Here is a 57671-nt window from a genome sequence, read left to right as displayed (position 1 = left end):
AGCTCCAACAGTATCAGAAGTAAAAGCAACTCTTGAAAGAGTAGTTATTACATTCAGTGAAGATGTAGATACAATTTCAAAGAACAATGTATATTGGAAGAATGGTTCAACTAAGAACTATGCTGACAGTGCTAAGAGATTAGCTGGAAACAAATTTGAATTTGCTTTCAATGGTAGCAAAGGACTTCCAGTACATGAAACAACTCTTTATGTAGAAGGAGTTAAAGACTACTCAGGAAACAAAATGGCATCAACTGAAGTAGCTGTAAAAGCTTCAATCGATGAGACAAGACCAGTAGTTAGAAAAGTTGAAGTAAAAAATAGTGGAAAAACTATAGTTGTTACATTCAGTAAATCAGTAAATACTAGTGCTGCAAAAGACGAAAAAGGCAGTGCATTAAGAATAGACAATTACAAAGTTACTGATGCAGATGATAACAAAGTAACTATAAGTGAAATAACTAATCCTAAAAAAGATAATAAGACATTTGAAATTGAACTTGGAAAAGCATTAAGTTCAAGCAAAGATTACACTTTAAAGATTTCTGGAATCAAAGATAATAACAAATATCCAAACTATATGGTTGATTACTCAGAAAAATTATTAGCAACTGAATATAACGCACCAACACTTAAAAATGTATCAATAGGTAAATATGAAACTAGTGGTGATGAAAGAAAAGTTGAAGTAACATTATACTTTGACAAAGCTATGGACGTAGCAACATTAGGAGATCCTGCTAATTATTTAGTAGCTACTAAAAAAGAAGGTACAAGTGATGATAATGCAACTAACAAAGTGCTTTCAAAATTCGATGACTATGATATAGATGTTAAAGATTCTGATGGAAAAATAGTTGTATTAACAGTTGTTACTGACAAGAGTGATAGACTAGAAGTGGTAGGAGTTGCTGGATTAGGACTTAAAGGTGCAAATGGAAAAGAATTAACTAACTATGGAAAAATTGTTACACCTAAAGAAACAAAATTTGCTTTAAAGAGTGCAACAGCAACTAAGAGAGATAAAATAGAAGTAGAATTTACACTAGAAGTTAAAGAAGCTCCAGTAGCTGCTTTTTCAGTAGACGGAGTAGGAATTGAAGATGTAACAATAGATGGCACAACAGTAACAATAAAATTATCAGATGATTTATATGCTGATGCACACAACAAGTTAGCAATAAATGACAGAGTATTAGCATATGATGGAACTAAGTTTGATGGTCTTAAAGAAATCAAAACTGGTGATCTTACTGAATATATTAATTATGATGGAATATTAAAAGATGAAATTTCACCAAAATTAAAATCAGCAGATGCTAAAGTTGTAGGAAATGAAATTCAAATTACATTAATATTTGATGAAGCTTTAAAAGCTGGCCTTGTTGCTAGTGATGTGAAAGGTGATTTAAAAGTTTCAACTATTACTGAAGGAAAAACTGTAACTATTCAAGACGTAAAAGAAGTAAGAAATGAAAAGAATGAATTAGTAGAAGAAAAATTATTAGTAACTGTAGACGTTAATGATTCTAAACTTAAAGATATAGATAAAACTGCATTTTTAGTAGAAGTTAAAGACGCTAGATATATAGTGGATAAAACTAAAGGAAATAAAGCAGAAAATGCATCAGCAAGAACAGGAATTGTTAACATTAAAGATGCTAAAGAAGATGCAACAGCTCAAGATGAAGTTAATAAAGTAGCAAATGCTATAAAAGCAGAAGAAGTAAAAACAGAAGGTAACAAGGTAGTACTTCCAACTAAAGAAGGATATACAATTGAAATTGCTACTTCAAACAATGATGCTATAAAAGCAGATGGAACAATAACAAGAACAGAAGAAGATGTAGATGTTACTTTAACTTTAAAAGTAACAAATAAAGAAAGTAAGAAATCTGCTATAACAGGTGATTTAGTAGTTACTGTAAAAGCTGATCAAAGTTTAATAGATCAAAATGCAGTTGATGCAGAAGCAGGAAAATATGAAGCAAAAGTTACAATTCCAGCAAATAAAGTAGTTGGTGATGATGTAACTAACGAAGTAATTAAATTACAAGAAGGAAAAGAAGCAGATGCTAATATTAAGGTAACTGTTTCATCAGATAGCGAATATCTAGCTGTAGCAAGTAATAAAGTTAAGCTTATTAAAACAGCAGAAGATAATGCTGCAACAGCAACAGTAAACGTGACTTTTGAAAAAAATGGTAAAACAGCTGTGTTACCTGTTAATGTAACAATTGAAGCTAACTAATAAAAGTGCGAAACGTTGTTCTATAAGCCAGAAATGGTGAAATGAACGGAATATAAAAAGGTATACGGGGCTGAATATCAGTCCTGTATCCTTATATATTCCAACTATTTTACTGAAAAGATAGGTGAAATTCCTATCCAAACTCAATAGCCTATATAGAGTTTGTACCTGATCCCCCTGCATAAATTTTAGTGCTGCTAATCTAAAATTTATGAAGCCAGGTAAGGTCGTAATCCGTGAAAGTCGGATGCGGGGTTCCTTAAAAGATTATTATGGTAAACAATTGCTAATCCATGAAGATGCGTCTTATAAATATAGTTCATACTGTTAAAATAGTAGCTATGCTGTTAGCTTGGTATGAACCTATGAAGTTGAAATACTTCATTAGGCTTAGGGACAATTAAGGCTATTAAACCTAAGTGAAGTAAGTCGTTAGTGGATACCTAAGGTAGTCAAAAAAAGGGATAAGTAAAATGGAACGTTTGATGCTGTATATTTAGAGTGTAGCAGCACTGTGACGAATATACGGGCTCAGCAGATTCATAGTAGTGTAGACCTCTTGCCGTTTGCACTATACTGGTAAACAGTATAGGAGGATAAAACAAGAGCGAGCGAAGGAATCTAGTCGGTAATGAGGTAATTATATAAACATATGAAAAGTTATGATTAGGGCATTAGCCTTTTTTATTTAACCACTTGTAGAAAAATGTGGAATTATAGGAACAAAGTACTATAATTATTGAAAGTCAATAGGACTATTACCCCGTTATCGATGGAACGCCGTATGCGGTGAAAGTCGCACGTACGGTGTGGACCAAGCGAAATCCGCAAGGATAGCAAGGGATAGCGTAAAAGATACAGATTCAACATTAAAGATTTTCAAAATAGCAGAAGAGGATGTATTAAGTCTTCCTAATATAAACACTACTGGGGCAGAAAAGAAATTTGCAAGTTTTGAAAATGATGTAGTAAAAGGAATAGTAGTAGAAGCAAATTCAACTAAGGCAAAACCGATAGTTGTAAAAGTAAATAATACGGAAGTTGTATTGGCTGATTTGGCTAATACAGTATTATCTGAAAATGATGTAGTAGAAGTAGTAGTAACAGCAGAAGATGAAACAAAAACAACAACTTATAAAATAACTGTTAAGAAAGAAGTGGTAAAAGATACAGACTCAACATTAAAGATTTTCAAAATAGCAGAAGAGGATGTATTAAGTCTTCCTAATATAAACACTACTGGGGCAGAAAAGAAATTTGCAAGTTTTGAAAATGATGTAGTAAAAGGAATAGTAGTAGAAGCAAATTCAACTAAGGCAAAACCGATAGTTGTAAAAGTAAATAATACGGAAGTTGTATTGGCTGATTTGGCTAATACAGTATTATCTGAAAATGATGTAGTAGAAGTAGTAGTAACAGCGGAAGATGAAACAAAAACAACAACTTATAAAATAACTGTTGTTAAGAATAACTAAATTTTCAATCTCGATATTGAATTAATAAGTTATTATAGACGAGGAAGTAGAAAAGTAAAAGGGAACTAATCTCCTAAGGGTTGGTTCCCTTTTGTTAATAGTGAAATTAATAAAAAATTTAGATATAATATAGAACTAGATAGAAAAACTAGAATTAAATAATTCAGTAATATAGAAATTAAAATCAAGTGTAAACTACTTTTTGGCAAAAATCAAAACAATATTAGACCGAAAAAGAGTAGTTTTTATTTAATCCCAGATTATTTTACTCAACTCCTACAACCCATTCTTTCCTTATCTCCCACAAAGCCCCCTGTTTACATGGTGATAAAACAATATTTTCATCAAATAACCTATCCCAACTTCTTCTAACCTTTGATTTTAAATGAGGATAGTAGCTTTTTAAATATATATCTGCTTCATTATTTATTCCATACTTTTCTAGTAGTTCTGCATGTTTTTTAGCGTCTTCTTGGTTTTCAGGAATATAGGAAAGGTTTAATATACGATTCCATTTCTCCATATCAAATAGAATAACTTTGTTTCTATCTACCTCTATTTTAAGTATATAACTATCCTCATGTTTATCTACATATCTTAGATCTGTAAAAAGCCAAATAGGATATTCTGCTCCTTCAGGTTTTGGTACTATATCCTTAGCTTTAGAGGTAAAATAGTTATAGGCTTCTAAAAATATATGTGATACATCTTCATATTTATTTAATATAAAATCCTTTTTTACATGATATACTCCTTTTTCATTAAGAGTATCAAGGACAATTTTATTTTGAGATGTCCATAGTGTAATTTTTTCATTACAATTTGTATTACTGTATTCCATAGACCCCACCCCTTTTAATATATTATATATTTATATACCTATCTATTTAATACGTCTACAACCCATTCCTTTCTTATTTCCCATATAGTTCCTTGGCTCATACCGCTAGAAGGGAGACTGTCATCAAATAATCTATCCCAACTCTTTATTATTTTATTCTTCAATAAAGGATAGAAATTTCCTTTATCAGTGGTATATAAGGCAGATTCATTTCCTATACCATATTTTTTTAACTCTTCATTATGTAGTCTTTCATCTTCTGTATTAAGAGGAACATACCAATAGTTTATTACATACCCCCATTTTTCCGAATCTGTAATTATAACATACTTTTTAGGAACTTCTAATTCTAGGATTACAGTATCTTCAGTAGGTTGCAACATGGTCTCTGATGTTAAAGAAACCCAAATAGGATACGTAACCCCTTCAGGTCTTGATATAATTTTCTCAGCCTTTTTAACATACCAATCATATAGTCTAATATAATAGTCAGATATAGTGTCCATTTTTTCTATTATATACTCTTCTTTAACCCTATAGATACCTTTTTCTTCTAACTCCTTTAACACTCTTTTATCCTGTCTCGTCCATATTCTTATCTTTTCATCACCATTATTCTCTCTATTCATCCTTATCACCATCCTTTAAATTTAAACAAGTATTAAAATATAATCATGATTACATTATAACAAAATTATCATTACCAAAGGTGACTTTTATTATTATTTGAAGAACTAGTTAATAAAGCTAAAAAGATGAATTAATGTCACAAAAAGCCCTTTTCTGGAAACATAGAAAAGGGCTTTTATTGTGATAAACTCAGTATATTATTTAAGCTTGGCACTAACAATAGGAAGTTATTAAGGAATCTTACATTTTCATGTCAGTTTTATTTCAATTAATTTATTTTTTTGTATGAATAAATATAATATAAATGCACGATACAAGGTTTCGTTATACTAAAACTAAATTCCCATTTATTTCCCTGTATTTCAATCTTGTTACAATTATATTACATTTTAGGTAAACCTATTGTGATACAAAAATCTCAATGCTATAATAAATCCTGTAGTGAAACAATTAAATTATTTGCTACTATATAGAAAAAATCAAAGGAGAGATATAGTATGAAAAGAACTTTATCATTAGTATTAGCATTAGCAATGATACTAGGAAGTTTCAGTTTCGTATTTGCAGCAGATAAAAATGTAGCAGACAAGGCTGGAGAATTCCTAAAGGAGGTTGGCGTTCTTGAAGGGAATGATGATGGCAATTTAATGCTAGATAAAAACCTAAAAAGACGTGACATGGTAATATTATTAAGTAGACTAATGGGAGTTGAAAGCACAGCTAAAAACTTCCCATCAGAAGGTATTTTAACTTTTAAAGACATTACAGATGCAAATTACAAAGGTTACTTAGCATGGGCAGTGTCCAACAAATTAATTGAAGGACATACACCACAAAGATTTGGATTCAATGAACAAATCACTGCTCAACAATATGCAGCTATTCTTTTAAGAGCTTTAGGATATGAAATAGACGATGCAGCTTATGCAAAAGTTTTAGAAACTTCAAAAGGATTAGGAATCCTTAAAGATGTTGAAGTTGAAAATAAAACTGAAATTTCAAGAGGTCAAATGGCTGTAATGACACTAAATGCTCTTGGAGTAAAAATTAAAGGTACAGATAAAACTTTAGCTGAAAAGCTAGGTATTAAATTACCAGGAGAACCAGTACCAGAAAAATTAGAAGTAGTTAAAGTAGAAGCAGATAATTTAAAAGAAGTTAAAATTGTATTTAATAAAGCAGTTGATAAAGACAATGCAGAAGATAAAGCAAATTATAGTTTAAATAATGGATCAATCAAAGATGCTAAAGTAGTAGAAAACAATACTGTTATTCTAACACTTGAAGGCGAAATGACAAACAAAAAAGAATATACATTAAATATTAAAGGTATAAAAGATGGTGGAGCAGCAGTAAATACTTCATTCAAATTTAAAGCAATCGACAATGCTATACCAGAAGTAGTGGAAGTAGTAGGATTAGGAACAAAAGCTCTTAAAGTTGTTATGTCCGAACCAGTTAAGAATGTTAAATCATCAAGCTTTTTAATTGATGGAAAAACTTATTATGGTTCAGTAAGCGTTACAGGTAGAGAAATTGTTTTAAAACCTTATGGTACAAGCTTTAGTACAGGTGAACATACACTAGTAGTTAAATCTTTAGAAGATTTTGCTGGATTTAAATCTGTTGAAAAAGAAATTAAATTTAATATAGTTGAAGATAAAGATGCTCCAACAGTAGTTGAAGTAAAAGGTACTATGGAAAGAGTAGTAGTTACATTCAGCGAAGATATAGATGATTCTTCAGTTACAAGAGATTCACTATATTGGGGTGGAACTAAAACTAATAAAGCTGATAAAGTAGTTAAATTAGCAGGAGATAGATATGCTTTTGAATTCTCAAGAGAAAAATCACTGCCAACATATGAAGTTAATTTAACTATTTCAGGTGCTAAGGATTATTCAGGAAATCAAATGAAATCTACAGAAATGCCATTTAGAGCTGAATTAGATGAAGCTAGATTAGAAGTAGTAGAATTAGATGTTAAAGACGAACAAAAAATAACAGTTAGATTTAATAAACCTGCATTAAAAGAAGATGCAGTAAAAGTAGCTAATTATATATTAAAAGATGAAGATGGAAAGAAAGTAAGTTTAAAGACTCCAGAAATAAGCAACGATTTAAGAGTAGTTACTCTTAAGCTTTACAGCAAATTAGCTGCTAATAAAGAGTATACTTTAAGTATTTCAGGAATTAGAGATAATACTAAATTAGCTAACAGCATGTTACCTTATGAAGAAAAGCTAACAGCTGGAGATTACAGTAAGCCAAAAGTTGATTCCATAATAGGAAACAATGAAGAAAGAACAATATATGTTGGATATAATAAATCAATGGATGTAGAATCCATATCAAATCCTTCAAACTATATGATTGTTATAAATGATGGATCAGGATGGCAAGGAAGAACTGCAACATATCCATTAAAAGAATTAGGTGGAGATATTAATGTGGTTCAAGACGGAAAAGCAGTAATCTTAACTTTACCAGAAAAGATCAACAATATGGAAGTTGGAAAAACATTAAAACTTGGTGCTTATGAAAATGGTAGAAGCAAAATAACTAGTGTAATAATAATGGATGTTGAAGATGCTGTTGGTAATAAATTAGTAGATTATGGTGTAGCAAAAGCTATAGCTGAAAATGTATTAAAAGTTGAATCTAATATAGCTACAGCTGTAGATAGAAAGACATTAGAAGTTAAATTTGATCAACCAATAGTAAGAGCATCAAAAGATGACTTTGCATCAAATAAAGTAATAGACGATGTAGTAGTAGATGGTACTTCAAAAGTAGTTATCGAATTTGCTGATGAATTCAGAGCAGATGCTTCAGATGTAAACTTAACTATTAAAGCTAATAAAGGTCTTGAAAGCATTACAGGAAGAACATTTACAGCAGACAAGAAATTAGCTATAGTAGACAAAGTACAACCAAGCTTACAAGATGTTAAAGCAGTATGGTATAACCAAAATAGAGTTGTATTGACTTTAACTTTTGATGAAGCTTTAGATACCCAATATTCTACATTAGCTAAGAGAGATTTAACAATCAATGTAACAAATGATAAAACTATAGATACTTCCAGATCCACTGTAAGCAGTGTAATCTATAGAGATAAATTAATATTAACAATAACTGATCCAGCTTATATAGTACAATCAGGAGCATATGATGTACAAATATTAACAACAGGTTCAATAAGAGATTTAAGAGACAATGTTGTAAACAAAACAACAAACTCAGTAATAGGAGAAGTTACAATAGCTAGATAAACTACCCCTTTTGAATAATACAATAACGAAGAACTCTTTTCTGTATAGCAGAGAAGAGTTTTTCATATTTAATTCAAATTTTATTGTCAATATAAATAGTAGCTATGCTAGAGTTTGTATTGAAATTATACTAAGTCTATGTAGTTTAGTACTAGATAGATAACATTAATATATATAAAACATTCCATCATAAATATTAATACTCATTTAATACCTTCTTTACTTGGTGTATATTTATATTGATAATTAACAAACAAACTTATGAAAGAAGGAGGTATTATTTATGGCAAAAAATATAGTTAAAAACAAAAGATTATTTACTTTTATACTTTCTTTGCTATTATTTTTTAGTTCTAGCGTTTCCCTTGGGAACAGTCCATTGGTAAATGCTGAAGATACGGTAATAGACGAAGAAATATTTGATAGTTTTCTAACGGATGAATATGTAGGAGTAATAGTTTATTTAAAAGAACAGCTAGACTTTAAGGAAGTAGAACAATCGCCAGATAATAAATATGAAGTGGTGGGATCTTTAAAGGAAATAGCTGAAACTACTCAAGAGGATATATTAACATATATAGAAAGGCAAAAAGAAAAGGGAAATGTAATAGAATATCACCCTTATTATATAATAAATGCTATCTATGTTAATGCAACGGAAGAAGTAATTACTAAACTATCTAAAATGAAAGAAGTAGATAGAATATTTGAGAATTCTTTATTAGAAAGAGATACTCTTCAACCAATTTCTGAAAATAGAAGTGTGATGCTAAGATCTGCAAGATATATTGTAGAAGATAATGTGGAATGGAATATTAAACAAATTGGTGCTGATAAGGTATGGGATGAATTTGGAGTAGATGGTAATGGTGTAGTAGTAGGTATAATCGATTCTGGAGTAGACTGGGAACATGAGGCTTTAAAGGAAAAATGGAGAGGGTACAATCCAAATGATCCCTTTAATCCTAATCCTATAGGTAACTGGTTTGATGCTGTAAGTGGAAAGGAAATGCCTTATGATGAACCAGGAGATTATCATGGCAGCCACGTAACAGGTACAATACTTGGACAAGACAAAAATGGTGAAAATAAAATAGGAGTTGCACCAGGAGCAAAATGGATAGCAGCCAAAGCCTTTAATAAACAAGGTGGATATCCAAGCTGGATTCTTGCAGCAGGAGAATGGATGTTAGCACCTAATGGAGATCCTTCATTAGCACCAGATATTATAAATAATTCTTGGACAACTAATACTAAGAATAAAGATGGAATAGATGAATGGTATAGACCAATGGTACAAGCTTGGAAGGCAGCTGGAATTATGCCCATATTTGCGACGGGAAATGATACAAGTCGTAATGGTGCTAAAGTAGGGTCTGTAGGAATTCCAGCCAACTATCCAGAAAGTTTTTCTGTAGGAGCCGTAGATAAAAACAACGCTTTATGTAAGTTTTCTAAAAGAGGCCCATCTACCTATGAAGGTGAATATATAAAACCAGAAATAGTAGCCCCAGGAGAGGATATAAGATCATCTATTATAGGAGGATATGCTGGTGGATGGCAAGGAACATCTATGGCAACACCCCATGTAACAGGAACTGCTGCATTGATTTTATCTGCTAATAGAAATCTTTCTATAGAAGATATAGAAAATATTTTAATCGATACAGCAACACCTCTGACGGATACTAACTATAAAGAAAGCCCAAACCAAGGTTATGGATATGGACTTGTAAATGCTTATGAAGCTGTAAAATCAATATACGATAAGAAAAGTACTGCTACTGTAAAAGGAAAAGTTTTGGGACAAGCCATAAGATCAGGGAATAAGAATATAATCCATGAACCTTTAGAATATATATTTGGGGATATAGCACCTATGGAAGCTAGAGTTAAAAATGATATAACTATTAAAGAGGTGCAATTATTGATTAAATCTAATGATCAATGGATTCCGATACCTATGACTATGGAATCAGGTTCTCTCACTGATGGAATATATAAAGTAAATGTTCCTAATGAGTATTTAAGGGATTCAAATTTTACATATAAGATAAAAGCAGTTGATTACAAAAATAATGTATTAGAAACAAAGGAATATAATGTGGAAAAATCTTTTGGTATTTTGCCTGATAAATATGAAACAGATTTTTCTAAATATCCAGTAGGATGGACTTTTGATGGAGATTGGCAATGGGGTAGACCTAATTCTCTGCCATATATATATAGTGATAGGAATATGATAGGGACAAATTTATCTGGAAAGTACTCTAGAGATACTACTAGTACTTTGGAAATGCCTCCTATAGATTTAAGGGAAAGTAATTATGAAAACGTTGTATTAAAGATTAGTCATTACAGAGAATTTGATTTGCTCAATGATGTAGCAAGAATACTTATAAGTAACGACAATAAACAGACTTGGCAGGAATTATCCAGCTTTGCAGGACAACGTAATTATTATTGGCAAGAAATGAATTTCTTAGAGGATATGTGTATTGATTTAACTAATTATATAGGATGTAAAAATCCAGTATATATAAAATTTCAACTTACTAGTACAGACCATGATGGAAATTATGGAGAAGGATGGTATTTGGATAACGTAAAACTTGTAGGAACTGATAATGAACCACCAAATCCACCTAAATCATTAAAAGCAAATACGTATCCTACAGGTGTCGTCTTAAATTGGACTGCACCTTGGTCAGATGATGTAGCAAGTTATAGAATATATAGAAGTTTAGGAGTAGATAAAGATTATGAATTAGTAGGAGAATCTTTTTCAAGGAACTTTATAGATATGAGTGTTGAAGAAGATAACACTTATTATTATAAAGTTACTGCTGTAGATATATTTGGAAACGAAAGTATTCCATCTATTAGAGAAGCATCTGTTACAATTGAATTTTTACAGAATAATATTTATTTTTCTGATTTTGAAGAGGATAATGGAGGTTTTACATCTGATGGAGAAAACAACCATTGGGAATGGGGAGAACCAAAGAGATCAGCTCCAGCGGAAGCATTTACAGGAACTAAAGCTTGGGCAACCAATCTTTTAGGAAAATATTATCCTAACAGTAATGCTTGGATTGAAACTCCAGAAATACAATTGCCTAAAGATACGACTTCCTATCTCAACTTTCATCACTGGTTAAACATCTGGATTGAAGAAGAAAGCAAGATATATATTTCAGAAAAAACAGAAGAAGGCTGGAGTGATTGGAACCCTTTAGGATCAACTTTTAGCACAACATTTAATGAGAAAAATTGGAAGGAAGAAAATATTAGTCTTCAAGACTATGAAGGTATGACTATTAAGCTGAGATTTATCTTACACTCAGAAGAAAAAGAAACTAGTGTTAGTGGATGGTATATAGATGACGTTTTAATATATTCTGAAAAGGTTGTTGAGGTAGAAAATGAATCAGTAGAATTGGACAATAAAGATTTAGAATTAGATGAAAAAATTGATTTAAATGAGGAGGAAATAGAGTCTAATACTGAAGAAACAGAGGTAAATAATAGTGATGAAGAATTAGAAATAAATGATGAAAAGACAGAAGTAGAAAATTTAGAAGAGATCAATAAGGAAGAAACAGAAATAAGTAGTGAAGAAATGGAATTAGAGGATGAAGAAGTAGGTATAGATAATGAAAGCTTAGAACTAGATATTGAAGATAGTACAGAAGGGTTACCTAAGAAGACTCTCTTTAAAAGTATGGTTTTATTAGAAGATAGCAAAGTCTTTGATAATTATAAAGAATTTAAGGAAGTAGAAAAGAAGGAAAAGCAACAATTAGATGAAACTATAGAAGAGAAAAACATAGTTCCAGTAGACGCTAAAATAACCATATTGGAAACTGGAAACAGTACTAGAACTAATCTTAAAGATGGTTCTTATGAAATAAGTACATTAATAGATAAAAATGGGGAAACTCTTACATTAAAAGTAGAAGCTTATGGTTATAGTCCACAAGAAGTAAAAGTAAACTTTGACCCTAATAAAATAGTTGAGAAGGATTTTATCCTTGAAGAATCAGCAGCAACATGTATTAAAGGTAGAGTAATAAATAGTGTAAATAAACAGCCTATAAAGGATGCTTATATTACTATTAAAGAGAACAGAGGATTTAATCCTATATCTACTGATGAAAATGGAAACTTTGAAATCGAAAATATTATCCAAGGAAGATATACTTTAGTAATTGAAAAGATGGGATATAAGAGAAAAGAAATTACATTAAATGTAGAAGATAATATGACAGCAATAGAGGATATCTGTTTATCAAAGTCCAATCAGTTCTCTTGGGAGATAGGCTATGATGATGGTAGCCATGAAAGAGCAGTTGTTGGTAATAGTTCAGATAAGAGACCTGCTGGTGCTGCTATAAGAATTACTCCATCAGAGTATGGAAAGATATTAGGTACAAATATATACTTTACAGATAAAGCTTTCCCTATACCTGGAGGTAATAAAATAGGGGTAGCCATATATACTGCTGATGATAAAGGAAAACCAGCAAGTATGTATGAAGCACCTATATTCTTTGAAATTAAAAGAGGAGAATGGAATTACCTAGACTTATCCAGTTTAGATTTCTATACTGATAAAGACTTTTTTATAGCAACTGTTCAAGATAATATTAAGGACTTTATGCCTGCAATAGGAGTAGATGATGATACCATACTAGACAATAGGTCTTTTATGCATATGAATGAAGTTTTCTTAGATATATCTCATAGTATGGGAACTGGTAAGGCAGGAACTCTTATGATTAGAGGGGTCATGGGATATGATATGGGAGTTCCGCAAATAATCAGCGACAAAAGTACTATCTATACTAGAGAAGAAATATTTTCTTTAAATATTAGTACTAACATGGAAAGTCATATAAAGCTATATAAGAAAGATCAGCTTATAAAAGAAGAACCTTCTATAAATGGAGATTTCTCAGTAGATGTTAATCTTGAAGAAGGAATAAATGAATTTAAATTAACTACTAGTAAAAATGGTAAGGAAATAGAAACAGATAGTATAACATTAATAAAAGACACAATTAGTCCAATAATTACTATAACCAATCCAGTAGATAAGAGTATTTATAATAATAATAAGGTATTAGTTAAAGGCAGTATTGAAGATGAATGGTTAGAAGAAGTAACTGTTAATGGAAAGATAGTTAAGTTGGATAATGAAAATAACTTTATAGAAGAACTGTTATTAGAAGAAGGTAAACACAATATAGAAATAATAGCTAAGGATAAAGCAGGTAATATATCTATTGAATCCATTGAAATAACTGTTAAATTACCTATTAAAGAGGAGGAAGATGATAACAGAAGAGACGAAGAATCTACAATAAGTAAGAAAGAGGATAATGTTATTGAAAATAATAAAGATACTTTCATGGAAGTTACTCTATCTAATACTAGTGCTTCTATAAAAGACAAGGAAGGAAAAGTAGAATTAAATATTGAAAAAGGAACTTTTGATAAGCTTACAAAAGTAAGATTAGATATAGTAGATGAAAAGACTATTTCAAAGGCAGAAGAATCTGATTTAAATAGAATTTCAGAAGTTATAGAAATATCATTAGTGCCAACTAATAAATTAAATAAGCCTATGTTAGCTAATTTTAAACTTAAACAATCTTCTATAGAAGGAAAGAATAAGGAATTATTAGGTGTTTATAGGCTTGATGAAAAAACAGATTCTTGGAAATATATAGGTGGTAAAGTTGATGATAAGAATAATACTATTACAGTTAAATTAAATAAGTCTGGTAAGTATACTGTGATGGAATCTACTAAAACCTTTAAGGATATAGAAAAACATTGGGGAAAATATGAAATCCAAATAATGGCTGCTAAACAAATCATTGAAGGTACTGATGGAATCAATTATAAGCCAAATAAAGAAGTGACTAAAGCAGAGTTTATTAAAATGTTGGTGTCAACATTGGGTGTAGAAGAAATCAATCCTTCAGAGCAATGGTATATAGGATATATGAATGCAGCATTAGAAACAGGATTAATAAATGAAAAGGTAAAGGACCCTAACTCTATTATAACTAGAGAAGAAATGGGAGTTATAATAGCTAAAGGTCTTGAGTATTTGGACAAGGAAAAGACTATAAGTAAGGAAATACCTTTTAAAGATTTAACTAATCTATCTAAAGACAGTATAGAATATATATCTGTTATATATAAGAATGGAATCATTGAAGGTAGAACAGAAGATACCTTTGTTCCAGAAGCTTCAGCAACAAAGGCAGAAGCAGCTACAGTTATATATAGATTATTGAAAGTTTTAGAAGAAATATAATAAATGAAACTTGATGGATATTTTTCCATCAGGTTTTATTTGTGCTAAATTATTAAAACTACTAAGAAGGAGTGAAAAGAATAATGAAAGAAGTAAAAAAAGTATCATTTGTACTACTAGTTACAATATTAATATTTAGTACTAATATTTTTGCCTTTGCTAATGGACTAGATTATTCAAAGCATTGGGCTAAAGACGATATTTCTTTATTAATGGAAAAAAATATTATTTCAGGCTATGATAATGGTGATTTTAAACCCAATAATCCAATTAAAAGGGCAGAGTTAATTAAAATTATAAACAATGTTTTTGGATATATAGAAAAAGAAATAATTGATTTTAATGATGTAAGTGAAAAAGATTGGTTTTATGAGGATATACAAAAAGGTGTAAAAGTTGGATATATAGAAGGATATTCTAATGGAGCAATGAAACCTAATTCTAATGTTACAAGAGAAGAAGCAGCTAAGATAATATCAAAAGCCTATGAACTAAAAGCTAAGAAAAGTAAATCCACTTTAGGATTTAAGGATGAAGATAAAATTAGTAGTTGGGCAGAAGAATATATAGCGGCTTTAAAAGAATTTGGATATATTTCTGGGTATGATAATGGAAAATTTGAACCTAAAAAGAATATTACTAGGGCTGAAATCGTTAAGATTATCTGTTCTATAAGCAAGGACATATTGAATAAAGAAGGTACTTATAGTAAAGATATAGATGGAAATTTAATTGTTAATAGCAAAGATGTATTTTTAAAAGATATGACCATATCTGGTGATCTATATTTAACAGAAGGTATAGGAATTGGAGATATTAACTTAGAGAATATAACAATTAAAGGAACTTTGAGAATAAAAGGGAATGGGCAAAATAGAGTAAAAATAAAAGATTCTGAAATAAATAGCCTTATTTTAAATAGTGGCAAAGTAGAACTAGAAGGAAATGTAAAAATAGAAAATTTAGAAACAGAAGGCATAGGTGAATTAAAGGCAGAAGAAAAAGTACTGATAAAGAAAGTAAAGATAAAAGAAAAAGGTTTTATAGTAGAGGTTAAAGGTACTATTGAAAGTTTAATAGTTTTAGAGGAAACAAAGATAAATGGTGAATTATTAAATAAAGGTATGGAAACGAAAGTAGATAAAGGAAAACTTTTAAATAAAGATATTAAAAAAGAAGAAGAGAAAAAGGAAGTAAAAGAAGATACATCAAGGGAAAGAGAAGATAAAGATAATAAAGATGTAACTAAAAGTAAAGATAATTTTTTAACTTATCTAGCTATTGGAAATGAAGAGATTGATATTAAAAAAGCCGAAACTATTGAAGGGGTTACGGTAAACATAGAAAGAGATAGGGTTCTAGAGATTATAGAGACTAGGACTAGGGATAGTAGAGCAAGAGTAGCTATAAAGCTCAATGATAAAGAAGTAACAAATAATGATATAAAAATAAAAGTTGGAGATACAATAAAAATATTAGTAGTTGCAGAAAATGGAGATATAAGAACTTATACTGTTAAGTTTGAGATGATAAGAGATTTAGTTTATATAGATAAAGAAGGTAACTATATAACCATAGTAGTTCTACCTCAAGAATATAAGAAGCTAAATGCGTTGCCTTTTGTAATCTATGATTGGGAAGGGAATATAGCTTATATAGGTGAGTTAAATAGAAAAGACGAAGAAACATTTTCTTTAACTTTTGATTTTGAAGGTAATATTTCTGGAGAATATAAAGCAAGAATTAATGTAGGAACAGATAAGACAATAGAACAAGAATTTCAATATTAATGATAATTAAGAGGTGAAAAAATGAAAACTAGAATTAATAGAGCCATCTTATCAAGAGAATGTTTAGCTTTAATATTATCAATTTCTTTTATATTAGCTAATATGGTACCTGTTTTTGGAGAAACCGTAGATGAGCAAATAAAAATAGAATTATCTAGTGAACAAAAAGAAGCAACGACAAAGAATATCCAAAAGATTCAATTTATAGGAACCAACCAATGGGAGGATGATAGATTATTTAACTTAGTATTGGCTTTAGTAGACTATAAAGGTCATATAATAAGCTTTGTTAGTGAGGAAGAGTTCATAAAAGGAAAAGATGATTCTAATCTAACCGTCTATACTAAAATTTTACCTGAAGGCTATAAACTTAAAGTTTTTGCTTTGGACGATTTAACAAGCAGGAACTTAATATCCAATGTAGTTGAGATACCTATTGTAGACGGACATATAGTTGAAGAAATAGCTTCTATAGAACCGTTAGATGTAGAAATATCTCAATGGTCAGACTATGAATTACCTAAAGAAATAGAAGCAAAGATGAATACTGGAGTAACAAAAAATATTCCAGTAAAATGGGACATTGATAAAGTAGATACTTTCAAAGCAGGAGAATTTATTATTGAAGGACAAGTAGATGGTTATAAGGGGGAAAAGGTAGTCTTAGAATTATCTATAATTGGTGTAGAAAAAATTATAGATATTGAGGATATAAGTATTACCATTGACCAAGGAGATGAATTCCTTCTTCCTAGTCATATAGAAGCAAAGATGAGTACAGGAAAAAAGAAAGAAGTACCCGTTATATGGGATGGAGAAGAAATTAATACTGAAGAAATAGGAGAATTTACCTTTGAAGGAACTGTGGAAGGTTATGAGAAAAAAGTTATTCTGACCCTAATAATAAATGAATTTAACATAGAAGATATAGTAGTTTTTGAAAATGAAGAATTGGAATACATTATTAGAGACGAATCTGAAATTGAAAGTGAAGATATTACTAAGGGGGATTTATTGGAGGTAACTAGTCTCTATCTTCCTTGGGCACTATATGGGGACTTAAATATTGAAGATTTAAAATATTTAAAGAATCTACAGACTTTAGATTTAAGTTTTTATGAAACAGATTTTGATTTAAGTTCTTTAAGCAAGTTGAAGAAGTTAGAAGAGTTAAACTTATTTGGAAATAAAATATCTGATTTAAGAGGACTAGAAGGACTTATTAATTTGAGAAGTTTAGACTTGGCTAATAATAATATTTCCGATTTAACTCCTTTAAGAAACCTAACTAATTTAACAAAGTTAAGACTAAATGATAATGGTTCCATTACAGATATTAAGGCTTTAGCCAACTTAGTTAACTTAACAGAACTTTCATTACCTAAAGATAGTATAAAGGATTATACTCCTACAGCGAAATATTATGAAAGTTTAAATAACCCTGAATTTACCTTTGAGTTATTAGAAGCAGATGAAGAAGGAGTAATTACTTTAAATGCTAGTATTGGGGACAAGTTTAATTTACCTTATGGAATTAAGTTACACGATGGAACTATTGAATATGTAAATTGGGATAAAGAAGAAATTATAATTACTAAGAACGAGTCTATAAAAGTAGAAGGTCAAGTAGTAGATTCTGACCAATGTGTATATGTTGAATTGGTAGTTGGAGACATAAATGATAATACAATAATAGAATTTCCTGATAAGAATTTAGAAAAAGCTGTTAGACAAGCTATTGATAAATATAAAGGAGATATCTATTATAAAGATGTAAAAAATCTTAAAAAACTAGAAACTTTAGGGCTTCAAGTAAAGGATTTGACAGGCATAGAAAACCTTAGTGGTCTAGAAGAACTCTGGTTATGGGGAAATATGATAGGGAATTCCCAATTATTCCATATTAAGAAATTGACCAATTTAGTTAGATTGGATTTATCCATGACTGGTTTAACTTATATACCAGATTATGCTTTTAATGGTTTAGATAGGTTAGAAGAGCTATATTTAAATGAGAATATGATTAATGAAATTGAAAAAGATGCTTTTTATGGATTAAATAATTTAATTCATCTAGATATGGATGAAAACTATATATCTAATATTGAGGCTATAAGAAATCTACCAAATTTGAAAGAGCTATATATGAGATATAACGACATAAGGGATATAAGCCCTGTTGAAGATTTAAAAAATTTAACTTTGCTTTGGGCATCTAATAATAAAATAGAGGATGTAAGTCCACTATCAGATTTAATGGAACTAAATTGGATTAGGATAGCAGATAACAATATTAAGGATATATCTTCATTATCCTCATTATCAAAGGTAACTAAATTATCTATAGAAAATAATGAGGTTAAATCTTTAAATGGAATAGAGAGTATGAAAGATATTGATTGGCTAGAAGCTCAAAATAATCAAATAGAAAACATTGATCCTATTAGTGATAAAACTGAATTGACCTTATTAAATTTAGCTAACAACAAGATAACAAATATTGAAGCATTAAAAAATACTATAAAATTGACTCAACTTTATTTAAAAGGAAACCATATAACAGATTTTAGTCCAATACAAGATTATTATAGTAATTTGAAAGTAAAAGACTTTGAATTAATTGTTCCAGAGAATTAATAGGGGGGATATAATTGTTTAATTTTAAAAGTAGAAAAAGTACCAGTCTTATATTAGCTTTATTTATGGTGTTGAACCTATTAGTAGTTAATCCAATGTTCAATATATCTTATGGAGATAAAACTAACATAGATATGGAATCTATTAGAGATTCTTTTAGGGAGACCTTAGAAGATAGCAAAGCAGAAGAAAGTATAGTAATAGAAGAACTTGAGCCTGAATTTGATGAAGAAGAGATAGTTACTTTTATAATAGAATTAGATGAAAAATCAGTAAAAGATTTTGCTGAAGGAAAGTCTTTAGATACAGTAGCTAAGGATAAAACTATAGTGGAGAAGGTTTTAAATTTACAAATACCTTATAAAGAAGAGATTAAAAAAATTAATGATAAAGCAGAATTTAATAATGAATATACTTTATTGTTTAACGGTTTTAGTGTTGAAACGAAATATGGAGATAAGAAAAAGATAGAAAAGATTAATGGAATAAGAAGTGTTACAGTATCTAAAACTTATTATAGAGATGTTAAAAATGCTGTGGATTTAACGGGAGTGGCAGAGATATGGGAAGAATTAGGTTATGATGGAAGAGGAAAAATAGTGGCAGTTCTTGATTCAGGCATTGATCATAATCATAAAGATATGGTTATATCTGAAGGAGTTGAAGTAAAATTATCTGAGGAAAAAGTTAAAGAAATAATGGACAATCAAAGTGACAAAAGGGGAAAATATTTTACAGAGAAAGTCCCTTTCGGTTATAATTATGCAGATAGAAATCTAGAAATAATAGATACAGTAGTTGATGATCCAGGCTATGCTCATGGTATGCATGTATCAGGTATTATAGGAGGCAATTGTCAAAGTGAAGATGAAATAAATAATCATAATGGTGTTAAAGGAATAGCGCCAGAAGTTCAGATATTAGCTATGAAGATATTTTCTAATAATGCAAGGAAAGAAGGGGCTTCTGAAGCAAATATCATAAATGCTATAGAAGATGCAGTGACTTATGGTGCTGATGTAATCAATATGAGTTTTTGTTCTACGGCAGGATTCCAAGACCCTAAAGATGGACAGCAAATAGCTATACAAGGGGCTATGGATCAAGGAATTATAGTAGTATCAGCTGCAGGCAATGTTACTTACTCTACCTATCCTAAAAAATATGCGAGTGTTGTAGATACTGGAGTAATAGGTGCACCTGGAATAGCTCAAGGAACTATTCAAGTAGCTTCCTTTGAAAATAATATAAGAACAGCCTATGGATTAACAGCTAAAGCTGGAGATAGGGAAGAAATAATTGGTTATGTAAAATCAGACTTTGATCCATTGGTGTTGAAAGATGAATATAAATTAGTAGACTGTGGATTAGGTAGAATAGATGAGGAAAATGAGATCAATGATTTTGAAGGTAAAGATTTAGAAGGAAAAATTGCTCTAGTAAAAAGAGGAGAAACAGAGTTTAAAGATAAGAAGCTGAATGCACAAGAAAAGGGAGCTGTAGGAGTTATCATATATAATGAAGATGATAATAATGAATATTTAGACAATATATCTACAGATCCAAAGGTAAAAATTCCAACTATATTTATAACAAACTTCGATGGGTTAAAATTAAAAAATATGTTATCAGAAGAAGTAAGAATATCTTTTAATGGAGAATTAATAGATGTGGAAAATAGCAATAAAGGTGATATGTCGAGCTTTTCATCCTGGGGTCCTACACCAAACTTTCAATTAAAGCCAGATATTACATCTGTAGGTGGGACTGTTTGGTCTACAGTTAATCATAATGGATATAAGAGTATGTCTGGTACATCAATGGCAACTCCTCATGTATCGGGTATGATGATTTTGATGTTAGATCATTTGGATAAAATGGATATAGAGTTTAATCAACCAAAAGAAAAAGTAGAATATGGGAAAACATTAATAATGAATACAGCAGAAGTAAAGATTGATGAAAAATCTGGTGTGCCTTATTCTCCAAGAAGACAAGGAGCAGGATTTGCTAATGTTCAAGTAGCTTTAGAAAATAAAGTAGTATTAACATACAATGGTGAACCATCAATTTCTTTAAAGGAAATTGGTAGGGAAACGGATATACCCCTTACTTTGTTCAACGGTGGAGATAAGCCTATTACCTATACAGTAGATATAATAGGTGGAGTATTAACAGAACAAGACAATACTATAGATACAATGTCTTATGATGTAAAATTAGAGGGTGCAGATTTAACTTTTGATAAAAATGAAGTAATTGTAGAACCAGGAAACACTGCGACTATAAACAGTAAATTAACTATTGGACAAGATGTATCCCAAAATCGGTTTGTAGAAGGATTTATTAGGTTTACTCCTAGGGAAAGTGATGTTCCGACTATTGGAATACCTTTTATGGGATTCTATGGAGATTGGGATGAATTAAAGATTATAGATGAACTAGCTTCCAAGGAGGATTCTATTTATAAAGAAACTTCTTTATTTACTACAAGAAAAGTAAATAGTCTCACACAATTATATCCATTGGGTGGAAAGGATATGAACCCAGAGTTATTTGCAATAAATCCTGATGATACAAATGCTTATAACAATGTATTGCCTAAGTTTTCTCTTCTTCGTAATGCTAAACAATTAATAATAGATGTAACCAATGAAGAAGGAGAAGTTATAAAAGTATTGGAAGATAGAGAAAAGTTGAGAAAAGAGGTAGTTATTGAACAACAAATACCTGCTAAAGTTAATTTTCAATGGAATTGGAATGGTCAAGCTTATGACAGAAATCAAGGAATATACAAGACTCTAGGCGAAGGACAGTATTATATAAATATAAGAGCAAAAGTAGATTATGAAAATGCTAAGGAACAGGTAACTACATTACCATTAAAGATTGATAAAACTCTACCTGAAGTTAAGGCATCTTTATGTTTGGCAAATTCTAATGAATGTACTCTAGAGATGGAAGCAGAAGATAAAGGTGAAGTAAATACTGGCATAGAACATTTCTTGTTTTTGATAAATGGGAAAAAATATGAAGATGAAAACGGAAATAAGATATTTACTTTAGAAAAAAGTGAAGATGGAAAATATAGAATGAAGCTAAATCTTCCAGAGAATCTGAAGGAGGAGATATTGACTGTTCATATAGGAGTAACAGATTATGCAGATAATATGGGAATAGGGGAAACTACTGTAATCTATATTCCAAATTCTCAGATTAATGTCAACACAGATAAAATTAAGTATGCTCATGGAGAAGATATAAAGATAGAATATAGGTTATTAGAAGAAAAGATTGTAGATCATTATGAAATCTATTTAAATGATTTAGACAATCCTATAGCTACTACTAAAGAATTATCTCATACTATAACTGGATTATTAGAAGATGGTTTCTATAAAATAATAATCAAGGCTTTAGGTAATGATGGAAATTTAATGGGCATAGGAGCAACGGAAATAGCGGTAGGAGATATGGCAGAACTAGAGGGAAAGTTATTACTTCAACCTTTAACAAAGGATTTCTCTATTAAAAACAGAGAAGAATATGTAGCACAGCTGAAAGCAGCAAATTATTATGAAGAGTCAAAGGACATAACTTTTGTATTATGTTTATATGATGAGAACAATAAATTAGTCAATGCTGTAGCAGCAGAAAAAAATATGGAACCAGGTAAGGTATCTATATTTACTAATTCAATTACAATACCTGATAATGGAGATTATATATTAAAAATGTTTATATGGGATAGTTTCGATACTATGAATAGCTTAATAGATAGTATAAGCAATAAATAATAATTTAAAATTCAGCATGAAAAGAAAAGGTACAATTTAGGTGAAAACCAATTGTACCTTTTTTTATATTTGCCCTATTTTTTTAGAACATCTGTCACCTAAAATAGGAAGTTATTAAATAAAAAATATATATTTATATCAATCTTTGATGAATTATAGATTAAAATTTTGTATAGTTAGTATTTTCTCAAAATTGCTACTTTTTAGGTAATATTTTGCTTTTTCTATGGATACTTTCTTCATCACCGTCATATATATTAACAAATTATACTTCAACATGTATTAAAAGGTGTTATGCCAAGTATATGAAAAGGAGGTTATAAACATTTTATAAGGCAAAATACCTTTTAAAATATAAATGACTAAGGAGTGAAGAAATAAATGACCTTCATGAAAAGAAAAACGAGGAAAGGAATAGCCTTTTTAGTGTTCTTCCTTTTAATTTTGAACTCACTTTCAGTTTTTGCAGAAACAGATAACCTGTTAAAAGGTGCTACCTCTTCTGTAAAAGAGGAAATGCTTAGTGAGGCAATGAATAAGATAGAACCTGAAGTAATGTCTATTCTCTCAGAGAACGACTATGTAGAAGTTATAGTCTACATGAAAGATCAAGTAGATAGTACAAATATAGCACAAACTGCAAAAAATAGATTATCTTCTAGTCTAACTCCATACAAAGAAAAAGTTGAAGTAAGAAAAGTAGTCCTAAATTCTTTGATGGACAAGGCAGAGGAGACTCAAGAAGGTTTGCTGAAATATTTAGATCAAGAAAAAGAAAATGGTAAAGTAGTAGAATATGAATCTTTTCACATTGTAAATGCTGTATATGTAAAAGCTAAAAAGGATGTAATAGAAAATATTTCTTATATGAGTGAAGTAGATAAAGTATTTTTAAATAAATTCACAGAAATAGATAAACCTGAAATTACAAAGAATAGTACACAAGCTAATGCTAACGGAGTAGAATGGAACATAGAAAAAATTCAAGCAGATGCTGTTTGGGATCTAGGCATAGATGGGACAGGAGTCGTTGTAGGTTTAATCGATACAGGAGCTACTTGGAATCATCCAGCTTTAAAAGAAAAATGGAGAGGATATGACCCAAACAATCCAAATAGTCCAAATTCATCAGGAAACTGGTTTGACCCTATGAATAGTAAGACTATGCCTTATGATGAATCAAGTGTACCACATGGTAGCCATGTTCTAGGGACTATACTTGGTCAAGAGCCAGATGGAAAGAATAAAATAGGAGCAGCACCTGGGGCAAAATGGATAGCTGCTAAGGCCTTTGATGCAAGCGGAGGTAGAGATAATCATATATTAGCTGCAGCTCAATGGATGCTTGCACCTAATGGAGATCCTTCTTTAGCACCAGACATAGTGAATAATTCTTGGGGAGGACAGCCAGGAAAGGACGAATGGTTTAGAGATATGGTAAAAGCTTGGAGAGCTGCCGGTATATTACCAGTATTCTCAGCTGGAAATCAAAGATTTGGAGAACCGCCAGCACCACCAAGGTCAATAAGTCCACCGTCAAATTATCCTGAAAGTTTTGCTGTAGGAGCAGTAGATATAAATAATCAAAGACCTGATTTTTCTAGAAGAGGACCAAGTCCTTACGATCAAATTAAGCCAGATATAGCAGCTCCAGGAGTAAATATTCGTTCATCAGTTCCTGGAGGATATGAAGGAGGATGGAATGGAACTAGTATGGCATCCCCTGCCGTGTCAGGAGTAGCAGCCCTTATTTTATCTGCCAACAATTCTTTAACGATAGATGAGTTAGAACAAATAATGATTGATACAGCAATACCTTTAGATGATAAGGATGATCCAGGTTTTCCAAACAATGGATACGGTCATGGTCTAGTAAATGCTTTTGAGGCTGTTACCTCTGTGGCGCAAGGAACAGGTACTATTTCAGGTAAAGTTTTAGTAAGTGGAGAAGACATAGAAGATCCTATAATAGAACATGAACAACAAATACATGAAACATATTTAGGATCAGACTTAGAGATAGAAGCTGATATTTCTGATGATGTTTCTATATTAGAAGCAGAATTATTAGTAAAAGTATTAGGAAAATCTTATTGGATATCAATACCTATGGAAAGAACTTCTGGTGACCATAAGAATGGTACTTATAAGGCAGCTATTGGTTACGACGTTGTGGAAGAACCAGGATTTGTATATAAGATAAAAGCAAGAGATTATGACGGTAATATAGTTACTACTGAAGAATATAAAGTAGAAGTAAAATTTGGTGTTATTCCAGATGAATATGAAACAGACTTTGAAACTTATCCTGTAGGCTGGATACTAGATGAAGACTGGCAATGGGGAGAACCAGCAGAAGGTGTTGGTCCAAGACCATATAGTGGAACAAAACTTATTGGAACCAATCTTCAAGGTAAATATTCAAATAATTCAAACAGTATTCTTGTTACTCCACCTATAGATTTAAGAGATACTAATTTACCTTTTGCTCAACTAAAAGTTCACCATTGGTATCAGCTGGAAAGGAATTATGACAAAGGACAGATATATATAACTAATGACTTTGGAGCAAGTTGGACACCTGTAGGACCAGTATATACTGGTGTGGACAATCCAAGTTGGAAAGAGATAATGGTTGATTTATCTGAGTATATAGGATCACCAACTCCTATATTTGTGGCATTTAGGATGACTAGTGATAGTTCTGGAAACTATGATGGCTGGTATATTAATGATATGAAAGTTATTGCAACAGATAACGAACCTCCAAGTGTACCAACTAATCTAAAAGCAAATGTTAGTTTCAATACAGTACTAATTAAATGGGATGAGTCAATAGATGGAGATTTAGCAGGATATAAGGTATATCGTTCAAACAGTTTGGAAGAAGAATTTACATTATTAGGTGAAGTTACAAGTCCATCTTTTGGAGATAGAAACATTGAACCAGGTAATACTTATTATTATAAAGTTTCATCTTATGATTTAGCAGGAAATGAAAGTGAATTATCTTCACCGTTAAAAGTAGAAGTAGGAAGTTTAGAAGATTTTATATTTGCAGCAGATTTTGAAGCAGATAATGGAGGATTCGTAGTTGGAGGTAGAAATAACACTTGGGATTGGGGTGTACCTACAGCAGGACCAAGTTCAGGATTTATAGGAAGTAAAGTATGGGCAACCAACCTTTCTGGTCAATATAGCAGTAATAGTGAATGTTTCATAGAGTCACCTGAAATCCGGTTGCCAAATGATGTAAACTCAGTATTATCCATTGGACATTGGTATGAAATCGAAAACAGATATGATAAGGGTCAAATTCAAATAGCTAAGAAAGTAGGAGACGACTGGTCTAGTTGGGTAAATATCACTCCAGGAGAGAATATAACAGGAGAAGAAAGACAATGGGCTAATTTAAGTGTACCTTTAAGTCAGTATAAAGGAGAAACTATAAAAATTAGATTTATGCTTATGTCAGACAGCTCTGTAAATAAATTAGGATGGTATATAGATTATGTAATAATTAATAAAGAAATAGGCGAAAGTTCTATAGCTATACATGATAATAAAAAGATATCTCATGAATCAGCTATGCCTAAAAAAGAAATGGAAGAAAAACCTATAGTTCTGGATATTAAGTCTTATAATCTAGGTAATACAAAGTATGAAAAAATAGAAAATAATGTAGACTTCTTATCACAAGTAACGACAGGAATTCCTATAGATGCTGTAATCACTGTTGTTGAAACAGGAAGAAGTGTAAGAACAAATCCAGCCGATGGAAGATTTAAACTTAAACATGCAGCAAATGAGGAAGGGGAACAATGGACATTAAGAGCAGAATCCTATGGTTATTATCCAAAGGAAGTTAAAGTTCATTTAGGAGAAGGAGAAGCTGTAAGGAAGAATATAATATTAGAAGAGATGCCAAAGGGTATTTTAGTAGGAAAAGTAGTAGATAGATATTCAAAAGATCCTGCTGCTAATGCTGTAATTCGTGTAAAAGAAGATCCAAAGATAGCTCCTGTAGTAGCAGATGAAGAAGGTAACTTCACAATAGAAGATATTCTTGAAGGAGAATATACATTAAAAGTAACGGCTGATGGATTTGAAGCAGGTGAAGTAAAAGTAGTAATTGTAGGAAACCAAACTAACGAAATAGAAGTACCTCTAAAGAGATTTATTGGATATGAAGAAGAAATAGTTTATGATGATGGAACTGGAGAAAATGCATTAGTGCTAAATACAGCAGGTAGTGGTTTGGCAATAAGAGTAACTCCATCTGAATATGGAAAAGTAAAAGGAGCCAACATCTATTTCTGGGATAATTCATGGCCAACACCAGGAGGAACCGAAATAGGTATTACTATATTTGATACTGATGAAAATGGTAATCCAGTTAAGTTGGATGTGGAACCTAAAATGATAGATATAGAAAGAGGTAAGTGGAACTATATAGACTTATCAGAATTTGGTTTTATAACCGATAGAGATTTCTTTATAGCAACATCACAGACAAAAGCAGGAACTTCATCTCCAGGAGTAGGTATAGATGAATCTAGTCCACATGGTGATAGATCTTATCTATATGCAGGAGATCAGTTTAAACGTATAGCAGATGAAGATGTAAAAGGTGGATTAATGATGAGAGCGGTAATGGAATACTCTATTGATACACCACAAATAACTAATTTAGAAGACATTACTTATACAAACCAAGATAAGATATCAATAGAAGGAAAAGTTACTGCAGATGGTAAAGTAAATATATATGTAAATGGAACAAAGGTGGATGAAGTAACTACAGAAAATAAATTATTTAAAAAAGAAATAGAACTAGTAGAAGATGAAAGTATAATAACAGTTACATCAGAAATGGAAGGAAGAGAAACAGAACCGTCACAAGAGAAGAAAGTAATAAAAGATAAGATAGCACCAGAATTAAATATTATATCTCCAACAGAGGGAATGGTAATAAATCAAGAAGTAGTTCATATTACTGGAACAGTAATTGATGAACATTTAGAAAAAGTAGAGATAAATGGAGATCCAGTAAAAGTTGAGGAAGACGGAAGTTTTGATGAAAGAAAAATAGTAAATCAAGGTGAAAATTTATTTAAGATAGCGGCTTATGACTTAGCAGGAAATATCCAAGAAGTTGAAAGAAAAGTTATTGTAAAATTAGATGGACCAGTTATAACAGATTTAGAGCCAAGTGAAGATGTTACATTAAAATCAGGAGAAGAATTACAAGTAAGTTTTAGAAGTGAATCAGCTGGAAAAGCTTACTTTAGAATTATTCTTTCAAACAATATAGATTCAAACCATGCAGGAATAGAAATGGAAGAAGTAGAAGCAGGATATTATGTAGGTACATGGAAAGCACCACAAGGATTTGCTGTTAAAGATGCAGTTATAGAAGCTGAATTTACAGATGAAGCAGGAAATAGAGTAACAGCAGTAGCAGACGGAAAACTTACAGTAATTTATGAAAACCCAGTAGACCCAGTAGATCCAGTAGATCCGGTAGATCCAGTAGACCCAGTAGATCCAGTAGATCCAGTAGACCCAGTAGATCCAGTAGATCCGGTAGATCCAGTAGATCCAGTAGACCCGGTAGACCCAGTAGACCCAGTAGATCCAGTAGACCCAGTAGATCCGGTAGATCCAGTAGATCCGGTAGACCCAGTAGACCCGGTAGACCCAGTAGACCCGGTAGACCCAGTAGATCCAGTAGATCCAGTAGATCCAGTAGATCCGGTAGATCCAGTAGACCCAGTAGACCCAGTAGATCCGGTAGATCCTAAACCAGAACCTAAACCAGAACCAAAGCCAAAGCCAGAAACTCCAAGCAGTAGTGGAGGAAGTAGTGGAGGAGGTAGAAGCTACTATTCATCAGTAACTGTAAAAGATACTCCTAAAGTTCAGCAGACTACAACTTCCACAATTAGCGGGCAAGTATCAACTTTGGCAAATACTTTAAAGGATAAGTCAGGCAATATAGAATTAATATTTGCTGAAGGTACATTTAATAAAACATCAAATATAAAAGTAAATGTATTAGAAAAAGATAAAATAGTGGAAGAAAAAGGTAAACTAAATAGAATATCAGAAGCTTATGATATAGTTTCTAGTGTATCAGAAATGAAGAAGCCAGTTAATCTTAGAATAAAATATGATAAAGAAAAATTAAATCTACCAGATGAATATTTAGGAATCTATAGATTTAATGAAGATACAAAGACTTGGGACTATGTAGGAGGAAAAATAGATACAGAAAACAATATAATTTCAACAGAAGTAGAGAAAGATGGAAAATATGCAGTAATGGAATTCATAGGAGCCTTTGAAGATATACTAGGACATTGGGCAGAAAAAGAAATAAGGGTAATGGCAGCTAAGGGAATAGTAAATGGAGAGAATGGAGTATATAATCCAGAAGGAAAGATGACATGGGCAGAGTTTATTAAGACTATAGTATGTATGCTGGATTTAGACTCAGAATCAATGGAATCAGAAGGTGAATGGTATATTCCATATGTAACAATAGCTATAAAAGAAAATCTAATAGAGTTAAAAGAAGGATTCGACTATAATGAGGCAATAACAAGAGAAGATATGGCAGAAATAATTGGAAAGGCAATTAAGTATAAAGATAAGTTAGATTTAGATATTAAAGAAATTACAGTTGGTGATTATTATGAAATAAGAGAAGGGGCTAGGGAAGGAGTAGCTATAGTAGCTCAATATGAAATAATGAAAGGAAGAGCAGATTCTAAGTTTTCACCAAAAGCTACTGCCACAAGAGCTGAAACAGCTGCAGTTTTATATAGACTATTTAATGTTTTAAATAAATAGGATTCACGAGTAAAAACTATAAGGTTTTATAATCTTATAGTTTTTACTTTATTTATTTAAACCAGTAATATTTTTGGGACAAAGAGTATATATTTCTATAAGGATAAAAAAAGGAGGATGAATATGAGAAAAGCTAAAAGGATACGAGTAATTACTATGGTATTACTACTAGTATTATTTAGTAGTACAACCATCTCTTTTGCTTCAAGTGATATAGGAAATCACTGGGCGAAGGAAGACATTGAATATTTACTTAAAAAAGACATTATATCAGGATATAGTGATGACAGTTTTAAACCCGATAAAGAAGTTAGTAGGGCTGAGTTTATAAAAATGATTAACAATGTTTTTGGGTTTACTAAGACTGTTAATCTATCCTTTACAGATGTAAAAGAAACAGATTGGTTTTACAAAGAAATAAAAAAAGGAGTAGCAGCAGGATATATTGAAGGCTATGAAGATGGAACTATTAGACCAAATAATAAAATCAATAGAGAAGAAGCAAGTAAGATTATAGCCACCGTATTTAAGCTAGAGAATAGTAATGAAGATTCTTATAAAAAATTTAAAGATAGCAATCAAATATCTTCTTGGGCTAGGGCATATGTAAGTTTAATGTTAGATAAAGGTTACATAAAAGGATATAGTGATAATACTTTTGGACCAAAGAAAAATATTACTAGAGCAGAAGTTGCTCATATTATAAGAAATGCCAGTGGTGAAATATTAAATGAGTCTAAAGAATATAGTTTAGGAGAAGTAAAAGGGAATGTCATAATCAATAAATCTAATGTGACTTTAAATGGGACAACCATAGAGGGAAATCTATATTTAACAGAGGGAATAGGAACAGGAGATATTTTATTAGAAGGAGTAAATGTAAAAGGAACTATCTATATTGAAGGAACAGGTAAAAATAAAATAACTTTATCCAAATCAAAGGTTAATAGAATCATAGCTAATAATGCTGATGCAATAGTAGGTAAGGATTCAAAGGTAGAAAAGCTAATAATTAATGGGAAAGAAGTTGTGGAAACAGCTAAAGGCAAAGAAAATACTATAACAACACCTAGTACCTCAAGTGGTGGTAGTAGTGGTACCAGCAGCAGTGGAGGTGGCGGAGGTTCAAAAGAGCCAGAAGGTCCAAAGAATCCTGAAGGACCTAATAAGAAACCTTCTATAGAAGCAGTATTTTACCCATCACCTATTTTAAATAATTTTGGAAGAGTATCTATTAAGACTTTAGAAGAAGTATCAAATGCTTATAAATATGAAGTAAAATTCAAATATTCTAATGGAGTAGATGAAGATGTAGTAGGACCTGTAAATATAGATGATAAAACATCTGAAATTTTCTATAATGGAAGTTTTCCTGTAACAATTAATATTTATGATAACAATGGAGTATTAGTTTACACCTTTAATAATATTGAGTTGGAAAGATAATTTTAAAAAGAAGGGGGATGATTTTTTGAAAAATATTAAAAAAATAACATCAATTATCTTAATATTCGTACTTTTAATGCCAACTTTAGTATTTGGTCAAGAGAATATAGATGAAAATGTAGTAGAATCCAACATGAATAATGAAAATATAGAAGAACTTACCATAGAGGAAACTATTGAACTAAATAAAGTAAAATCTGCTATAAACAGAATTCTGGGTAAGGACAATGAAGACTTGAAATTAGAAATGACAGATCTAGAGGATGCAGAGGTGCGAGTTATCATAGAACTAGAGGAAAGCCCTACTATATTTTATGCTACTGAAAGAGGAATAGAGTATTCTTCATTATCTGAAGAAGAAGTTCTTAGCTTAGAAAATTCACTATTATATAGTCAGAATATAGTAGAAGAAGAAATAAAGGATAAAGGAATAGACTTTGAAATTGATAAAAGATTTACTACTACATTTAATGGATTTAGTGGTGAAGTTAATTTAACGGATATAGAAAGAATAGAAGAAATACCAGAAGTAAAAAAAGTATATATATCTGAAGAGTATGAAAGACCTAAAATAATGCCTGATATGAATAGTAGTAATGATATTGTTAGATCCTACAGTGCTTGGGATATAGGATATAAAGGTGAAGGTATGGTTGTTGCAGTAATAGATTCGGGCATGGATCCTGCACATAAAGACATGATACTTAGTAGTGATACAAAAGTATCACTAGATGAGAGCAAGGTTAACTTATTGAAAAATCAATTAGACCTAAAAGGAAAATATTTTACAGACAAAGTTCCTTATGGATACAATTTTTATGATAAAAACTATGAAATAAAAGATTTAGGTCCCGAAGCATCAGAACATGGTATGCATGTAGCTGGTACAGTGGGAGCCAACGGAGAAGTTAGCGAAGGTGGCATAAAAGGAGTTGCTCCAGAGGCTCAAATATTAGCTATGAAAGTGTTTAGTAATGATCCTATCTATGCTACTACTTTTGATGATGTATATTTGGAAGCTATAGAAGAGGCTATTAAATTAGGGGCTAACGTTTTAAATATGAGTTTGGGCTCTTCTGCTTCCTTTTATGTTGAAAATAGTCCAATAAATATTGCTATAACCAATGCAGTTGAAAATGGAATAGTATGTTCTATTTCATCAGGAAACGCAGGACAAATTACTTATGGATGGAAAAACACTCATTATGGATATCCTCTAAAGGAAAATCCTGATATTGGAGTAGCTGGTAGCCCAGGATTGTCTTATGATTCAATTCAAGTAGCTTCTATAGAGAATACTCATATACAATCACCATATTTAGCCTATGAGTTAGAGGGAGAAAAAAAGGGAATTCGTATAGCTATTACAGGTACCATTATTCCTTCCAATTACTTTTCTGATAAAGTAGAATATGTAAATTGTAATTTTGGAAGAATTGAAGATTTTACTAGCTTAGATTTAGAAGGTAAAATAGCCTTAATCATTCGTGGAGAAATTGGTTTTACAGATAAAATACAGAATGCTCAGGAAGCTGGAGCTACAGGGGTTATTGTATATAATCATGTTGAAGGAGGAGAAGAGCTAGTAAATATGGCATATCCTGAAGATGGAAATATTCCTGCCGTATTTATTGGAAATCAGGGAGGAAAGGCTTTACTAGAATTAGAAAATAAAGAAGTATGTTTTCCTAAAGATCTAATGGCGGTTCCCAATCCAAGTAGTGGAAAAATGGCAGAATCATCATCTTGGGGAACTTCCCCTAGTTTAGAATTAAAACCGGAGATTACAGCTCCAGGAGCTAAGATATATTCAACACTACAGGACAATAAATATGGAACTATGAGCGGAACAAGTATGGCAGCACCTCATGTATCTGGCGGTGCAGCATTGGTTACCCAATATATAAAGCAGAACAAGGATTTAAAAGAAATACCTTTAAATGATCTATTAAACTACGATAATATGGATGGAACTCTTTTATCTTTACCAGGTAGTACTATAATAATAAAGAATAAGGCTTTTGCTATAGGATTATTAGAAAAAGAGAATAGTGTAAAGATAGAGAAAGAAATCGTAAACAGTAGAAAAAACAATATTGATATATATGTAAGATTAAGTACATCGAAAATTGTAGACTTAGATGGAGAAGTTTTAGTAGATTTATCTAAGATACCAAGTCTTGTTACTTATATGGATATTGAAGGAAATGAGACTCTATGCTCTACTTTAGTTACTGAAAACGCCATAGCAGAGCAGACTAAACTTACTAAAATAATACTTATGAATACTTCAGAAATAGTTTTAGATGAATATGGTATTCCTATTTCTCCAAGAAGACAGGGTTCTGGATTGATGAAATTAAACGATGCTTTAAATACACCAGTTATCGTAGTAAATAAAGCTAACAATGAAGCAAAAGTAGAACTTAAAGATTTTGAAAATACTCACTTTACTTTCGATCTTAGAGTAGTAAATACTTTTGATAAAGAACTAACTTATAATATAGAAGTAGATTTACTAGCAGACTATATACATTCACAAGGGACGTCAAGTTTAAATTTACTTACTGCTAGAAGGATGGATGGAAACATAGATGTTGTCGATACTATTACTATACCAGCTAAAGGAGTTAAAGACTTTACTGTTAAAGTAGACTTTTCAGCAGATAATGAAAAATATAGAAATATGTTTGTTGAAGGATTTGTAAGACTTGAAGAAACTACACAGACTTATTCTAATTTAAGCGTTCCTTTTGTTGGATTCTATGGTAAATGGGATGAACCAGAAATTCTAGATGGATTTGAAGGAATTGATGAAATCTCTTACTATGGATATGCAGGCATGATAAATACAAAGACGGAATTTATGAATCCAGAAAAAATCTATATTAGTCCAGGAACTAATAGTGGAAAAATGTTTGGTAATGACACAGTTACTCCAATCTTATCTTTTATGAGAAATGCGGAAGAAGTTAAATATAATATTTTAGATAAAGACAAGAAATTAATAAGGAATTTAAGAACAGAGAAGTTTGTAAAAAAGACGTATATAGATGGTGGAAATCGGCTTCCATATTCTTATATCCCAAATAGGGGATGGGATGGAACGGCTAAAGGTAAAGTAGTAGAAGATGGACTATATTATTATCAAGTTCAATCTAAGATTCATTATAAAGATGCAAGATGGCAGGAAAAAAATATACCAATATATGTTGATACTACTCCACCTGAAATAAATGATTTAGTACTAGATGATGAAACTAATAAGCTATCATGGAGTGTATCAGATAATTTAACAGAAGTAAGTGCTGTTTTAGTCTTCTTAAATAATGAAATTATACATGAAGAATTGGTAAAAGATAAAAAACAATTTGAGATCGACTTATCTGATAAAATCGGTAATTTAGATATGTTCGAAATACAAGTAGCAGCCTTAGATGGAGCTAACAATATTGGAACTAAATTGGTTCATAAAGGTGAAGATAATAATAGACCAAATATTTATTTAGAAAAGCCAGATTTATTAACGTTTTTAAATAACAAGAAAGTTTTATTTAAAGGAGCTATATTTGATACAAAACTAACTCCTACAGTTAAAGTAGATGGAAAAGAAGCAGAAGTATGGTTCTCAAAGAATGTAGTAATAGGGAATCCAAAAGATCCAATAAGAGCCGGAGACGCTTATGAGTTTAGTAAAGTTCTAACATTAGGAGATGGATATCATGAAATAAAAGTAGAAGCCATAACTAACACAGGATCACAAAGCGATCTTATTAGAAGATTTTATATAGATTCTACTCCACCAGAAATAGAAGTAAATGTTTTAGATAGAGAACAAGATTCAGATAAGGCAAATTTAGAAATAACAGTAAGGGATAATTTCCCTATGATCTTACTATATGTTAATGACAGTGAAATCGTAAATGAAGAACTTGATGAAATGAAGAATATTGAGCTAACAAAAAATGTTGAGGTTGATTTAGAAGAGGGAATTAATGATATACCTATAAAGGTAATAGATGCAGGAGGAAATGTTGTTGAAAAGGTTATTACTATAGAAAGAAAAATGGATAAAGAAGAAACTATAGAAGATGTTGAGAATATTCCTATTGAAGAGGAAAGTTTATTAGATTTCACAATCGAAGAATTTGTTTCTGAAGACTTAATACTTCCAGCCGTTGATGACAATGGAAATAAAATAGTTTGGAGATCTGACAATTCAGCTTTAGTTATAGAAGAGATAAGAGATGAGGAAGGAAATATAGTGAGTTACAAAGGTATTATTATAAGACATGAAGAAGATGTAGAAGTGACTTTAGAAGCTTCAGTAGTAATTGATGAAGAGGCATTTGAAACATTATATTATTTAACGGTATTAAAAATAGAAGAATAGTATTATAGAATTAAAGGAGTTATCTCATAATATTTTTAAGATAGCTCCTTTTCTATTTAGTTTAAAGCTTATATATTAACTTATCTAATTCTCTGATATAATAGTGTCAGATTGCTAAATTTTAATTTTTATTAATATAGATCTTTAAAGGAGGTAAAATTTATTGTCAACATTACCTATAAATGATAGTCCTAGATACGTTAAAATTGCTGTTGATATTGCTTATAAAATATATAAAGAAGAACTTAAAGAAGGACATAAGTTAAGAGGTAGTTCTGCTCTTGCAGGAGAATATAATGTATCTCCAGAAACTATAAGGAGAGCCGTTATTCTGCTTCAAAATATGAATGTTGTAGAAATCCGTGAAAAAAGTGGTACTTATGTAGAATCTAAAGAAAATGCAAAAGAGTTTATAGACAAGTTTACTACAACAAATAGTATAAACAATCTAATGACTAATATCAGAAAGCTTAGAATGGAAAAGATGGAGATAGAAAAGAAAATAGATGAAAATATAGAATTGCTTATTGAACACTCTATTCATTTTAAAAATATTGATACTACATCTCATTATGAAGTTTCAATCTCTTCACAGAGTCATTTAGTAGAAAAAACTATAATTGAAGCTCAATTTTGGCAAAATACCAATGCCACTATTATAGCTATTAAAAGAGATAATGATACTTTTTTATCTCCAGGACCCTATTTTCAATTTAAAGAAGAGGATATAATATGTTTTGTTTCAAGTGAAGAGAATATTAGTAAGGTAAAACAATATGTAAACTCCTAATTAAAACCGTTATGAAAAACAACGGTTTTAATTTTTTTATTCAATTTTACATTGAAGCCAATATATGTTATACTATTAAACGTTACTTTTTATTGTAACAACTTTATAAAAAATATAAGTTGGTAGTTTTGAAACTTATGAATAGTATTAATGGAAATAGGAAGGAGATAAGACTTAATGATTCAGTTTGAAAATGTTTCAAAAGTATATGAGGATGGTTTTGAAGCATTAAAAGATATAAACTTCAAAGTAGAAGAAGGGGAGCTTTTAGTGCTAATTGGACCATCTGGATGCGGAAAGACTACAACGATGAAGATGATTAATAGACTTATCGAGCCTACTAGTGGAACAGTATATATAAAAGGAAAACCAATTAAAAGTCAGAATCCCGTCGACCTTAGAAGAGATATAGGATATGTCATCCAGCAAATAGGACTTTTTCCTCATATGACTATTGGGGAAAATGTAAGTTTAATACCAAAGCTTAAAAAACAAGACCCTGAAGAATATATGAAAAAAGTTGATGAGTTACTAAATATGGTTGGATTAAATGCAAAAGTTTATAAAAAAAGATATCCGAAAGAGCTTTCTGGAGGTCAACAGCAAAGAGTAGGTGTTGTTAGGGCCCTTGCTGCAGATCCTTCAATAATACTTATGGACGAGCCTTTTAGTGCCTTAGATCCTATAAGTAGAGAACAGCTGCAAGATGAACTTGTGAAATTACAGGAAGAAATAAATAAAACCATAGTTTTTGTTACCCATGACATGGATGAAGCTTTGAAAATTGCAGACAGAGTATGCATAATGAAGAATGGGCAAATAGTCCAATTGGATACACCAGAAAGAATATTGAGACATCCTGCTAATGATTTTGTAAGAGATTTTATTGGAGAAAATAGGCTAAATGAACTTAATGAAAACAACTTTCCACCTATAGAAGAAGTTATGACTAAAGCAATTACTATTAAACCTATGCGAGGATTAGCAGAATCTAATAAAGTACTCAATAAGAACAAAGTAGATAGTTTGATAGTAGTTGATAATAATGACGTATTCCTTGGTGTCGCTAGTGCTTGGGATATTTATAGAAATTTTGAGAATGAAGATATGGTAGTTAAAGATGTGATGAAAAATGACTATGCTTATATAACAATTTATGAGTCTCTTGAAAAAGCATTAACTTTAATAAAGGAATCTAAAAAAGGATATGTCCTAGTTTTAGATGAAAAACACAGAGTTAAAGGAGTCATTACCAATGGTAGTCTAGTAAGATTGTTTGTAGATGAGTTTACTAATTAATGAAGAGTTAGGAAGGAGTTATATATGGGTACCGAAAATATATTTTTATCTTTTATAAATACGATGAATGAACGTTGGTCTATGGTTTTAGATAGCTTAATAAGTCACATATGGTTGACTTTAATAGCTTTATTAATAGCTGTGTTAATAGGAGTTCCTTTGGGAATCTTTCTTACAAGACGCAGAAAAATAGCTGATTTTGTTATAGGGGTAGTTTCCGTATTTCAAACTATTCCTAGCCTTGCTTTATTAGGTTTTATGATACCATTATTTGGTATAGGACCTAAGCCTGCTGTAATAGCACTTACGATTTATGGGTTACTTCCAATACTTCAAAATACCTATACAGGAATAATTGGAATTGACCAAGGGGCAAAAGAAGCGGGAAAGGGAATGGGAATGACATCTACACAAATACTGTTTATGGTAGAAATTCCTCTTTCTATTTCAGTTATTATGGCAGGTATTAGAACTGCTACAGTCCTGATAATAGGGGTTACCACTTTAGCGTCTTTAGTTGGAGCAGGTGGATTAGGAGATTTAATATTTAGGGGAATTTCTTCAGTAAATCCTGGCTTAATTCTATCTGGTGCTGTACCAGCAGCAGTTTTAGCCATCTTTTTCGATTTTTTATTAAAGTTTCTTGAGAAAAAGATGACACCAAGAGGATTAAGGGATTAAAATTTGTGAAAGGAGAATGTAGATTAATGGATATTAGAAAGTTAAGAAAAAAATTAGTTTTAGGAGCTGTAATGTTAATATTATCTATTTCTTTAGCAGCATGTGGAAGCTCTTCTTCTAAAAAGATAGTAGTTGGAGGAAAGGATTTTACAGAGCAGGATATATTAGTTAATATTGTTTCTGAACTTATAGAAGCTAAAACGGATATTAAAGTTGATAGAAAGCCTTATTTAGGCGGTTCTAGTGTAGTTACCAGCTCTTTACAATCAGGAGATGTAGACATTATGGTAGATTATACGGGAACTGGTCTTGTAAGTGTTTTAAAAGAAGAAGTAATAGCAGATGCCGACGAAGCTTATAGAGTAGTAAAGGAAAGGTATGACAATGATTTTGGTATAAAGTGGCTTGAACCCTTAGGATTTAACAATACCTTTGCTATTACTATGAGGAAAGAAATGGCTGATGAAATAGGCATAGAAACTATTTCTCAGTTAAAAGATCATGCTAAAGATTTATCCTTTGCTTCTACTCAGGAATTTTTAGAAAGAGAAGACGGCTACGATTCTATGAAAGAAATTTATGGAATAGAGTTTAAGGATGTAAAGGCAATGGATCCTGGTTTAGCTTATACTGCTATAAAAGAAGAGCAAGTAGACATAAGTGTATCTTTTGCAACAGATGGAAGAATACCTGCTTTTGGATTAAAGATACTAGAAGATGATAAAAACTTCTTTCCCCCTTATGATGCAGCTATTCTTGTAAGGAATGATATTCTTGAAGAATATAGTGAACTTGAAGATGTTTTAAATTCAATTGCTGGAAAGTTAACAGACGAAGAAATGGCTAAATTAAATGCTCAAGTTGATCTAGAGAAAAAAGATTCTAAACAAGTAGCAAAACAATGGCTTGTAGAAAAAGGAATAATATAACTATATAGAGTCCATTATAAAGGAGCAGTAGAATATTCTACTGCTCCTTTATAATTTTAATATATTCCATTTACAATTTTTTTAAACTTTCTGAAAGGAGCTTTCCTGCGAGAGACAATAAATCTCGGTAACTCATATTTATGAGAATCTTTTTCTATGTACCCAGGTTCCACAGTAAAAGCCATTTTATATCCTACTCGCTGTAAACATTTAATAGAGTTTCCATCATATTTACCATAAGGATATGCTAAATATTTAGCGTTTAATTGTTCCTTGCTCTTTGTAATATCTTCAATTATCTTTTTTTCATCTGATATAAGTAATAATGGTCTATCCTTAGAATCCATACGATGTAAGTCATAAGTATGACTTTGGAAATCAAATACATCCTTATATTTACCTATTGTATTTATATTAATGAATTCTAATGTATTTGGATTAAAGGATTGAGGCTCTTTGTCACCAGCACTGCCAATTAAAAATATGGTTCCTTTAAAACCATACTTTTTCATTATTGGATAGGCATATATACCATTGCTTAAATAACCGTCGTCAAAAGTAATAACTACAGTTTTTGTAGGTAAAGTTATATCTCCATCAATAAAACTTTGTAACTCGTCTAGGGTAGCTGTATAAAACCCTTTTTTATTAAGATAATCCATTTGTTTTTTAAAGGTCTCTACAGCTAATACACTTCCATTTTTACGCCATCCATACTTTTTAATATCTTCTTTTGGTAAAAGATGATGGTATAGTAGTACTGGAATTTTTGAAGCAGTTTTTTCTTTTTCTGCCATTACATAACTTAACTCAGTTATAGGGAAATTAAAGATTTCTACGAATATTCCGATTAAAATAACAAGTGTAAACAATATTATTGCGAATTTTTTCATATTTTTTACTTCCTATAAGACAATTTTATAATACACAATTATATACTAATTAATTGATTTCATCAACTGATTTGGTTTTTATTAAATTTCCTATATATGGGGCGATACTAGAAAATTTTAAATTAGAGATTTTCATTAACATATTATATTTCTTGGAAATTTAGAGGATTTTGTAAATAAATGTAGAATTATTACAAAATATATTAAATAATTAAAATAATAATTTAATACAATGAAAAGGAGGATAAAAGATGAAGATAAGAACAAAGATAATTTTATTTACTGTACTTATTTGTATCATTAGTATAATATCTATATCTCTAATTAATTATAACGTCTCTATTAAAGGATTAGAAAGGGAAGTCAATTCCAATACCCAAGGAATTTCCACTATAACAGCTGGTGAAATAGATAAGTGGATGGCACTCCAAAAGGATTCTTTAGATGAGACCTTAAATAGTATATTATACAATAATAATTATGACTATGATTATGTTTACAAATTTTTAGAAAGTCAAAGCGAGAAAAATGAAGGAAATGCATATTATATAGGCCTTTCAGATAAAAGATTTGTATCCGGAACTGGGTGGATACCGCCTGCTGAATATGATATAACTGAAAGGGAATGGTATAAGGAAGCTATAATGATAGATGGTATATACATATCAAAACCTGATATCGATGCAAGAACAGGAGACATGGTTATTACAATGTCCAAGGCGATAAAAATAGATGGTGAAATATTAGGTGTTATAGGGTCTGATATTGCCATAAACCATTTAGTTAATATTGTATCTAATGTAGAAGTAAGTAATGATTCCTATGCTTTTTTAATGGATGATAAAGGTAATATTATAACTCATTTAAGCGAGGAATATAAGCCTACCGCAGATAAGGGATATATTAATATAAATAATATATTAGATGGAAAACTAATGGGAATAATGGAAAATGAAAACTTGAGTTTGGCCAATAAAAAGGTTAAAGATTTTGACGATAAAGAGAGATTTTTCTTTTTTAATGATATAAAAGAATCAGATTGGAAAATAGGATTAGCAGTATCTGAGAAAGAAACTTTAAAAGTGGTAGATGATGCAATCAGTTTAACTTTTACCACTACTATTGTTGTACTTATTTTAGCTATTATTTTATCATTTTATGTAGGAAATTCAATATCTAAACCAATAAAGGCCTCAGTAAAAGCAGCTGAAGATATAGGTATGTTAGATTTAAGAAAAGACATGGATCCTAAAGGCATTAATAGAAAAGATGAAATTGGAAATATGTATAGGTCTTTCCAAATGATTATTGATAAGCTGAGAGTATTTATAAATGATATGAAAGAATCCATTGATGTGACCAATGTAATCTACAGGGAAACTTTAGAGAAGCTAAATTTTCTAGTTTCTCAAGCAGAAGATACATCAGCTACTACAGAGGAGCTGTCAGCAGGTATGGAAGAAACTTCAGCTTCTACTATATCTATAAATGAATCTGCCGGTGAAATAGAAAGAGCTATATCAGATTTTGCCGAAAAAGTAGAAGATGGATCTGCTACTTCAAATGAAATAAGTATAAGAGCAGAAGAACTAAGTGGTCAATTTATTAAGGCAAGAGATAGATCTATAGGAATATATAGCGATACAAGAGAAGAAGTAGAAAAAGCCATAGTATCTTCAAAGGAAGTAGGAAAAATAAATATATTATCCAATGCGATTCTAGAAATTTCAGAACAAACTAGTTTACTGTCCTTAAATGCAGCTATTGAAGCAGCGAGAGCAGGAGAATCTGGAAAGGGTTTCGCTGTTGTAGCTGATGAAATAAGGAAGCTAGCAGAAAACTCTTATTCGACGGTTGAGGAAATAAAGGTTGTAACAAGTAATGTAACGGAAGTTGTAAACCAATTGGTAAACAATATGTCAAATTTAATAGATTTCTTAGAAAAGGATGTAACTAAAGATTACGAAATGATGGTAAGTGCAGTAAATCAATATAAAGATGATGGCTCTTCATTGAACAATATTATCTCTGATTTATCTGCCACATCAGAAGAATTAGCAGCAACTATAAATGAGATCTCTTCTTCTATGAAAGATATAGCCACTACAGTAGAAGAATCTACTACGGCGACTACTAGCATAGCAGAAAAGAACATGAATATGGTGGGGGCTATAACCAATATTAATTCCATAATGGAAAGGAATAAAGAAGTATCAGATAAGTTGGAAGAAATCGTTTCTCAGGTAAAAATTTAAAAAAGATTATGAATTCACAGGTGTAGAGGTGGTATATTAAGAGTAGAAAGAGATTCGACTTTTGAAGTCATTTTATTTATAGTTTTAGTTTTTTGAACAGTAGATTTCTTTTCGAGGGGAGGCTACTGTTTTTTATTTGTACTTTTAAAATGAAAACCTTGTAATAGAAGCATATTTAAGTTTATTTTAGTGTGGCATAGTAGAAGCTGAAAAATAGCTATCTCAAAATGATTAAAAAGTCATTTTGAGATAGCTATTGTATTATCTTTTTATTTTCTTAATGCATGATATGACGTACTAAGGGTTTACATAGGTTCTGGATTTTGTACATAATATGATGTACTAAGAGTTGACATAGGCTCTGGATTCTGTACGTGTAAATTAAGCCCTAAGTTTAAATTAACCAATACTAATGCTAATGATACAAATCCTACTAATGCTTTTTTAATTTTCATCTTTTTTTCCTCCTTCATTGTTTATTATTAAAGTTTCAATTAGTTCCAATGCCTTAATCTCATTTTTATTAGTTATGTAAAATTCTAAGGATTTCAACATTAAAAGAATATCATTATCTAATGAAATATTCAATATGACATCTCTATAATCTTCAAATAATTTATGTATTTTATTATTATCTAATTTATTATAGTAAATATTAAATAGTCCTAGTATATTTTCTTTAACAACATTATGTTGATTATTTTTTTTAGCATATACTAATGATTCATTATAATATTTCTCTGCTAGATCAAATTCATTTAAATGATTGTATGCAGTAGCAATTTGGTTGCATAATTTAGAAAAATAGTTTGAGTCCTTATTTAATTTAGTAATATTATCTAAAACTTTATTTATATATTCTATAGATTTATTTTTAAAATTTATTTTTATATATACTTCTGCCATATTAGCATACAATAAAAGTAATTCATCATAATAATTTCCTAAACTTAATGCATCTACTGCTTTATTATAGCTTTTTAAGGCTTCATCATAATTTTCAATTTCAAAATAGCAATTGCCTTCAAGAATTAATATTTTTCCTAAGTCTCTATAGTTTGATTTTTCTATATATCTTAAAGACTCTGTTATTTGTTCCAAACTTTCATCTATTAGATTTAAATATTCATAGGCAAGAGCATTATTATAGTGAAAAACAACCATATCTTTATCTGGTATATTTTTTCTATTTACAAGCACATAATCAAATAAATTAATGGCTTCTCTATATTTACCTATAATAATGCAATTAGCTATTAATTTTTTCATAAGTCTGTAGTTTAACTTTCTATCTGGATAATTAAAAACACATTCCCAACCTTTAATATAATAGTGATATCCTTTAGTATAATCCCTTAAATCCTTATAAATATCTCCTAGAATTTCATAAATTCTTATTTTCTTATCCGTTAGATTCCACTTATTTAAAAATAATTCTATTTCACTTACATACTCTGTTTCGATGCTATAGTTTTTAGTTGAAAGTAGCTTGTCCAATTCTTCAATATATAAATCAGCTTGTTTCTTAGCCTCATATCTATCGGGGTTAAAAATGTCTTCGGGATCAATAATAATATCTAAACCTTTGTCTTCCATAATCTTATTAATATTTCGACAAATTAGCTTAGCGTTATTTTCAGTAAGAGGAGTTTTATTATTTTCAATGATACTTATTAAATTTCTTGTAACTTCTCCCCCTGTAATTTCATACTGCTTTAAGTCTAGTTCCTGTCTTATTCTCTTCAAGTTTTCCCCAATGGATAAATCATTATATTTTACCATTATACTCATCCCTTTAGAAAATAATTGTATTTTGCCATCATTTTACCATATGAAAGTATATTTGTAAACGTTTTTACTCCCCGATTTTTTTACAATTTAATACAAAGTATAACAATTATTTTATGTTAAATTATAAGAAATATAGTTTAATCAGAATGGGAAGATATTCTAATTGCATTTAAAATGATAAAATATAGAAGGATTAATTTGTCAGTAAATTCTTAAATAGGGTATTATATATAAAAGAAGGAACGGATATAGATGTTATAACGAAACTAACAGGATTTAGCAAAGAAGAAATTGATATATTATAATAAGGCCCTTTTAAGAGTAGTTTTACTTTTATGCTGCAGAAACTAAGGTTCAAGATATAATTTTTTAACATTTTGGGCATACTATATATAATTAAGCTTTATTATAATAGCTTTTAGTTTTAGTTTCTTAATCTTTTTCAAGATTTTATCATTTAACAAATTAAGTATTAAAAAGTTGTTTACAAAATGCTCACTTGTGTTATAATGATAGTGTAAAAAGAAAACGTCAATGTGCGAATCAAGTAATCAAAATTAAAACCCCTCAGAAGTGGAAGTTCTGAGGGGTTTTGCCATTATTTATTTCTTAAAATGTTTAAAACTAAGTTGATAATTAGCAGAATCTTATAGATTCCATCAATAATGGCTGTTAGCTTTAGTTTCTTAATCTTTGCCAAGATTTTTGTCAATGTGCTCCTCAAATAATCACCTCCTTTGCTTTACAGAGGAGGTAAGATTAAGAAACAGCCTACCATATTATACCATAAAAACATACTATATAGAGATGAAAGTATAATCAATTGTGATTTTAAAATTATATTTCTACTGGATTGATAAAATATTTTCAATTTATCGCTTTATTTTGGTATAATAATAGTAATATATTTAAATTAAAAGAATGGATGATTCATATGCTTATAACAGTAAAGGATGTATTAGAATTAGACGGGTTTAAAAATGCTAAAATAGTTGCTGGAAAGAGGGGACTATCTAATATTGTAAATAATGCTACTTTAATGGAAGTTCCAGATATATTTCCATATGTAAATATTCATAGTTTATTGATTACTACTCTTTATCCAATATATAACAATGAGGATGCCACTAACCAGCTTATTCCCAAGCTTTCCGAGTTAGAATTAGCTGGTATTTGTATAAAACCTGTTAGATATATAAAGGAAATACCATTAGAAATGATAAAACAAGCTAATGATTTAGACTTTCCAATTATAGAGTTACCTGAAGATGCTAATTTATCTAATTTAGTAACAGAGATTCTTGAATTATCCTTAAATAAGCATATAAATATATTAAACTTTAGAAACTATGTCCATGAACGTCTTATGAGTCTTTTTTTAAGAGGAGAAGACATAAATTCTTTAGTAAATAATTTATCTGAAATAGTAAAGTTTCCTGTTCTTTTATTAGACAATGATTTAAATATTATATGTGTATCTGACGATTTAATGAAACAGGAAGTTTCAATAATATATTCTTCTAATAATTATGGGAAGGATAAATTTATAGTTAAAGTAAAAGATGTAGAATATTTGGAAGAGTCTTATATAAAATATTCTATAAATGCAGGAAAAACTAAATTTGGATACATTGTATTATTAAAAGGAGAAGTTAACAATCAAAATTTAATAGTAGCTGTTGAACAAGCTTCTTTACTAATAGCTTCTGTATTCTATAAAAATTATGCTGTATTAGAGAAGGAAAGAAGTTTCCAAGATGCATTTATTAGAGATATTTTACAGGGTAAAATATCTTCCCAGATAGATACCATTAATAAAGCTAGAACTTTTGGGTGGAATATGGAATTCCCCCAAATAATAATGATTATAAAGGTACTAATAGATGATGAAAAAAGGAAGAAGGAAGTATATGAATATATTTTAGATTCAAAGTTCATAGAAAAGACTTTTGAAGAAAAGATGTTAGTAAATAAAAATAAATTTAAAACTGTATATATAGATGATTCGCTCGTAGTATTTATTAATGCTATATTTATGAATAGTATTAAAGAAAATTCTATTGAAGTTGGAAAATTAATTGTTGAAAGATTAAAGGATAAAGTTAAAGTGGGGATTGGCATTTCTAATACGGTAAAAAGTATTGATAATTTTCCCTTAGCATATAAAGAAGCACATAATAGTTTAATTGTAGGGACAGTTTTAAATCAAGGTTCTTTTGTTAGTCATTATGATGATTATCAGATGTTCAATATAATAAAGGAAGTAAAGGATAAAGATACTTTGCTTAAATATGTAGAAAATAAATTAGGAAAAATAATAGATTATGATAAAACAACAGATATGAAACTAATGGAGACTCTTAAAGTTTTAATAGAAGAAAATTTTAATGCTAAGAAGGCAGCAAAAAAGTTATTTATACATTATAATACACTACGTTATAGAATAGAGAGAATAAAAGAGTTAGGAATAGATATAGAAAATGGTTTTGCCATTGGTGAATTAGTATTAGCATATAATATTTATCTATGGCTTATGGCAAATCCAGATTAACAGTGTATTAATATGACAATGGAGGTTATTATAAGACGAGTATCGTTGTTAATAGTTAACAATGATACTCGTTTTTTTTGGCTAGACATAATAATGACTCAAAAAAAATAGTATGCTATGATTTTATCAAGGATAACATTAAAAAGACTTTTTTAAATTTATAAGAATTGAATTATTATATTTCAATAGATAAATAAAAAATTATTATAAAAATTAATAAATATAAAACGAGGAGGTAAAGAAAATGATGGATGTAAAAGTTTATAGAATTCCTATGGCAGGACCCGATGATGTATCTGGTTTAAAAGAATTGATTGAAGCTGGGGATATCGTTTCCAGTGAGATTGTAGCTGTTTTAGGAAAAACAGAAGGTAATGGCTGTGTAAACGATTTTACTAGAGGATTTTGCACTTTTGCCTTTAGAAGTTTCTTGGCTAAAGAACTTGGAAAAACTGAAGAAGAAGTTGAAGAAAAGGTGGCTTTTGTAATGTCAGGAGGAACTGAAGGGGTTATGACTCCTCATGCTACCATTTTTACTAAAAGAGAAATAGATGAAGTAGAAACAGAAGATAAATCTTTGGCTGTTAGTGTTGGCTTTACTAGGGATTTTTTACCTGAAGAAATAGGTACATTAACTATGGTTAAAGAAGTGGAAAAAGTAGTTTTGGATCTTATGAAATCTGCAGGAATAGATAACAAGGAAGATGTTCATTTTGTACAAATAAAATGTCCTTTGCTAACTTCTGATAGAATTTTGGAAGCTAAATCAAGAGGAAAGTCTGTTGTGGTAGAAGATACCTATAAATCCATGGGATATTCAAGGGGAGCCTCTGCTCTTGGAGTAGCTGTTGCCTTAGAAGAAGTTGACGAGTCAAAGGTTACGGAAGAATCCATATTAAAGGATTGGTCCTTGTATTCAAAAGTAGCTTCAACCTCTGCAGGAGTGGAACTAATGAATTGTGAAATCATACTCATGGGTAATTCTAAGAAATCTATTAGTAAGTATAGAATAGGCCATAGTGTTATGAAGGATTCTATAGATTTAGAAGGAGTTATTGAGGCTATAAAGGATAGTGGACTGGAAATAGATAAACTGCCATCAGAAGAGGACAAGAAGAGAATAGTAAATGTACTTGCCAAAGCAGAAGCTTCTCCAGACGGATATGTAAGAAATAGAAGAAACACTATGCTGACAGATTCAGATATAAATCATACTCGTCATGCTAGAGCAGTAGTCAATGGAGTTATAGCTTCAATTGTAGGAGATCCTATGGTCTATGTATCTGGTGGAGCAGAACATCAAGGTCCAGCTGGAGGGGGACCAGTAGCTGTTATTATTGAAAAATAATTAGAAGTTGAGGAGATGAAATGAATTATATTTTAAAAAATGGATATTTCCCTTTTACTGATGAAATAAAAGATATTTATATTAAAGACGGATTGGTTGAAAAAATTGGTGATGATCTTGAGTCTACAACTTTAGATGTTAAAGTTGTAGATTTAAAAAATAGAATTATTATAAATGGATTCGTAGATGGACATATGCACCTTGATAAGGCTCTAATTGGAGAAAAAGTAATGAATAAGAGTGGTACTTTATTTGAAGCAATTGAAATTATGAGTAGATATAAATCCAATATGACAAAAGAAGATGTAAAAGCAAGATCTAGGAAGATTCTAGATCTTGCTTATAAAAATGGAACTAGATTTCTTAGAACTCATATAGATGTAGATCACAAGATTCAATTAAAATCTATAGAAGCTTTATTAGAATTAAGAGAAGAATATAAAGAAGTATTAGATATTCAAATAGTAGCTTTTCCTCAAGATGGCATAAACCAAAATAGTAAGTCTCAATTTTATCTAGAAGAAGCTCTAAAGATGGGTGTTGACTTGGTTGGTGGCATACCTGCCATAGAAGAAGATCCAATAAAGCATATGAATATTATATTTGATTTAGCGATGAAATATGATGTGGATATTGATATGCACATAGATGAAACTGATGATCCTAAATCTTTAATTATTAAAGATTTAGGAGAAATGACTATAGCAAATGGATATATTGGAAGAGTAACAGCAGGGCATTGTTGTAGTCTAGCGGCTAATGAAAGGGAAGATATACTACCTATTATTAATCTTATTAAAAGAGCAAAGATAAATATTATTTCTCTTCCTTCTACTAACCTATATTTACAAGGAAGAGGAGATAAGAAAAATATTAGAAGAGGTATAACACCTGTTAAGTATCTAATAGAAGAGGGAATACCTGTGATTATTGCCTCTGATAACATTAGGGATCCTTTCAATCCCTTTGGAAATGCAAATTTGTTAGAAGAAGTATTAATAGCTGCTCATGGATGTCACATGGGTGGAGAAGAAGATTTAAATAAATTGTTTGATATGGTATCTATAATTTCGGGAGAATCCTTAGGTTTTGGTTATGAAATTAAAGAAGGAAAGAAAGCAAACTTTATAGTTTTAGATGCTGTAACTAAAGTAGATTCAATAATTAGACAAGCTAATATATTTGGATACTTTGCAGAAAATATTTTCAGAACAAATTAGAAAGACAATAACTAAGGAGGCGAATATATATGAGTTTATTAATAAATATAATACCATTAGTTGTAATACTAGCACTTCTATTTAAAAGACAGCATATGCTCTTTGCAGGATTGGTAGGAGGAATTCTAGCTATTTTAATTGGTGGATTAGAATTTTCAAAGGCAGCTCAAATGTTTGTCGGTGGTATATCTAATATGTTAGGGATTACGATACCGATAATCTATGCTGCTTCGGCTGCAATGGTTTCTAAGGCTGGAAGTATAGAATCCTTAGTAGAATTATCTAGAAGAAGTTTAAAAGGAAAAATAAGCGTATTAGCTGGAATTATAGTATTAATACAAGGATTCGCAACGTATATGGCAGGCATGGGAGCAGGAAATACAATGGTTACAGCTCCATTAGTAGCAGCAGCAGTAGGAGCAGTACCTGAAGTTATTGCAGCAATGGCTATAGTTTCGGCAGTAGGATTTACTACTTCTCCGGCTTCTACAGAAACTGTATTGGCTGCTGAAAGTGCTGGAAGAGATGTAATAGCCCATGCAGCAGCTATGAGACCTTATACTATAGCTTTTTATTTATTAGCTGCTGGACTAGCTATTTATGGTGTTCATAAAAGGGGAGTTTTAATAAAAGAAAATGTAAAAAAAGAAAATAATAGTAATGACAAAAGCAATAAAACGCTTCTAAAACAATCTATACCAGCTATAGCTTTGTTGGTTATGGTAGTAGGGGGAAGTAAGTTAAATGCATTAATTGGAATAAATCTATTTTCACCTGCAACAGCTGTTATATTTACAGGTATCTTAACGGTAATTTTAACTCCATTAAGTATTACTGAAACTTGTGACTCTTTAATTGATGGTTCTAGGTTTATTTTAACTACTTTGTTTGCAGTAGGAATATTTCTATCTTTTATAAATATGGTTAGTGAGCTCGGAACTTTTCAACAGTTAGCTGCCTTAGCAAGTAATGTACCTGAATCCATAATATTGCCTGTAGCTATGATTATAGCATTTCTAATAGCTATTCCTTCTGGAGCTTTTACAGCTGGAGTCTTGACTTTAATACTTCCTACTTTGTCAGCTTTAGGATTGCCTTCAGAAGCTATGGGGTTTGTAGCAATAGCAACGGGACTTGGAACTCAAATAAGTCCTGTTCAAATAAATGTTGCAGCTTTAGCAGAAGGCTTTGATATAGACATAATAGATGTTATAAAGGGAAATTTAAAGTATATACTAGGAACATTAGTGTTGTTAATTGTAATTGGCATTATAGTAATATAGAAAACTATAAGGAAGGGGATTTAATGATAGGTTCATCATTAGTCCCTTTCATAAAATAGGGGTGATATTATGAAGAACAAAAAAACTGAAATGGATATTATTTATGGTATTGATGATAAGCCTGAATTATCAAAAGGAATACCTTTAGCATTTCAACATATCTTGGCTATGTTTGCTGCTAATATTACTGTACCGCTTTTATTGTCAGCTTTGCTAGACTTACCCCCAAGTGAAACTGCTTTTTTAATACAATGTGCCTTATTTATGGCTGGAGTAGCGACTTTTATCCAAATAATGAAGTATAAAGGAATAGGCTCTGGTCTTCCAATAGTAATGGGAACTAGTAATGCTTTTATACCTACAGTTTTAGCTATAGCTAAGGATTTTGGAATAGGGGGAGTTTTAGGAGCAAGCTTTATTGGAGGATTGTTCGAAGTATTTTTAGGAAAAAATCTTTTAAGATTAAAGAAAATATTTACCCCTTTAGTATCCGGCATTGTTGTTCTAACTATAGGAATAACACTTATACCTGTTGGAATCAGACAAGCAGCAGGTGGAAATACGGATATGGGCAATTTAACAAGCTTATTTATTTCAACAGTAGTTCTAGTTACAATTATTTTATTTAACCAAAGCAATAATAAATTTTTAAAATCCTCGTCTATATTAATAGGACTAATAGTTGGCTATATAATATCTGCACTTTTTAAAATCATAGATATAACTCCAGTATTAGAATCAAGTTGGTTTTCATTTCCTAAACCTTTTAAATATAAATGGTCTTTTGAACCAACGGCTATTATAGCTATGCTTTTCATGTATGTGGCTACAGCCATAGAAACTATTGGAGATATATCTGCTCTTACTATTGGAGCAGAAGGAAGAGAAGCTACAGATGAGGAAATGAGCGGCGGAGTAATAGCTGATGGATTGGGAAGTAGTATTTCTGCTTTATTTAATGGATTTCCAAATACTTCTTATACCCAAAATATAGGAGTAGTCAATTTAACAGGCGTATTTAGCAGATATGTTGTAAAAATTGGTGCAATTATTTTAATAATTTTATCTTTATTTCCTAAGGTTGGAGCTTTAATAGCTATAATGCCAGAGCCAGTTTTAGGAGGGGCTTCTATTGCTATGTTTTCTATGGTAGCTGTGTCTGGTTTGTCTTTACTAAGGAATATAAAACTAAATAATAGAAATATGTTGATAATAGCAGTATCTTTAGGTATTGGCATTGGGTTAAATTTAGTACCAGAGGCTACTCAGCAATTACCTAGAAATCTACAGCTTTTTCTGACCTCAGGAGTAGTTCCAGCGGCATTAGTATCAATAATTTTAAATTTATGTATACCAGAGAATGAATAGGATTTTAAGTAAATATTCATTGTTTATAAATCAAATATGGATAAAAAAACGTAAAAATCATATTAGGTAGGGATGACTTATGAGTAAAGAAAAATATGAAATAATAAAATTTAATGCTTCTACCTATGATAAACACTTTATTAGACATTTTAATGAAAATAAAAATGGAGAAAAGATAGGAGAAATACACAGCATCTATTCTAGGACTATTAATTTTTTAGATAAGAAAAAAAGTATGTATACAATAGGCTCTAAGAATATAGATAATAGTCCTTTCACCCTAAGAATAGATAGTGAAGATATAAACTTTGAAGATCTAAATTTAAAAGAAGGAAATTTATTATTTAAAGTAGACAATAACCTTGTCATAGACAATAAGGTAGAAATAAATATAAGTCCTAAAAGTCTATTATGGAATCCTGCTCTATATGGAAGGAAAGACTTGGACAAAGGTATAATTACCAATAACATAGATTATTTCAATAATTTAATTCTAAGTAATGGTTCTTATGGTGGATGTAAATATTTTTATTTGAAAAATTATTTAAAAGAAAAAAATCATAAACCAACTCTAATAGAAAAAGAATTAGCAAGAAGAATAGAAATATTATTAGATACTTTAAACTATAAAGTCATAGATAAAGATAAGATAAATTCTTTAATCGGATTTGGAGTAGGGTTGACTCCTTCTGGAGATGATTTTCTAACTGGTTTTTTATCCACCTTTAATATTATATCAACAGATTATACTACCAAAATAAAAGAGAAACTAACAGATTTAATAGATATAAATAAAATTTCCACTACTGATGTAAGCAAACAAATGCTTTTAATTACTTTAAAAGGTGAAGCTAGAGAATATGTTTTAAACTTTATAAATTCTTTCTTAGATGGAAATAAGGATCGATTTCTTTTTTCTTTCAAAAACCTATTAAACATTGGATCTTCTTCCGGAACTGATTTAGCCATTGGAGTAGTTACCGCATTTAATTTATCAATAAACAATTTCAATATGGAGGAATGGAAACTATGAAAAATACAATAATTAGAAAAAATGCTTATTATGATTCTGTTACCTTGATGTCTTTATCCAGTAAAATATTAGACTTAAAGGGTGTAGAAGAAGCTGTAGTATCTATGGCTACAGAAATGAATAAGGAATTATTACAAAATGTAGGACTGGCAACAGAAGAATCTCATAATGCTGGAAATAATGATTTAATAATTGCTATAAAAGCGGAAAATGAAAATAGTTATGAAGAGGCATTAAAATTAGCAGAAGAACTTCTAAATCCAAAGAATAAAAAGAAAAGTAAAGGTAAAGAAGAAATACCTAAAACTATAGACATGGCTATGAAGCAATTTCAAGATGCAAATTTAGCTGTAATTTCAGTTCCAGGAAAGTTTGCTGGAAGAGAAGCAAGAAAAGCTTTAGAAAACAATTTACACGTAATGCTTTTTAGTGACAATGTAACTCTAGAAGAAGAAAAAGAGTTAAAAGAAATAGCTAGAGAAAAAGGACTCCTTGTAATGGGACCTGATTGTGGAACTGCTTCTATAAACAATATAGGATTATGTTTTTCCAATGAAGTGAGGAAAGGAAATATAGGAATAGTCGGTGCTTCTGGTACAGGACTTCAAGAAGTTATGGTTCAAATTCATAGACTTGGAGGCGGTATTTCACAAGCCCTAGGTACTGGTGGAAGAGATCTTAAAGAAGAAATTGGTGGAATAATGATGATAGAAAGCTTAAAGGCTTTAAATAGAGATGAAAATACAGAAGTAATAGTTCTTGTTTCTAAACCACCTGCAAAATCTGTAGAAAAGAAAATATTAGAAGAAGTAAAAAGTGTAGAAAAACCTGTAGTTGTTTGCTTTATAGATGGAAATAGAGAGGAAGAAAATGATTCAAAGGCTGCCTTCGTTTATGGATTATATGAAGCCGCAAAAAAAGCTGTAGAAATAGCAGGTATAGATAAAAAAGGAATTAAAGAAGAAAACTCTAAACTATTTGAAAAAGCTAATGAACTTAAAAAAATATTAAAACCAGAACAAAAGTATTTTAGAGGCTTATTTTGCGGAGGCACTCTTTGTGCAGAAGCCTTATCTATTTTAAGAGGAAAATTTGACCATATTAAAAGCAATGTAGCTAAAGATGAGAGAGAAAAACTCGAAAGTATAACGGGTTACTCTGGCAATATATTAATTGATTTAGGGGAAGATGAATTTACTGTAGGGAAACCCCATCCTATGATAGAACCTACTTTAAGATTAGATAAAATCATAGAGGAAGCAAAAGATGAAGAGGTAGCTCTTATATTATTGGATTTTGAGCTAGGATATGGTTCTCATGATGATCCTGTAGGTGTTACCATAAAAGCCATTAAAGAAGCTAAAAGTATTGCTAGTTCTAACGGAAGACAATTAATTTTTGTAGCTTATATTTGTGGAACAGATAAGGATAAGCAGGACTATGAGAAGCAAAGAAAAATGTTAGAAGAAGAAGGAGTACTAATGGCAGAAAGTAATATGGAAGCAGCAAATATAGTAATAGAAATATTATCTAATTAGGAGGATTTAAAATGAGCAATATTAACAAGTTGTTTTCAGAAGAATTGAAAATATTAAATATAGGAACAAATAAATTTAAAGATGATTTAGAACTTCAAGGTCAAAAAGTATTACAACTAGATTGGGCTCCTCCTGCAGGCGGAGACATAGAAATTTTAGAAATAGTGGACAAGCTTTCTTCTAGAGAAGATATAAAGGAGGCTAATGAAAAAACTGTTGAGATAATGATGAATTCTCATCCAATTTTAGCAGACGTAGATAAGGCAATAAATGTGATTCCAGGTATGAAAGACAATATGATACTTCATTCAGGACCACCTATCGAATGGGAAAGAATGGCTGGACCAATGAAAGGGGCCATAATAGGAGCTTTAATTTATGAAAGATTAGCTAAAGATGAAGAAGAAGCAAAAAAAATAGCAGCTTCAGGAGAAATTGAATTTGCACCTTGTAATGAACATTGCACAGTAGGACCAATGGCTGGAATTGTATCTCCTTCTATGCCAGTACATGTAATCTATAATAAAACTTATGGAAACTATAGTTATTGTACAATTAATGAAGGTTTAGGAAAGGTTCTGAGATATGGTGCTTTTAATGATGAGGTTATAGAAAGACTTAAATGGCTGGAAAATGAGTTTGCTCCTACTATAAAAAAGGCACTAAGTAATATAAAAGATGGAATAGACATAAAATCCATAATTTCTCAAGGAGTTCATATGGGAGATGAATGTCATAATAGAAACAAAGCTTCTACTAGCTTGTTCTTTAGAGAGATAACCCCTTATATATTAGAAACCGATGTGGATTCTGCTATAGTCAAGAGAGTATTAAAGTTTATGAAAGAGAATGATCATTATTTTCTAAACTTATCTATGCCAGCTTGTAAAGCCGCCACAGATGCAGCTCATGGAATAGAAAATTCAACTATAGTAACTACTATGGCTAGAAATGGTGTAGATTTTGGAATAAGAGTAAGTGGACTTGGTAAAAATCAATGGTTTACTGCTCCTGCAAACATGATAAAAGGTTTAATGTTCCCTGGTTTTAAAGAAGAAGATGCCAGTCCAGATATAGGAGATAGTTCTATTACAGAAACTATGGGTATAGGAGGATTTGTTATGGGAGGTGCTCCAGCTATAGTTCAATTTGTAGGGGGAACCGTTGAGGATGCCATTGGTTATAGTGAACAAATGTATGAAATAACTGTAGGTGAAAATACAAATTATTCTATTCCAACTTTAGATTTCCGTGGATCTGCTATAGGTATAGATATAATTAAGGTAATGGAAAAAGGAATTTTACCAATAATAAATACTGGAATGGCACATAGAGTTGCAGGAATAGGTCAAGTTGGTGCTGGTTTAGTTAATCCACCAATGGAATGTTTTAAAAAAGCAATACTTGAATTTAATAAATAGTAATCAGGAGGCAGATTATGAGTAGAATATTAATTGCTTTAGGTGGTAATGCATTAGGTGAAACTCCAAAGGAGCAGCTACAAATAGCTAAGGAAACGGCAAAACCAATAGTCGATCTTATTGAGAAAGGACATGAAGTTATAATTGCCCATGGAAATGGACCCCAAGTAGGAATGATTAATTTAGCTATGGAAGGAACTTCTATGCCTTTTCCAGAATGTGTTGCAATGAGTCAGGGATATATTGGATATCATCTTCAAAATGGAATATATGAGGAATTAAATAGAAGAAATATAAAGAAACATGTAGCTACTATTGTGACTCAAGTAGTAATAGATGAAAATGATGAGGCATTAAAAAATCCCACAAAACCCATAGGGAAATTTTATTCTAAAGATGAAGCAGAAACTCTATTAGTAGAAAAAGGATATACGATGGTAGAAGATTCTGGGAGAGGATATAGAAGAGTAGTACCTTCACCTAAACCTATAGATATTGTAGAAAAAGAATCTATAAGAACTTTAGTAGAAAGTGGACATATTGTTATAACTGTAGGAGGGGGAGGAATTCCTGTAGTTAGAGAAGGATTTGCTTATAACGGAATTAATTGTGTAATAGACAAGGATTTTGCCAGTGAGAAAATCGCTGAGTTAATAGCTGCTGATTATCTATTTATTTTAACAGCTGTAGATAGAATCGCTATTAATTTTGGTAAGAAGGATCAAATTGACTTAGAAAAGATGTCAGTAGAGGAAGCTTATAAATATATTGAAGAAGAACAATTTGCTCCAGGAAGTATGCTTCCAAAAGTAATGGCAGCAATAAAGTTTGCTGAATCTAAAAAAGGAAGACAAGCTATAATAGCTTCACTAGAAAAAGCAAAAGAAGCTTTAATCGGAGAAAGTGGAACAATAATATATTAAAATATATGTGAAACTATTTTTAAAGGATCAGAAGAACATTTAAAAAATAAAAGAGTCTATTTTAATCTATTACCTTTACCTATGATAAATATTTATCATAGGTAAAGGTAATATTGTTCAATTTGGTACTCCAAAAGAGGTTTATTTTTATCCTGCAAATGGATATGTTGCATTATTTAGTGGCAAGGAGACTAATGGATTTGAAATAGGAGATACTAGTAACATTAAAATTGAGCATAAAATTCATATATAGATAACTTCTATTCAATGTCCAGTACCACAATAAGGAAGTTATTATTATTTTTCTGTAAATTGTATGTCGTACTATGCAGGATAATATAGATTTATGTCGAATACATAAGTTATAAAAATAACTAATGGAGGGATTTATATGAATATAAGAAAGAGAACGGTATCGTTAATTCTCGCTCTAGCTATTATATTATCAATAGTTCCAGGAGTAATGGCAGATAGTATATTTACAGATATTGATGATAGTATCTATAAAGAAGCTATATTAAATTTAAATAAAAAGGGAATTATAGTAACACCTAAAGATGGAAAGTTTAGACCAGATGATGTTTTAACTAAAGCAGAAGTATCTGCATTAATGGTTAGAGCTTTTAA

At 30.5% G+C, this 57671-nt stretch carries 31 protein-coding genes (2 of these 31 running past the window's edge); 25 read left to right on the top strand and 6 right to left on the bottom strand.

The annotated features are described in order from the left end of the window. Both KQI42_RS03110 and KQI42_RS03105 read left to right on the top strand, forming a co-directional pair. Positions 1 to 2251: the 3' portion of an Ig-like domain-containing protein gene (locus tag KQI42_RS03110; RefSeq protein WP_216516642.1), read on the top strand. Its footprint begins 1169 nt before the window's first position; 2251 of the gene's 3420 nt are visible here — the last part of the coding sequence; the start codon falls outside the window, past its left edge; it ends in the stop codon at positions 2249 to 2251. An 809-nt stretch (positions 2252 to 3060) separates the two neighbouring features. Beyond that, positions 3061 to 3726 (top strand): hypothetical protein, encoded by a 666-nt coding sequence (locus tag KQI42_RS03105; protein ID WP_216516641.1) that lies wholly within the window; start codon positions 3061 to 3063, stop codon positions 3724 to 3726. Positions 3727 to 3991: 265 nt separating this feature from the next. Here KQI42_RS03105 and KQI42_RS03100 read toward each other — a convergent pair whose 3' ends face one another. Together KQI42_RS03100 and KQI42_RS03095 are read right to left on the bottom strand one after the other, a co-directional pair. Beyond that, positions 3992 to 4567, bottom strand: a complete 576-nt coding sequence (locus KQI42_RS03100; protein WP_216516640.1) for a DUF3841 domain-containing protein — start codon at positions 4565 to 4567, stop codon at positions 3992 to 3994. 38 nt (positions 4568 to 4605) lie between these two features. Beyond that, positions 4606 to 5196: a DUF3841 domain-containing protein gene (locus KQI42_RS03095; RefSeq protein WP_216516639.1), complete on the bottom strand. Its 591-nt coding sequence runs from the start codon at positions 5194 to 5196 to the stop codon at positions 4606 to 4608. 498 nt (positions 5197 to 5694) lie between these two features. Here KQI42_RS03095 and KQI42_RS03090 point away from each other — a divergent pair, with 498 nt between their 5' ends. The 12 genes from KQI42_RS03090 to KQI42_RS03035 all read left to right on the top strand — a co-directional run bounded on the left by KQI42_RS03090 (position 5695) and on the right by KQI42_RS03035 (position 39420). After that, positions 5695 to 8472, top strand: a complete 2778-nt coding sequence (locus KQI42_RS03090; RefSeq protein WP_216516638.1) for an Ig-like domain-containing domain — start codon at positions 5695 to 5697, stop codon at positions 8470 to 8472. A gap of 283 nt (positions 8473 to 8755) precedes the next feature. After that, positions 8756 to 14803, top strand: a complete 6048-nt coding sequence (locus KQI42_RS03085; protein WP_216516637.1) for a S8 family serine peptidase — start codon at positions 8756 to 8758, stop codon at positions 14801 to 14803. An 83-nt stretch (positions 14804 to 14886) separates the two neighbouring features. Then, positions 14887 to 16593 (top strand): S-layer homology domain-containing protein, encoded by a 1707-nt coding sequence (locus tag KQI42_RS03080; RefSeq protein WP_216516636.1) that lies wholly within the window; start codon positions 14887 to 14889, stop codon positions 16591 to 16593. A gap of 21 nt (positions 16594 to 16614) precedes the next feature. After that, on the top strand, positions 16615 to 19230 hold the full coding sequence (locus tag KQI42_RS03075) for a leucine-rich repeat domain-containing protein (protein ID WP_216516635.1): 2616 nt from the start codon (positions 16615 to 16617) through the stop codon (positions 19228 to 19230). A 14-nt stretch (positions 19231 to 19244) separates the two neighbouring features. Next, a complete protein-coding gene (locus KQI42_RS03070) occupies positions 19245 to 23027 on the top strand; it encodes a S8 family serine peptidase (RefSeq protein WP_216516633.1) in 3783 nt (1260 codons plus the stop codon). 381 nt (positions 23028 to 23408) lie between these two features. Continuing rightward, positions 23409 to 29882: a S8 family serine peptidase gene (locus KQI42_RS03065; RefSeq protein WP_216516630.1), complete on the top strand. Its 6474-nt coding sequence runs from the start codon at positions 23409 to 23411 to the stop codon at positions 29880 to 29882. 123 nt (positions 29883 to 30005) lie between these two features. Next, entirely contained in the window at positions 30006 to 31328 is a 1323-nt protein-coding gene (locus tag KQI42_RS03060) for an S-layer homology domain-containing protein (protein ID WP_216516629.1), read from the top strand. A gap of 25 nt (positions 31329 to 31353) precedes the next feature. After that, positions 31354 to 35721, top strand: coding sequence for a S8 family serine peptidase (locus KQI42_RS03055; protein ID WP_216516626.1), 4368 nt, complete (start codon positions 31354 to 31356; stop codon positions 35719 to 35721). A gap of 163 nt (positions 35722 to 35884) precedes the next feature. After that, positions 35885 to 36511, top strand: coding sequence for a GntR family transcriptional regulator (locus KQI42_RS03050; protein WP_216516625.1), 627 nt, complete (start codon positions 35885 to 35887; stop codon positions 36509 to 36511). 177 nt (positions 36512 to 36688) lie between these two features. Further along, positions 36689 to 37810 carry an ABC transporter ATP-binding protein gene (locus KQI42_RS03045; protein WP_216516622.1) on the top strand — a complete coding sequence of 374 codons (1122 nt, stop codon included), beginning with the start codon at positions 36689 to 36691 and terminating at the stop codon, positions 37808 to 37810. 24 nt (positions 37811 to 37834) lie between these two features. After that, a complete protein-coding gene (locus KQI42_RS03040; protein ID WP_246566025.1) occupies positions 37835 to 38491 on the top strand; it encodes an ABC transporter permease in 657 nt (218 codons plus the stop codon). Positions 38492 to 38517: 26 nt separating this feature from the next. After that, complete coding sequence (locus KQI42_RS03035) at positions 38518 to 39420, top strand: ABC transporter substrate-binding protein (protein WP_216516619.1); 903 nt, start codon at positions 38518 to 38520, stop codon at positions 39418 to 39420. A gap of 56 nt (positions 39421 to 39476) precedes the next feature. On the opposite strand, the gene KQI42_RS03030 is transcribed toward KQI42_RS03035, so the two are convergent. Further along, on the bottom strand, positions 39477 to 40313 hold the full coding sequence (locus KQI42_RS03030; protein WP_216516618.1) for a polysaccharide deacetylase family protein: 837 nt from the start codon (positions 40311 to 40313) through the stop codon (positions 39477 to 39479). Positions 40314 to 40564: 251 nt separating this feature from the next. On the opposite strand from KQI42_RS03030, the gene KQI42_RS03025 reads away from it, so the two are divergent. Next, positions 40565 to 42568 carry a methyl-accepting chemotaxis protein gene (locus KQI42_RS03025; protein WP_216516616.1) on the top strand — a complete coding sequence of 668 codons (2004 nt, stop codon included), beginning with the start codon at positions 40565 to 40567 and terminating at the stop codon, positions 42566 to 42568. A gap of 305 nt (positions 42569 to 42873) precedes the next feature. Here the strand turns inward: KQI42_RS03025 and KQI42_RS03020 are convergent, their stop codons facing one another. The 3 genes from KQI42_RS03020 to KQI42_RS21220 form a co-directional block, all read right to left on the bottom strand. Next, on the bottom strand, positions 42874 to 43023 hold the full coding sequence (locus tag KQI42_RS03020) for a hypothetical protein (RefSeq protein ID WP_216516614.1): 150 nt from the start codon (positions 43021 to 43023) through the stop codon (positions 42874 to 42876). Beyond that, positions 43013 to 44350 carry a helix-turn-helix transcriptional regulator gene (locus KQI42_RS03015; protein WP_216516612.1) on the bottom strand — a complete coding sequence of 446 codons (1338 nt, stop codon included), beginning with the start codon at positions 44348 to 44350 and terminating at the stop codon, positions 43013 to 43015. Before KQI42_RS03015 ends, KQI42_RS03020 begins: the two co-directional genes overlap by 11 nt. Positions 44351 to 44957: 607 nt before the next feature. Next, complete coding sequence (locus KQI42_RS21220; RefSeq protein ID WP_281420276.1) at positions 44958 to 45083, bottom strand: hypothetical protein; 126 nt, start codon at positions 45081 to 45083, stop codon at positions 44958 to 44960. 210 nt (positions 45084 to 45293) lie between these two features. On the opposite strand from KQI42_RS21220, the gene KQI42_RS03010 reads away from it, so the two are divergent. The 10 genes from KQI42_RS03010 to KQI42_RS02965 all read left to right on the top strand — a co-directional run. Further along, positions 45294 to 46910: a PucR family transcriptional regulator gene (locus tag KQI42_RS03010; protein WP_216516610.1), complete on the top strand. Its 1617-nt coding sequence runs from the start codon at positions 45294 to 45296 to the stop codon at positions 46908 to 46910. A 244-nt stretch (positions 46911 to 47154) separates the two neighbouring features. Next, positions 47155 to 48258 carry a cyanuric acid amidohydrolase gene (atzD, locus tag KQI42_RS03005; RefSeq protein WP_216516608.1) on the top strand — a complete coding sequence of 368 codons (1104 nt, stop codon included), beginning with the start codon at positions 47155 to 47157 and terminating at the stop codon, positions 48256 to 48258. Positions 48259 to 48278: 20 nt separating this feature from the next. Continuing rightward, positions 48279 to 49478, top strand: a complete 1200-nt coding sequence (locus tag KQI42_RS03000; RefSeq protein ID WP_216516606.1) for an amidohydrolase family protein — start codon at positions 48279 to 48281, stop codon at positions 49476 to 49478. 29 nt (positions 49479 to 49507) lie between these two features. Further along, positions 49508 to 50761, top strand: a complete 1254-nt coding sequence (locus tag KQI42_RS02995) for a hypothetical protein (RefSeq protein ID WP_216516604.1) — start codon at positions 49508 to 49510, stop codon at positions 50759 to 50761. A gap of 69 nt (positions 50762 to 50830) precedes the next feature. After that, a complete protein-coding gene (locus tag KQI42_RS02990; protein ID WP_216516601.1) occupies positions 50831 to 52129 on the top strand; it encodes a uracil-xanthine permease family protein in 1299 nt (432 codons plus the stop codon). A 79-nt stretch (positions 52130 to 52208) separates the two neighbouring features. Beyond that, positions 52209 to 53162, top strand: a complete 954-nt coding sequence (locus tag KQI42_RS02985) for an oxamate carbamoyltransferase subunit AllH family protein (protein WP_216516599.1) — start codon at positions 52209 to 52211, stop codon at positions 53160 to 53162. Beyond that, a complete protein-coding gene (gene fdrA, locus KQI42_RS02980; protein ID WP_216516597.1) occupies positions 53159 to 54700 on the top strand; it encodes an acyl-CoA synthetase FdrA in 1542 nt (513 codons plus the stop codon). The genes KQI42_RS02985 and fdrA overlap by 4 nt, the downstream gene beginning before the upstream one ends. An 11-nt stretch (positions 54701 to 54711) precedes the next feature. Continuing rightward, entirely contained in the window at positions 54712 to 56121 is a 1410-nt protein-coding gene (locus KQI42_RS02975) for a YlbE family protein (protein WP_216516594.1), read from the top strand. Between the two features lie 17 nt (positions 56122 to 56138). Beyond that, positions 56139 to 57044 carry a carbamate kinase gene (arcC, locus tag KQI42_RS02970; RefSeq protein WP_216516592.1) on the top strand — a complete coding sequence of 302 codons (906 nt, stop codon included), beginning with the start codon at positions 56139 to 56141 and terminating at the stop codon, positions 57042 to 57044. Between the two features lie 391 nt (positions 57045 to 57435). Next, positions 57436 to 57671 carry the 5' end (the start) of a 5'-nucleotidase C-terminal domain-containing protein gene (locus KQI42_RS02965; protein ID WP_216516590.1) on the top strand. 1837 nt of this gene lie beyond the right edge of the window, so only the first 236 of its 2073 coding nucleotides appear in the window; the start codon lies at positions 57436 to 57438; its stop codon lies off the right edge, out of view.

Origin of the sequence: Tissierella simiarum (assembly GCF_018917865.1) — a bacterium.
In the GTDB taxonomy this organism is placed as follows: Bacteria; Bacillota; Clostridia; order Tissierellales; family Tissierellaceae; genus Tissierella_C; species Tissierella_C simiarum.
The sequence above is the reverse complement of the archived record's forward strand: the minus strand, read 5'-3'. Positions and strand labels throughout refer to the sequence as shown.

What these genes read in the sequence shown, in the direction of transcription:
- KQI42_RS03075 (WP_216516635.1), top strand. Translation starts at nt 16,615, where the DNA reads ATGAAAACTAGAATTAATAGAGCCATCTTATCAAGAGAATGTTTAGCT.
- KQI42_RS02990 (WP_216516601.1), top strand. Translation starts at nt 50,831, where the DNA reads ATGAAGAACAAAAAAACTGAAATGGATATTATTTATGGTATTGATGAT.
- KQI42_RS03020 (WP_216516614.1), bottom strand. Translation starts at nt 43,023, where the DNA reads ATGAAAATTAAAAAAGCATTAGTAGGATTTGTATCATTAGCATTAGTA.
- KQI42_RS03100 (WP_216516640.1), bottom strand. Translation starts at nt 4,567, where the DNA reads ATGGAATACAGTAATACAAATTGTAATGAAAAAATTACACTATGGACA.
- KQI42_RS03040 (WP_246566025.1), top strand. Translation starts at nt 37,835, where the DNA reads ATGGGTACCGAAAATATATTTTTATCTTTTATAAATACGATGAATGAA.
- KQI42_RS03015 (WP_216516612.1), bottom strand. Translation starts at nt 44,350, where the DNA reads ATGGTAAAATATAATGATTTATCCATTGGGGAAAACTTGAAGAGAATA.
- KQI42_RS03095 (WP_216516639.1), bottom strand. Translation starts at nt 5,196, where the DNA reads ATGAATAGAGAGAATAATGGTGATGAAAAGATAAGAATATGGACGAGA.
- KQI42_RS03000 (WP_216516606.1), top strand. Translation starts at nt 48,279, where the DNA reads ATGAATTATATTTTAAAAAATGGATATTTCCCTTTTACTGATGAAATA.
- KQI42_RS03035 (WP_216516619.1), top strand. Translation starts at nt 38,518, where the DNA reads ATGGATATTAGAAAGTTAAGAAAAAAATTAGTTTTAGGAGCTGTAATG.
- KQI42_RS03090 (WP_216516638.1), top strand. Translation starts at nt 5,695, where the DNA reads ATGAAAAGAACTTTATCATTAGTATTAGCATTAGCAATGATACTAGGA.
- KQI42_RS03085 (WP_216516637.1), top strand. Translation starts at nt 8,756, where the DNA reads ATGGCAAAAAATATAGTTAAAAACAAAAGATTATTTACTTTTATACTT.
- KQI42_RS03030 (WP_216516618.1), bottom strand. Translation starts at nt 40,313, where the DNA reads ATGAAAAAATTCGCAATAATATTGTTTACACTTGTTATTTTAATCGGA.
- KQI42_RS03065 (WP_216516630.1), top strand. Translation starts at nt 23,409, where the DNA reads ATGACCTTCATGAAAAGAAAAACGAGGAAAGGAATAGCCTTTTTAGTG.
- arcC (WP_216516592.1), top strand. Translation starts at nt 56,139, where the DNA reads ATGAGTAGAATATTAATTGCTTTAGGTGGTAATGCATTAGGTGAAACT.
- KQI42_RS03060 (WP_216516629.1), top strand. Translation starts at nt 30,006, where the DNA reads ATGAGAAAAGCTAAAAGGATACGAGTAATTACTATGGTATTACTACTA.
- KQI42_RS02975 (WP_216516594.1), top strand. Translation starts at nt 54,712, where the DNA reads ATGAGCAATATTAACAAGTTGTTTTCAGAAGAATTGAAAATATTAAAT.
- KQI42_RS02995 (WP_216516604.1), top strand. Translation starts at nt 49,508, where the DNA reads ATGAGTTTATTAATAAATATAATACCATTAGTTGTAATACTAGCACTT.
- KQI42_RS03025 (WP_216516616.1), top strand. Translation starts at nt 40,565, where the DNA reads ATGAAGATAAGAACAAAGATAATTTTATTTACTGTACTTATTTGTATC.
- KQI42_RS03045 (WP_216516622.1), top strand. Translation starts at nt 36,689, where the DNA reads ATGATTCAGTTTGAAAATGTTTCAAAAGTATATGAGGATGGTTTTGAA.
- KQI42_RS03010 (WP_216516610.1), top strand. Translation starts at nt 45,294, where the DNA reads ATGCTTATAACAGTAAAGGATGTATTAGAATTAGACGGGTTTAAAAAT.
- atzD (WP_216516608.1), top strand. Translation starts at nt 47,155, where the DNA reads ATGATGGATGTAAAAGTTTATAGAATTCCTATGGCAGGACCCGATGAT.
- KQI42_RS03080 (WP_216516636.1), top strand. Translation starts at nt 14,887, where the DNA reads ATGAAAGAAGTAAAAAAAGTATCATTTGTACTACTAGTTACAATATTA.
- KQI42_RS02985 (WP_216516599.1), top strand. Translation starts at nt 52,209, where the DNA reads ATGAGTAAAGAAAAATATGAAATAATAAAATTTAATGCTTCTACCTAT.
- fdrA (WP_216516597.1), top strand. Translation starts at nt 53,159, where the DNA reads ATGAAAAATACAATAATTAGAAAAAATGCTTATTATGATTCTGTTACC.